General features: G+C 34.2%; 56 protein-coding genes and 1 pseudogene (1 of these 57 running past the window's edge). 28 read left to right on the forward strand and 29 right to left on the reverse strand.

Annotated features, from left to right (window positions below; all coding sequences use genetic code 11):
- The first annotated feature begins 69 nt into the window (after positions 1-69).
- Positions 70-1,074: a glycosyltransferase family 2 protein gene (locus tag DCO46_RS07760; protein WP_165828877.1), complete on the forward strand. Its 1,005-nt coding sequence runs from the start codon at positions 70-72 to the stop codon at positions 1,072-1,074.
- A 6-nt stretch (positions 1,075-1,080) separates the two neighbouring features.
- Here DCO46_RS07760 and DCO46_RS07765 read toward each other — a convergent pair whose 3' ends face one another.
- From DCO46_RS07765 to DCO46_RS07795, 7 genes are read right to left on the reverse strand one after another with little or no spacing between them, the layout of a single operon-like run.
- Entirely contained in the window at positions 1,081-2,049 is a 969-nt protein-coding gene (locus DCO46_RS07765; RefSeq protein ID WP_116751996.1) for a glycosyltransferase family 2 protein, read from the reverse strand.
- A gap of 17 nt (positions 2,050-2,066) precedes the next feature.
- Positions 2,067-2,702, reverse strand: coding sequence for an acetyltransferase (locus DCO46_RS07770; protein ID WP_116751997.1), 636 nt, complete (start codon positions 2,700-2,702; stop codon positions 2,067-2,069).
- A complete protein-coding gene (locus DCO46_RS07775; RefSeq protein ID WP_116751998.1) occupies positions 2,699-3,712 on the reverse strand; it encodes a 3-oxoacyl-ACP synthase III family protein in 1,014 nt (337 codons plus the stop codon). The genes DCO46_RS07770 and DCO46_RS07775 overlap by 4 nt, the downstream gene beginning before the upstream one ends.
- An 8-nt stretch (positions 3,713-3,720) precedes the next feature.
- Positions 3,721-4,464: an SDR family NAD(P)-dependent oxidoreductase gene (locus DCO46_RS07780; RefSeq protein WP_116751999.1), complete on the reverse strand. Its 744-nt coding sequence runs from the start codon at positions 4,462-4,464 to the stop codon at positions 3,721-3,723.
- Positions 4,464-5,552, reverse strand: coding sequence for an aromatic ring-hydroxylating oxygenase subunit alpha (locus tag DCO46_RS07785; RefSeq protein ID WP_116752000.1), 1,089 nt, complete (start codon positions 5,550-5,552; stop codon positions 4,464-4,466). Before DCO46_RS07785 ends, DCO46_RS07780 begins: the two co-directional genes overlap by 1 nt.
- Positions 5,549-6,604, reverse strand: coding sequence for a 3-oxoacyl-ACP synthase III family protein (locus tag DCO46_RS07790; RefSeq protein ID WP_116752001.1), 1,056 nt, complete (start codon positions 6,602-6,604; stop codon positions 5,549-5,551). Before DCO46_RS07790 ends, DCO46_RS07785 begins: the two co-directional genes overlap by 4 nt.
- 5 nt (positions 6,605-6,609) lie before the next feature.
- The gene (locus tag DCO46_RS07795; protein WP_116752002.1) at positions 6,610-6,840 is read right to left on the reverse strand and encodes a phosphopantetheine-binding protein; all 231 of its coding nucleotides are present in this window, start codon (positions 6,838-6,840) and stop codon (positions 6,610-6,612) included.
- A 254-nt stretch (positions 6,841-7,094) separates the two neighbouring features.
- Between DCO46_RS07795 and DCO46_RS07800 the strand changes: the two genes are divergently transcribed.
- Positions 7,095-8,171, forward strand: a complete 1,077-nt coding sequence (locus DCO46_RS07800; protein ID WP_116752003.1) for a DegT/DnrJ/EryC1/StrS family aminotransferase — start codon at positions 7,095-7,097, stop codon at positions 8,169-8,171.
- A gap of 42 nt (positions 8,172-8,213) precedes the next feature.
- Positions 8,214-8,786 carry an L-threonylcarbamoyladenylate synthase gene (locus DCO46_RS07805; RefSeq protein ID WP_116752004.1) on the forward strand — a complete coding sequence of 191 codons (573 nt, stop codon included), beginning with the start codon at positions 8,214-8,216 and terminating at the stop codon, positions 8,784-8,786.
- A gap of 97 nt (positions 8,787-8,883) precedes the next feature.
- Here DCO46_RS07805 and DCO46_RS07810 read toward each other — a convergent pair whose 3' ends face one another.
- Positions 8,884-10,008 (reverse strand): cysteine desulfurase family protein, encoded by a 1,125-nt coding sequence (locus DCO46_RS07810; RefSeq protein WP_116752005.1) that lies wholly within the window; start codon positions 10,006-10,008, stop codon positions 8,884-8,886.
- A gap of 83 nt (positions 10,009-10,091) precedes the next feature.
- Here DCO46_RS07810 and DCO46_RS07815 point away from each other — a divergent pair, with 83 nt between their 5' ends.
- Positions 10,092-11,081, forward strand: a complete 990-nt coding sequence (locus DCO46_RS07815) for a hypothetical protein (RefSeq protein WP_124019550.1) — start codon at positions 10,092-10,094, stop codon at positions 11,079-11,081.
- Positions 11,082-11,219: 138 nt separating this feature from the next.
- Here DCO46_RS07815 and DCO46_RS07820 read toward each other — a convergent pair whose 3' ends face one another.
- Both DCO46_RS07820 and DCO46_RS07825 read right to left on the reverse strand, forming a co-directional pair.
- A complete protein-coding gene (locus DCO46_RS07820; RefSeq protein ID WP_116752007.1) occupies positions 11,220-11,771 on the reverse strand; it encodes a Smr/MutS family protein in 552 nt (183 codons plus the stop codon).
- On the reverse strand, positions 11,761-11,946 hold the full coding sequence (locus DCO46_RS07825) for a hypothetical protein (RefSeq protein WP_116752008.1): 186 nt from the start codon (positions 11,944-11,946) through the stop codon (positions 11,761-11,763). The genes DCO46_RS07820 and DCO46_RS07825 overlap by 11 nt, the downstream gene beginning before the upstream one ends.
- A 105-nt stretch (positions 11,947-12,051) precedes the next feature.
- On the opposite strand from DCO46_RS07825, the gene DCO46_RS07830 reads away from it, so the two are divergent.
- Positions 12,052-12,336, forward strand: a complete 285-nt coding sequence (locus tag DCO46_RS07830) for a DUF2752 domain-containing protein (RefSeq protein ID WP_116752009.1) — start codon at positions 12,052-12,054, stop codon at positions 12,334-12,336.
- Between the two features lie 14 nt (positions 12,337-12,350).
- Here the strand turns inward: DCO46_RS07830 and DCO46_RS07835 are convergent, their stop codons facing one another.
- Positions 12,351-13,052, reverse strand: coding sequence for a DUF1003 domain-containing protein (locus DCO46_RS07835; protein ID WP_116752070.1), 702 nt, complete (start codon positions 13,050-13,052; stop codon positions 12,351-12,353).
- Positions 13,053-13,244: 192 nt separating this feature from the next.
- On the opposite strand from DCO46_RS07835, the gene DCO46_RS07840 reads away from it, so the two are divergent.
- The 5 genes from DCO46_RS07840 (at position 13,245) to DCO46_RS07860 (ending at position 17,806) form a co-directional block, all read left to right on the forward strand.
- On the forward strand, positions 13,245-14,036 hold the full coding sequence (locus DCO46_RS07840) for a serine O-acetyltransferase (protein ID WP_116752010.1): 792 nt from the start codon (positions 13,245-13,247) through the stop codon (positions 14,034-14,036).
- A gap of 1 nt (position 14,037) precedes the next feature.
- A complete protein-coding gene (cysM, locus tag DCO46_RS07845; protein ID WP_116752011.1) occupies positions 14,038-14,925 on the forward strand; it encodes a cysteine synthase CysM in 888 nt (295 codons plus the stop codon).
- Between the two features lie 161 nt (positions 14,926-15,086).
- Entirely contained in the window at positions 15,087-16,073 is a 987-nt protein-coding gene (locus DCO46_RS07850) for an aldo/keto reductase (protein WP_116752012.1), read from the forward strand.
- A gap of 116 nt (positions 16,074-16,189) precedes the next feature.
- Positions 16,190-17,260: a hypothetical protein gene (locus DCO46_RS07855; RefSeq protein ID WP_116752013.1), complete on the forward strand. Its 1,071-nt coding sequence runs from the start codon at positions 16,190-16,192 to the stop codon at positions 17,258-17,260.
- 102 nt (positions 17,261-17,362) lie between these two features.
- Positions 17,363-17,806, forward strand: a complete 444-nt coding sequence (locus DCO46_RS07860) for a hypothetical protein (protein WP_116752014.1) — start codon at positions 17,363-17,365, stop codon at positions 17,804-17,806.
- On the opposite strand, the gene DCO46_RS07865 is transcribed toward DCO46_RS07860, so the two are convergent.
- Entirely contained in the window at positions 17,803-18,633 is an 831-nt protein-coding gene (locus DCO46_RS07865; protein WP_243416275.1) for a sensor histidine kinase, read from the reverse strand. The two genes, DCO46_RS07860 and DCO46_RS07865, sit on opposite strands and share 4 nt — an antisense overlap.
- 376 nt (positions 18,634-19,009) lie before the next feature.
- Here DCO46_RS07865 and rlmD point away from each other — a divergent pair, with 376 nt between their 5' ends.
- From rlmD to DCO46_RS07880, 3 genes are read left to right on the forward strand one after another with little or no spacing between them, the layout of a single operon-like run.
- Positions 19,010-20,422 (forward strand): 23S rRNA (uracil(1939)-C(5))-methyltransferase RlmD, encoded by a 1,413-nt coding sequence (gene rlmD, locus DCO46_RS07870; protein WP_116752016.1) that lies wholly within the window; start codon positions 19,010-19,012, stop codon positions 20,420-20,422.
- 12 nt (positions 20,423-20,434) lie between these two features.
- Positions 20,435-20,962, forward strand: a complete 528-nt coding sequence (locus DCO46_RS07875; protein ID WP_116752017.1) for a DUF6452 family protein — start codon at positions 20,435-20,437, stop codon at positions 20,960-20,962.
- Positions 20,934-21,734, forward strand: coding sequence for a DUF6048 family protein (locus tag DCO46_RS07880; protein ID WP_116752018.1), 801 nt, complete (start codon positions 20,934-20,936; stop codon positions 21,732-21,734). The genes DCO46_RS07875 and DCO46_RS07880 overlap by 29 nt, the downstream gene beginning before the upstream one ends.
- A gap of 186 nt (positions 21,735-21,920) precedes the next feature.
- Here DCO46_RS07880 and DCO46_RS07885 read toward each other — a convergent pair whose 3' ends face one another.
- Positions 21,921-22,157 (reverse strand): hypothetical protein, encoded by a 237-nt coding sequence (locus DCO46_RS07885; protein ID WP_116752019.1) that lies wholly within the window; start codon positions 22,155-22,157, stop codon positions 21,921-21,923.
- Positions 22,158-22,243: 86 nt separating this feature from the next.
- A complete protein-coding gene (locus tag DCO46_RS07890) occupies positions 22,244-23,407 on the reverse strand; it encodes a class I SAM-dependent RNA methyltransferase (RefSeq protein WP_116752020.1) in 1,164 nt (387 codons plus the stop codon).
- Between the two features lie 159 nt (positions 23,408-23,566).
- On the opposite strand from DCO46_RS07890, the gene DCO46_RS07895 reads away from it, so the two are divergent.
- Positions 23,567-24,331 (forward strand): class I SAM-dependent methyltransferase, encoded by a 765-nt coding sequence (locus DCO46_RS07895; protein WP_116752021.1) that lies wholly within the window; start codon positions 23,567-23,569, stop codon positions 24,329-24,331.
- Between the two features lie 88 nt (positions 24,332-24,419).
- Positions 24,420-25,088 (forward strand): ZIP family metal transporter, encoded by a 669-nt coding sequence (locus DCO46_RS07900; RefSeq protein WP_116752022.1) that lies wholly within the window; start codon positions 24,420-24,422, stop codon positions 25,086-25,088.
- A gap of 136 nt (positions 25,089-25,224) precedes the next feature.
- On the opposite strand, the gene DCO46_RS07905 is transcribed toward DCO46_RS07900, so the two are convergent.
- Together DCO46_RS07905 and DCO46_RS07910 are read right to left on the reverse strand one after the other, a co-directional pair.
- Complete coding sequence (locus tag DCO46_RS07905) at positions 25,225-27,612, reverse strand: outer membrane beta-barrel family protein (RefSeq protein WP_116752023.1); 2,388 nt, start codon at positions 27,610-27,612, stop codon at positions 25,225-25,227.
- 156 nt (positions 27,613-27,768) lie between these two features.
- Entirely contained in the window at positions 27,769-28,908 is a 1,140-nt protein-coding gene (locus DCO46_RS07910; protein ID WP_116752024.1) for a helix-turn-helix domain-containing protein, read from the reverse strand.
- A 166-nt stretch (positions 28,909-29,074) separates the two neighbouring features.
- Here DCO46_RS07910 and murQ point away from each other — a divergent pair, with 166 nt between their 5' ends.
- The 8 genes from murQ (at position 29,075) to DCO46_RS07955 (ending at position 35,125) form a co-directional block, all read left to right on the forward strand.
- Positions 29,075-29,890: an N-acetylmuramic acid 6-phosphate etherase gene (gene murQ, locus DCO46_RS07915; RefSeq protein ID WP_116752025.1), complete on the forward strand. Its 816-nt coding sequence runs from the start codon at positions 29,075-29,077 to the stop codon at positions 29,888-29,890.
- A gap of 23 nt (positions 29,891-29,913) precedes the next feature.
- Entirely contained in the window at positions 29,914-30,375 is a 462-nt protein-coding gene (locus DCO46_RS07920) for a hypothetical protein (RefSeq protein ID WP_116752026.1), read from the forward strand.
- 2 nt (positions 30,376-30,377) lie between these two features.
- The gene (locus DCO46_RS07925) at positions 30,378-30,599 is read left to right on the forward strand and encodes a DUF6095 family protein (protein WP_116752027.1); all 222 of its coding nucleotides are present in this window, start codon (positions 30,378-30,380) and stop codon (positions 30,597-30,599) included.
- A 65-nt stretch (positions 30,600-30,664) separates the two neighbouring features.
- Entirely contained in the window at positions 30,665-31,237 is a 573-nt protein-coding gene (locus DCO46_RS07930) for a pentapeptide repeat-containing protein (RefSeq protein ID WP_116752028.1), read from the forward strand.
- 2 nt (positions 31,238-31,239) lie between these two features.
- Entirely contained in the window at positions 31,240-31,815 is a 576-nt protein-coding gene (locus tag DCO46_RS07935) for a DUF1572 family protein (protein ID WP_116752029.1), read from the forward strand.
- Positions 31,816-32,034: 219 nt separating this feature from the next.
- Complete coding sequence (locus tag DCO46_RS07945) at positions 32,035-32,406, forward strand: DNA topoisomerase IV (RefSeq protein ID WP_116752031.1); 372 nt, start codon at positions 32,035-32,037, stop codon at positions 32,404-32,406.
- A 170-nt stretch (positions 32,407-32,576) separates the two neighbouring features.
- Positions 32,577-34,496, forward strand: a complete 1,920-nt coding sequence (locus DCO46_RS07950) for a DUF294 nucleotidyltransferase-like domain-containing protein (RefSeq protein ID WP_116752032.1) — start codon at positions 32,577-32,579, stop codon at positions 34,494-34,496.
- Between the two features lie 2 nt (positions 34,497-34,498).
- Positions 34,499-35,125, forward strand: a complete 627-nt coding sequence (locus tag DCO46_RS07955) for a PolC-type DNA polymerase III (RefSeq protein ID WP_116752033.1) — start codon at positions 34,499-34,501, stop codon at positions 35,123-35,125.
- A 33-nt stretch (positions 35,126-35,158) separates the two neighbouring features.
- Here DCO46_RS07955 and DCO46_RS07960 read toward each other — a convergent pair whose 3' ends face one another.
- On the reverse strand, positions 35,159-35,806 hold the full coding sequence (locus DCO46_RS07960) for a hypothetical protein (protein ID WP_243416276.1): 648 nt from the start codon (positions 35,804-35,806) through the stop codon (positions 35,159-35,161).
- Between the two features lie 14 nt (positions 35,807-35,820).
- Between DCO46_RS07960 and DCO46_RS07965 the strand changes: the two are divergent.
- Positions 35,821-36,489 (forward strand): annotated as a pseudogene (locus tag DCO46_RS07965) (AAA family ATPase); the annotation flags it as partial.
- 53 nt (positions 36,490-36,542) lie between these two features.
- Here DCO46_RS07965 and DCO46_RS07970 read toward each other — a convergent pair.
- From DCO46_RS07970 to ychF, 9 genes are all read right to left on the reverse strand, one after another.
- Positions 36,543-39,263, reverse strand: a complete 2,721-nt coding sequence (locus DCO46_RS07970) for a DNA gyrase/topoisomerase IV subunit A (protein WP_116752034.1) — start codon at positions 39,261-39,263, stop codon at positions 36,543-36,545.
- A gap of 153 nt (positions 39,264-39,416) precedes the next feature.
- Positions 39,417-41,285 carry a DNA topoisomerase IV subunit B gene (locus DCO46_RS07975; RefSeq protein ID WP_116752035.1) on the reverse strand — a complete coding sequence of 623 codons (1,869 nt, stop codon included), beginning with the start codon at positions 41,283-41,285 and terminating at the stop codon, positions 39,417-39,419.
- A gap of 150 nt (positions 41,286-41,435) precedes the next feature.
- Complete coding sequence (gene pncB / locus DCO46_RS07980; RefSeq protein ID WP_116752036.1) at positions 41,436-42,611, reverse strand: nicotinate phosphoribosyltransferase; 1,176 nt, start codon at positions 42,609-42,611, stop codon at positions 41,436-41,438.
- 77 nt (positions 42,612-42,688) lie between these two features.
- A complete protein-coding gene (locus DCO46_RS07985; RefSeq protein WP_243416277.1) occupies positions 42,689-43,618 on the reverse strand; it encodes a transglutaminase domain-containing protein in 930 nt (309 codons plus the stop codon).
- Between the two features lie 55 nt (positions 43,619-43,673).
- Positions 43,674-44,198, reverse strand: coding sequence for an NADPH-dependent FMN reductase (locus DCO46_RS07990; protein WP_116752038.1), 525 nt, complete (start codon positions 44,196-44,198; stop codon positions 43,674-43,676).
- A gap of 104 nt (positions 44,199-44,302) precedes the next feature.
- Positions 44,303-45,223 (reverse strand): YihY/virulence factor BrkB family protein, encoded by a 921-nt coding sequence (locus tag DCO46_RS07995; RefSeq protein ID WP_116752039.1) that lies wholly within the window; start codon positions 45,221-45,223, stop codon positions 44,303-44,305.
- A gap of 90 nt (positions 45,224-45,313) precedes the next feature.
- Positions 45,314-45,991, reverse strand: a complete 678-nt coding sequence (locus tag DCO46_RS08000; protein WP_116752040.1) for a hypothetical protein — start codon at positions 45,989-45,991, stop codon at positions 45,314-45,316.
- Positions 45,992-45,999: 8 nt separating this feature from the next.
- Positions 46,000-46,677 (reverse strand): TIGR02117 family protein, encoded by a 678-nt coding sequence (locus DCO46_RS08005; protein WP_116752041.1) that lies wholly within the window; start codon positions 46,675-46,677, stop codon positions 46,000-46,002.
- A 333-nt stretch (positions 46,678-47,010) separates the two neighbouring features.
- Positions 47,011-48,105, reverse strand: a complete 1,095-nt coding sequence (ychF, locus tag DCO46_RS08010) for a redox-regulated ATPase YchF (protein ID WP_116752042.1) — start codon at positions 48,103-48,105, stop codon at positions 47,011-47,013.
- Between the two features lie 327 nt (positions 48,106-48,432).
- Here ychF and DCO46_RS08015 point away from each other — a divergent pair, with 327 nt between their 5' ends.
- Entirely contained in the window at positions 48,433-51,243 is a 2,811-nt protein-coding gene (locus tag DCO46_RS08015) for a TonB-dependent receptor (RefSeq protein WP_116752043.1), read from the forward strand.
- An 83-nt stretch (positions 51,244-51,326) separates the two neighbouring features.
- Entirely contained in the window at positions 51,327-52,073 is a 747-nt protein-coding gene (locus DCO46_RS08020; RefSeq protein WP_116752044.1) for a class I SAM-dependent DNA methyltransferase, read from the forward strand.
- Between the two features lie 41 nt (positions 52,074-52,114).
- On the opposite strand, the gene DCO46_RS08025 is transcribed toward DCO46_RS08020, so the two are convergent.
- The 3 genes from DCO46_RS08025 to DCO46_RS08035 all read right to left on the reverse strand — a co-directional run bounded on the left by DCO46_RS08025 (position 52,115) and on the right by DCO46_RS08035 (position 55,616).
- Positions 52,115-53,728: a leucine-rich repeat protein gene (locus DCO46_RS08025; protein ID WP_116752045.1), complete on the reverse strand. Its 1,614-nt coding sequence runs from the start codon at positions 53,726-53,728 to the stop codon at positions 52,115-52,117.
- 207 nt (positions 53,729-53,935) lie between these two features.
- Positions 53,936-55,099: a hypothetical protein gene (locus tag DCO46_RS08030; protein ID WP_116752046.1), complete on the reverse strand. Its 1,164-nt coding sequence runs from the start codon at positions 55,097-55,099 to the stop codon at positions 53,936-53,938.
- A 166-nt stretch (positions 55,100-55,265) separates the two neighbouring features.
- A complete protein-coding gene (locus DCO46_RS08035; RefSeq protein WP_116752047.1) occupies positions 55,266-55,616 on the reverse strand; it encodes a 4Fe-4S dicluster domain-containing protein in 351 nt (116 codons plus the stop codon).
- 157 nt (positions 55,617-55,773) lie between these two features.
- Here DCO46_RS08035 and DCO46_RS08040 point away from each other — a divergent pair, with 157 nt between their 5' ends.
- Together DCO46_RS08040 and serC are read left to right on the forward strand one after the other, a co-directional pair.
- Positions 55,774-56,835, forward strand: coding sequence for an acyl-CoA reductase (locus DCO46_RS08040; RefSeq protein WP_116752048.1), 1,062 nt, complete (start codon positions 55,774-55,776; stop codon positions 56,833-56,835).
- Between the two features lie 94 nt (positions 56,836-56,929).
- Positions 56,930-57,671, forward strand: the 5' portion of a protein-coding gene (serC, locus tag DCO46_RS08045) for a 3-phosphoserine/phosphohydroxythreonine transaminase (RefSeq protein WP_116752049.1). It continues 329 nt past the right edge of the window; only the first 742 of its 1,071 coding nucleotides appear in the window; the start codon lies at positions 56,930-56,932; its stop codon lies beyond the right edge, outside the window.

Consider the following 57,671-nt stretch of genomic DNA (forward strand, 5'->3'; position numbering starts at 1 on the left):
ACTTTTCATTTATAGAATTTAGCAAAAACATATATTATATATTTGTTATTTTAATAAAAATCTATGTTTATGACCCATCCCGAAATTTCTGTTATCATGCCCGTTTATAATGCTGCGGACTTTTTAACCGAAAGTATCGAAAGCATATTAAATCAAACTTTCACTAATTTTGAACTGATAATCCTCAACGATAAATCGACAGACAACAGTTTAGAAGTAATCTCTAAATATCAACGAAGTGATTCCAGAATTATTATAATTGATAAAGACATTAACGTTGGGCCTGCAAATCTTAGAAATGAAGGACTTAAGATTGCAAAAGGGGAATTTGTTGCTTTAATGGACGCAGATGACATAGCATTACCACAACGTTTTGAGAAACAAATAAACGTCTTAAAGAATAGTCCGGAAATCGGGCTGTGCGGAACCTGGTTTACGTTTTTCGGATCTGAAAATAAACTAATCAAACATAGTATAACTTCTGATGCTATTAAAATTTCTTTTCTACATAGCTGCAATATAGGTAACCCTACTGTCATGCTGCGAAAAGCCGCACTGGATAATTTGCAATTTGATAATGAATATGTTCCTGTAGAAGATTATGATTTGTGGAGCAGGTTATTGTCCAAAACCTCTTTTTATAACATCCCTGAGTCTTTGCTAAATTACAGACAGCATAATCAGAATATCAGTAAAACCAAAATTGATAATGTAAACCGTGCTATAAGAAGGGTTAAAACAAATCAATTAAATCAATTTGGAATTGAAAGTTCTGATCCTAAAATTGATTCTTATATAAATGCCGTTTCAGTTAGAAAAAGGTTATCTCCTGATGCCATTTTTGAGGTTATCGCTGCTGCAAAGCATTTGACTGAACAGAATAAAAAGCTTACTATTTACAATCAGGAATTACTGGAAAAGCATATTGAAAAAACGTTAATACGAACTATCAGGAATGCAGGAAAATATAACCTGGAATTTTATAAACAGTTACAAAAAAACGAAAAGGCGTTATTCCGAAAAATAAACACCCTTGATAAAACAATCCTGTTTTTTAAATCTCTAATCGGATAATGTATTTTAACCGGATATCTTATTTTTTACAGAACGGATGAAAAATTTGATTTTAGCTTTTAATGGTGCCTGATCGATAAATTCTTTAATAGCATCCCTTTGTTTTGTATTATCAAGTTTTTTATCATTAACCGTATTTAAAGCTTCAAAAGCAGAAGCTTTTAATAATCTCTTCATAACACGCTCCATATTTCTGGTACGTGACTGAGGAATGTTATCATATATTTCTTTTACATTCAGATATGATGAATAACGCTGGATAAAAGGCTTCTGAAGCGAATATATTCCTCCTGGATGCCATCTGTACACAGAGCTTTGAAAATTCATATAAGCACCTTTTCCATTACACAATGCTAATGCGTAAAGCGTATTATCCTTTCCGTAAACAAATTTTTTATAATCAAGCGGATCAACAGCCGATTTTCTAAAAACAGAAGTCAGCGTATAAGTACAATAGGGTACAAATAAATTATCAAAATCTACAGTATAGATTTCAGGCAATGAATCCTTGAATTCGTTGGGAACCATTTCGTCTCCTTTTTTCATAAAAAAGTCTGTCCAGGTTATCGCAAAATCTTCATGGCTTTCTAAAAAATCAACTTGTTTCTGCAGCTTCAAAGGATCAATCCAGTAATCGTCCCCTTCGCACAAAGCAATGTATTTTCCTTTTGCTTTCGGAAAAGTAACATCACTCCAAAAATTGATTTTTTGAGAATATTGATTCACCGTTTGCAAAACAGGCTTAATTATTAATGGATACTGCTCTGCAAATTCTTTTATTATAGAAGCTGTTGTATCCGTAGAAGCATCATCATGAATAATTATTTCGAAAGGAAAATTGGTTTCCTGGCTTAAAAAGCCATTTATCGTTTCCCTAATAAAATTTTCGTGGTTAAAGGCATCACATAAAATACTTACCAAAGGCTGTTCGGGATTTCCTTTCCAATTAAAAACAATGCTATTTTGATCTTTCATTCAACTATACTTTCTGCTTAAAAATTAAGGACTTTTGCAGGAACTCCAAAAACAGTAGTTCCTTCTTTTACATTTTTGATTGCCAGGCTTGATGCTCCTACTGTTGCTCCTTTCCTTACCGTTACATTTGGCAGAACGGATGCTCTGGTATGCAAACAGGTCTCTTCTTCCAAGACAACAAACCCACCGGTAAAACTATAAGTATTCAGGTGCGACCATTTACCGATTTTAGTATCATGTCCTAAACCCACAAATCCCTGTATTGTAACAAAGTCTCCTATAATACAATCATTACTGATATTAGAATACATGAAAATAATTACCCCATTACCTATAACGGCATTCGTATTCTGAAATGATGTCGGATGAATCAGGTTGATAAATTTACCTCCTTTTGACAGTACAATTTCAACATAATGTTTTTTCCATTGTACACTTCCCAACGCACATACAAAAACATCATTTTCCTGAATTTCATATTCTTCAACTGATGAAATAATTTCTGGATAATTTTCAAAACCGTTTAATGCATCTGATTTGTCATCCAGAAATCCTTTTATGGTATATTCAGTATTATATCCGGAACAATCTTTTGCCAGGTCATGAACCTCACGACCGTAACCTCTCGCTCCTATTATAAGTAAGTTTTTCATTTTTCTACACTTAGGTTACAGGCAGCCCAGGAATATCCTACGCCAAATCCTGCCAGTATTATATTTTTGCTGTCTCCGATTTTTCCCTGCTTTTGAGCTTCGTATAATGCAATTGGAATTGTAGATGAAACTGTGTTTCCACAATCTTCCATTGCGATAAAAAACTTTTCCTCAGGAATTTTTATTTTTTTCCTTAAATGGTTCAGCATGTATTTATTTGCCTGATGAAAAACAAATAAATCAATATCGTCTTTTGTTAAATTTGATTTTTCTAAAATGGCTTCTGTAAGCTTAGGTACAAATTCACCTGTAAAATTAAAGATTTCAGCTCCGTTCATGAAAAGGTTTTTATCATTTCGGACATTCCCAAACTCATCAACCTTATCTTCATTTTCATCAGAAACCGGAAAACGCATTCCTCCTTGTTTTACAATCAGGTTTTCGGCACCTTTCCCGTCTGTTCCAAAAATAAAATTACCAATAGAACAAAATCCTTTTTCACTGGTTATTAAAGCTGCGGCTGCGGCATCTCCAAAAATAGTTTTATTGCTTTTATCTTTTGGGTGAATAAATTTCGAATAGGTTTCTGAAGTGATTAACAAAACATTTTTTGCCATTTCTCCTGCAATCAAACCTTTAGCCAGACTCAGTCCATATACAAATCCCGAACAGCCTAAATTGAAATCCAGTGCTCCTATTGAGGTCTGCAGGCCAAGTTTTTCCTGAATTATACATGCTGTTGTCGGCAGGAAATAATCCGGACTTTGTGTACAGAACAGTAAATAATCAATATCCGATTTATTAATGTTATGCTCTTCAAATAATTTTTCAGCGGCTTTAACGGCCATATCAGATGAAAATTCATCTTTAGCACTTATGTGCCTGGAATTTATTCCGGTTTTTGAACTGATTTTTTCAATTCCCCATTCCGGAAACTCCTCGTTTATCAAATCATTAGATAAAACTGTTTCAGGCAGATAATACGAAATGGCTTTTATATTAGCTTTCATGGTCAGAATTATATCGTTGAAGTTCTTCCTCCGTCTAATACTATATTTTGTCCTGTAATCCAGCTGCTTGCATCAGACAATAAAAATACAATCGGATTGGCTACCTGAATCGGGTCTCCATATCCCAGAGGGTATTTTTTTTCGTCCTGCTGAATTACCTCTAAGGATAAATCTTCAATAGATTTTGATGTAATTTCGGTTTTTACCATTCCTGGAGAGACACAATTTACACGTGTTTTACTCGCAGCAAATTCACTTGCCCAGACTTTTGAAATTGCAATTAAGGCACCTTTGCTTGCCGCATAAATTCCGTTTCCTTTCATTCCGAACAAACCGGCAATTGACGAAACCAAAACAATTGAACTTGCTTTGTTTATTTTTTTCTTTTTGAAAATCAGATTAATGAGATACACAATTGAATCAAAATTTATGGATCGCATCTCGTTCATTAATTCTTCTGAATAAAACTTAACCGGCGCCAATGATACAATTCCTGCCGAATGCACGATTCCGTCTATATTTTCAATAGAGTCAACAATAGCTTTAATATCATCCATTTTGGATAAATCGGCGGCGATAAAACTATTTTCGCTTCCGCATTCATCAATCAGTTTTTCCAGAAAATCTTTTCTTCTTGCAATAGCGATAAAAGTTCCGCCCTGTCTTGTAATTGCAAGGCAGGTTTCATAACCAATTCCCGAAGATGCTCCGGTTACTAGGATTTTTTTTCCTGATAAATCAAATGGATTCATTATATATCTTTTAATTCTGTTTTATTATTAAAGTATTTGTAGAAATTTAAAATTCTAAATTCTTCGTCGCCAAATCTTGGAGAAATGTCTTTAAAATTTACTAAGTTGGTTTGAATATTTTCTACAATTTTTTTGTCTTCATTCAAAACCAGATCCAAAGAATCGTTTGAACTATTATTAATAAAATCAATAATATTCTGTTCGGATTCACTTAGTTCTTTTTCAAATCTTGAAGAAAAATAACGCACTCTTAAAACGGTTTTAGAAGGTGATTCCGGAAGCATAAATCCAAAATAAAAACCTTTTCCTTCTACCGAACTTATAAACGCATTGGGATAAATATAAAAATGCAGGTAGCCTTGTATTTTTAAAGTTCTGCCAGCCAGTGATTTTTCGATTATTTTATTTGGTTTTACACCTTCACCTTTTGGAAATTCACACCAGCTGTGAGCATCAAAGAAATCAAATTTTTCTGCCGCAACAGATCCAAAGCCCATTTTTGCAAATGAGTTTTCGTGAACCGATGTACAATGGTAGCATTCCAAAACATTTTCTACCAGAAGTTTCCAGTTTACTTTATGTTCTATAGCATAATCGATCGTCTTTGTACCAAAATGACTGCTGATTTCTGCTAACGGATTAAACATAGAACCCAGATAATCGGGCAGGCTTTTCTCCAGCTGGTCATTTAATTTTATAAAAACAAAATCACCGCAAAAATCAACTTCATATTCTTTAAGACGCAGTTCATTAATAGTTTCTTTCTCAAATGAATTACGGCACATTAGCCCAACAACATTTCCTTTTTTTCCGTAAGTCCAGTTATGATATAAGCAGGAAGAGACTCTGTTTCCGTATGGTTCTTCATGAATTGTATTGAACCGGTGCAAACATACATTCTGAAAAGATTTTATTGCACCATTGTAGTTTTGGACAAAAATTTTATTTCCAAAATATTCAAAAGTAACAAAATCATTGTTGTTTAATAATTCATTTTTATGGGCAACCAGTATCCAGGATTCATTAAAAAACAAAGATTTTTCTTTTTGATAAATATCTTCATCTATGTAATTTAGGTTCTTCATCATATTTCTATCAAATCTGAAATTACAGCATTTTGCAATCTGATTTTTGCTGTCCCCCAGGATAACCCAACTCCAAATCCACAGAGAATCAAATCCTGTGTCGTACTTGTCAGATCGTTTTTTAATTCTGTTACAATTGTCAATGGAATTGTTGTCGAAGAAGTATTTCCAAATTCTTTCAAAGAATACGGAACTTTTTCAACAGGAAGTTTTAATTTCTTAACAATCATTTTATTCATCATTAAATTAGCCTGATGAAAAACAAAATGATTTATAGCTTCCTTATCGAGTTCAAACTTTTCGATAAGTTTATTTACAGTTTTTGGCGCCTGTGAAATTCCAAAACTAAAAACATCCATTCCGTCCAGAATTAACTGGCAGGCATTTCTTTCTATTCCCGGTGAAATTGTATGGTATGCCAGTGAATCAGAATTTATTCTGTTTCTTGAGCCACCGTCATTTATCATTATAGTTTTATAACCTGAGCCGTCTGTACCCAAATCAAAAAGTAAATCATCTGCATTTTCATCAAATTCAAATGCAGTCGCGCTGCCCCCGTCTCCAAAAAGCGGAACAGTACTTTTGTCTGTTTTGGAAAGTAATTTACTGCTTGTATCTCCGGCCAAAAGCAAACCTTTTTTTAAACCGGTTGCTTTCATCATTGCTGCAATTATTGAAATTCCGTAAACGTACCCCGAACAGCCTAAAGGCACATCAAAGGCAATACAATTGGTAGATAATCCTAATCTGTCCTGAAGTATGGCTGCAGAAACAGGCAAAATATAATCGGCAGTCTGAGAGACAAAAACTAAAATTTCAATTTCTTCTTTTTGCCAGTTAAGATCTTTGATTAATTTTTCAGCAGCTTCACAACACAAATCAGAAGTACATATTTCATTTGTTGCAATACGTCTTTCTTCAACTCCGGTAGCTTCTACAAACTTCTGGATTTCTTCTTGTGTCAATATATCCAGATCAATATTGCGCTCCGTATTTTTAGGAACGCAACAAGATATACCTTTTATTGCAATACTATTTACTGAAAAAGTAGCCATTTAAATTACCCTTTATTTTTGATTATTTCGAAGATATCGTTTAATGAATTTGAAGATTTAATATCATCTCCTGTTAATTTTACTGAATATTCTTCATCTGCCATTGCAATTAATGATAAGGCTGTCAATGAATCCCATTCGTCCAAATCTCTAAAAACAGTTTCTTGTTTAATTAATGTTGCATCTGTATCATCCAAAAGATCTGCAAAATTTTGCAAAAAAGCGTTGATTTCCATAGTATTCTTAAATTTATTTTGGGTTTATTATGTATTTGTTTCTATTATTTTTTCAGCAAAGCTATTTATTTTAGTCTAAGAAAACTATTCATAAAATATTGTTTCTCAGAGAATCAGCAGTAATCAAAAATTGTTGTATTTTTTATAATTCCTGCTTATGCTGATAAATCAGCTTTCTTTTGTTATTTTTACCCCACAAATATAACAATAGTTTATCCTTTAAGGGTAATTAAACATACTAAATACATAATTAAATGATTCCGGTAACCAAAACCTTTTTACCTCCGCAGGAAGAATATAATTCTTACGTAAAACGTGCATGGGATAACGTATGGCTCACAAATCGTGGTGAACTAACGCTGGAACTGGAAGAAAAGCTTAAAAATTATCTTAATGTTACGCATATTACGGTTACTAATAACGGTACAATGCCCATACAAATTGCATTAAAATTATTTGGTAAAGGAGGAGAAATAATCACTACACCTTTTTCTTATGTAGCAACTTCTGCTGCTATTGTATGGGAAAACTGCACTCCTGTTTTTGTGGACATAAATCCTGAATACCTTACAATAGACGAAACAAAAATTGAAGCTGCCATTACGTCAAAAACAACCGCTATTCTTGCGACTCACGTTTTTGGAAATCCTTGTCATATTGAAGCTATCGAAAATATAGCAAAAAAACATAATCTAAAGGTAATTTATGACGCAGCGCATTGTTTCGGAGTAAAATACAATAACGAATCTGTGTTTAATTTTGGAGATGTCAGCACCTGCAGTTTTCACGCAACAAAATTATTCCATACCGGAGAAGGCGGCGCTATGTTCTGCCATGATGATAAAATACACCACGAATTATATTACAGCCATAATTTTGGACACGACGGGCCTCTCGCCTTTCATGGTCTTGGCGTCAATGCTAAAATTTCCGAATTACAATCGGCAATGGGATTAGCCGTTTTTCCTTACATGAATCACATTATCACAGAAAGAAAAAAGGTAACCGATTTCTATAATAACAACCTGAATTTTAAAAACTTAAAAAACTTAAAAATCAGAGAAAACACTGAATGGAATTATAGTTATTATCCTGTAATTTTTGATTCTGAAGCTACTTTATTAAAAGCTCTTGAAGAATTACAAAAAGAAAATATAATCCCAAGACGCTATTTTTATCCTTCTTTAAATACTATTGACCACACTAAGGGGGAGAAAATGCCAATATCAGAATCTATTGCGTTAAGAATAGTGTGTTTACCTTTATATGTGGGGCTTTCTGAAAATGAATTGGAAAAAATCACAGATATTATAAACAAACTAACAGCATAAAAAATTAAACTAATTTTCAAGTTCAGGTAAAATTTCTAGATTATGAGTCAGGATATAAATACAGAAGTTCACAACGCTTACGAAGTTATCAAAGAAGGCGGAATCATCCTTTATCCAACAGATACTGTTTGGGGAATTGGCTGTGATGCTACAAATCCGGAAGCTGTTGCTAAAATATATAAATTAAAACAGCGTGCTGAAACTCAAAGTATGATTGTATTGATGAATAGCGAAAAAATGATGTACAATGTTTTTAAAAACATCCCTGAAGTTGCCTGGCAAATTTTAGATTTATCTGAAAAACCAACCACGCTAATTTTGGATGATGCCAGAAATGTAGCCCACAATATTATTGCAGCCGATAAATCTCTTGGAATAAGATTAGTAAAAGAGCCTTTTTGTTTTAAATTAATGGAAAGAATGAAAAAACCATTAGTTTCAACTTCTGCCAATATTTCGGGACAGCCTACGCCAATTGCCTTTAAGGATATTAGTCCGGAAATCATCAAGGGTGTTGACTACGTTGTAAAACTTAATCAGGACAAAATTGCCGGGAAACCTTCAACAATTATCAAATTAACAAACGATTCGCAGGTAAAAGTGATTAGGAAGTAGTTTTTTGTTTCAGGTTTCAGGTTTCAAGTTTCAGGTTGATCGGAATTAGAATTAAAACCTTTGTCGCTTTGCCTCTCTAAACCTTTGAACCTCCTTTTTAAACACTTTTCAAACTCTCAATCAGCCAGTCGATATCTTCTTTTGTGTTGTAATGACTAAATGAAATTCGCAGATTGGGTAGTTTTAAATCTTCTTCTGAAAGCATTTCTTTTAAAACATGCGAAGGCTTAATGCTTCCGGACTGACAGGCACTTCCTCTGGAAACTGCAATCCCTTTCATATCCAGGCTAAACAAAAGCATCGAAGTTTTATCTGAAGAAAAAGGCAGAATTATATTTATGATATTATAAAAATCTTCTTTTTTTCCGTTTATCCTGAATCCCGGAAAATGAATTTCCAACTGATCAATCAAATACATTTTCAGGTTAGAAATATATTCTCTTTCGTGATCTAAATTGAGATACGACAAGGTTAAAGCTTTTGCCATTCCTGCAATTTGATGTACAGCTTCGGTTCCGGCGCGGAGTCCTTTTTCCTGCTCACCGCCAAAAATTGAAGGCTGCAGTCCTGAATTTTTTCGAACAAAGGCAAACCCGATTCCTTTGGGTCCGTGAAATTTGTGTGCACTTGCTACAATAAAATCAACCTGGGTTTTCTGAAGATCAATTTCTGTTTTACCGACAGACTGAACAGTATCAGAATGAAACAAAGTATTATATTGCCTGCAAATAACACTTACGCGGTCAAGATCTAAAATAGTTCCTGTTTCGTTATTTACATGCATGAGACTTACGATAGTCTTTTTTTCGTCAGACAACAAATTTGATAAATGAGTTAAGTCTATACTTCCATCAGCATTGATGTTTACATAATCTACGTCGATATCATACTGGGACTGCAAAGCCAAAACGGTATACAAAACGGCATGATGCTCAACTTTGGTTGTAATTATACGTTTGACCCCTAAATCTTTTACTGCAGAACGAAGAATCCAATTGTCTGCTTCAGTTCCTCCGGAAGTAAAAATAATTTCCTGAGCAAAACAATTCAGATGTTTGGCAATACTCTTTCTGGAAAGCTCCAAAATAGTCTTACCATTTCGTCCGAAACTATGGGTTGAAGAAGGATTTCCAAAATCATCGGCCATGACTTTTGTAATTTCCTGAATAACTTCAGGACGCATGGCAGTTGTAGAAGCGTTATCGAGATATACTTTTTTCATTGTGGCAAAGTTAAGCAATATCAATTGTGAATTCTTAAATATCAATTGCCAAATTTTTCACTATTTTTGACGCAAATAAAATTATGATGAGAAAATTTGCAAGCCTTCTATTATTCGCCTTTTTATTAAATGGTTGTGATGATGGCGATATAACAGTAGATAGTATAGATTTTGCTAGTGTAACAGCAACAAGTTGTGATCCTGAAACCGATCAATTGATTTATAAATTAAAAAGCCAGGAAGCATTGTTATTACAAATGCCTGAAAGTAGTCTTCTAAACGAACCTACAGCTAATGGTGACACTCTAAAATATAGTATCAACAATAGTACTTTCAGACTTTTTTACAGAAGTTATGACGGAGCCGTATCAAAGTCAAACATTTGCGATCTTATCCCTCCAACCACTCCTAAAATTATTAATGAGTGGTTTGCAAAATCCGGAACTATTAAAATTAGTACTACTGCGCAAACGACATTAAACGAAACGACGGGAGCTACTACTATCACCGGGTACACACATAATATCGTTATAACCAATCTTACCTATTCTGTAGAAAGTCTTGATGTAACACAACCGGTAGTAGTTTTTGGTGATTTTAAAACAACTATCAATAGTGAAGACAAACTGGATTTAACGTTTACTAATAACGTTGGTCAATGTACTGATAAAAAACAGATTTATGCTTTTAATCCAAGTTCAGCAATGACAATTGAAAACTTAGATCCTGCATTAATTACAAATGAAGTGACTCCTGCCAATCAGCCAAGAACCTCACTGTTAAGTGCTACTACAAATAAGCTTTTATACAGGGTGTATACAGGAGGAGTTCTTAATACTAATTATTTTTGCCAGGCAACCGCACCGGCTACTCCGGTGTTAAAAGAAACATGGGCTGCAGTAAACGGAGTTGCTAACGAAAGTGGTATCATAGAAGTTACAACTACTACGGATGCACCAGGTACATTAAAACATACAATCAGGCTTAGAAACACTTCACTTGCAAAAGGAAATAATAAATTTAACTTAGGAACAAGTTACCTCTTGGGAGAATTGTATACTACAACAAATTAATTATTCAGGCTTTTAAGAAAGCTTTTATTCTTACAAAAAATGTCCGTTTTTCATCACCTGATTTCATCATGAAATTAGGCTGAAAAACGGACATTTTTTATAGTCGCATCTGAATTTACAAATGCATAGTAAATCTTCTTATTTATTGTTTTGTTTGAAATAAACCTCTGTTGCTCCCAAACCATATTTCTGATAATTGGCATCCCGGAAATCTATTCCGTCATAACGGCCTAATAAAAAATCAAGTTCTGCTTTAAGGATTCCTTCACCAACGCCGTGAATAAATACGATTTTCGGAATACGATTTCGAATGGCAAATTCGATATGTCTTTTTGCTGTATCCGTCTGCAAAGTCAGAATATCATAATTTGACATTCCGCGTTTGTTAGGAACCAGTTTTTCGATATGCAAATCAAATTCCGGAACCGGAATTTCACGTTTATCCTTCCGTTCCTTTACAAAACTTCTGGGTTTTGGTTCTGTTTTCTCTTTTGTAATTTCTTCTAAATCAATTCTTTTAATGGAATTCATTAAATTACTGGAATCATGTATCTTAACTAACTCGTTGACACGAAATGTCATCATGAATCCATCCTCTGTTTCTATTAAAACTTCGTTGTTTTTTACTGATACCACTATCCCATTTATAGCTTCATCCAAAACGGAAACCTTATCTCCTTTAGTCAACATCCTGTTCGTCTTTTTCTTTGTTTTTACTTGGTGTTTTTGCACTTAGCTGCATCATTCCATACATGAAAACAACAATTGCAATCACCATTATATAGATATTTTTTTCTTCTGAAACCTGCTCATATAACGCAACCGAAATTGCAAGTATCATTATTAAAATTTTAAAAGCTTTCATAATTTTTTAGGTCTAAGAATTCAAAAGTAAGAAACTTTAAATACTACTTCCCATCTTCTGAAACTGATTCGTATATTTTTTGTAAAATTGTAAAAAATAAAACCCATGAATTTAGAACGTTTTATGCTGCCTTGTTTGTTCAAAACACTATTCGGAATTGAGTGTTTAGGATGCGGTTTTCAGCGTTCTTTATTCTTACTTTTTCAAGGGCAGTTTTCTGATGCTTTTCAGATGTATCCGGCGCTCTATTCTACTCTCTTTTTTTTAGGAATTTTTGCTTTGTACTTTTTAGACAAAACAAAAAACTATAAAAAATTACTTTGGATTTCCGGAACTGTAAATGCCATTTTTATGATTGCCGGGTATTGGTACAAACACTTTTATATTTAGTTTTCTGAGCCAATTTATTTTTTAACCTGGTTCAGGATATCATTCATCATTTCGATTTGTACTTTCTGAATTTCGATTAATTCTTGTTGCTGATGCATAATTAAGTGATCGATTTTATCATGGATCATTCTGATTTCCAATTCTGATTTTAAGTTAATCATATAATCTTTTTTGGCACGATTGCGGTCTTTTTCTTCCTGACGATTCTGGCTCATCATAATTACAGGAGCCTGCAAAGCGGCAATACAGGACAGAATCAAATTCAGCAAAATAAATGGATAAGGATCAAAACCTTTATTGACCAAAATCCAGACATTTGAGCCAATCCAAACGATTATAAAAAGCAAAAAGGAGATTATAAAAGTCCAGCTTCCGCCAAAATCGGCCACTTTATCTGCAATTTTTTGACCAAAATTTCTGTTTTCATCTTCATCTTCTGCAATAGTTACTATGGATTTATCTTCTTTTAAAGACTCAATAACACTTTTTTCAAGGTCAGACAGTGCTCCTATTTCTGTAGATAAATAAGTAGCAATATATTTTTGGCGGTACTTATTTAGCTCTTCAATCGCAATAAAATCGGTATCACAAAAATCGGGATGATCTTCTGTAATAAGTCCTAAAATCGGATTATGAATGGATTTTCCTGAAATTTTTTGATTTGCAGGAAAAGACAGGTTAGAAATAGCGCTTTTAAAAGTCGGGTTATTTTTCATTTTTGAATAAATTTTACCGGCTAATTTAAGCATTTAAGTTCTTATGAATCATACAAATCATCTCCTTTTAAAATACTTTCAATTATCACAAATACGATTCACAAAACAAAATTTCTTTGTCTAAATCATGCCTTTATTTACAAAAAACGCCTTACTTTTAACGCTTCAAAAACATTTATTCAATTTTTAATTGTGTCAAAAGATCTTATCATACAAAACATAAAAGCTTTAAAAAGCCATTCAAATATAAATTACGGGATCAAAACTAAAACTGAAGATTTTACCGAAAAGCTTTTTTATACCCTTTTTGATTCAAACGCACCCTTAGATCAAAGTATAGACGAACTTGAAATCCGGTTTAAGGAAATTGCCGTTATGGCCTGTAAAAAACCGGAAAACTTATGTGAATCTTTCTGGGACCGTTTTCTGGAAAAACTTCCAGGGGTCTTAGAAAAACTCAATCAGGACGCCGAATATATCTTAGAAAATGACCCCGCTTCTAACAGCATTGATGAAGTTTATTTAGGCTATCCCGGCTTTTATGCTATTGCGATTTACAGATTAAGCCACGAATTATATCTTTTGGACTTATTGCTATTTTCACGATTAATGAGCGAATATGCACACCGGATTACAGGAACAGATATTCACGCCGGAGCCAATATCGCTTCGCCGTTTTTTATCGATCACGCCACCGGAATTGTTATTGGTGAAACTACAGTAATCGAGAAAAACGTAAAAATTTATCAGGGAGTTACCCTGGGTGCCCTGAGCGTTAGCAAAGACATGAAAAATGCAAAACGACATCCTACAGTAGAAAAAAATGTCTGCATTTATGCAAATGCTACCATTTTGGGAGGAGAAACCATAATTGGTAAAAATAGTGTTGTGGGAGGTAATGCCTGGATTACCAAATCGATTCCCGCAGATTCTATCGTACTGAATACTACAACTACAGAAGTTAAAATAAAAGAAAAAAAATAATATGGGCCCACAGAAACTGCTTAACCTAATTGGAAATACGCCATTGATGGAAACAGTCAATCTGGTTAAAAATAAAAACGTAAAACTTTTATTAAAACTAGAAGGAAATAATCCCGGCGGAAGTGTAAAGGACAGAGCTGCCTATAATATGATTGCGGCAGCTTTAGAAAGAGGAGACATCAAAAAAGGGGATAAATTAATTGAGGCAACAAGCGGAAATACCGGAATTGCACTGGCAATGATTGCCCAGTTATTTCAGATAGAAATAGAACTGGTTTTACCGGAAGATTCAACCAAAGAAAGAACTCAGACTATGCGTGCCTATGGTGCGACAGTAATTCTGACACCTGCAAGCGAAGGAATTATCGGTTCCCGTGATTATGCCGACAAAAAAGTGGCGCAGGGAGGGTATCTGATGCTGAATCAGTTTGCAAATGATGATAACTGGAAAGCACATTATAAAACTACCGGCCCCGAAATCTGGAACGATACCGAAGGCACGGTAACTCATTTTGTTTCTGCCATGGGAACAACAGGAACTATTATCGGAACTTCGACTTACTTAAAAGAAAAGAACAAAAATATTCAAATTATTGGCGCACAGCCAAGTGACGGATCACAGATTCCGGGAATCAGAAAGTGGCCACAGGAATATTTACCAAAAATATTTGACGCCTCAAAAGTAGATACAGTGGTTGATGTCAGTGAAGAAGAAGCTCGTGAAATGACCAAACGTCTGGCTCTTGAAGAAGGCATTTTTGCCGGAATGAGCAGCGGTGGTTCTGTAGCTGTAGCGCTAAAAATTGCAGAAAAATTAGAATCGGGTGTTATCGTAGCGGTTATCTGTGATCGTGGCGACCGTTATCTTTCTTCTGATTTATTTGACTAAAAAAAGATTCTAAGGTTCTGAGTTGCTAAGATTCTAAGTTTTTTATATTATAAATAAAATCTCGGAGCTAAAAAACTGAGACTGTCAAGATCTTAGTATCACAGCAACTTAAAAAAGACTTAGCACCTCAGAACCTTAGCAACTTAGCACCTTAAAAAGAAATGAACTACAGAAAACTAGGAAAAACGAACTTTAATATCTCTGAAATCTCTCTCGGAACCTGGCAGGTTGGAGGAAAATGGGGATCGGGTTTTAATGATAAAACAGCAGATGAACTTCTGAATACGGCAATAGACAACGGCGTAAATTTTATTGATACTGCTGATGTTTATGAAAATGGTTTAAGCGAAACTGCCGTTGGGCGTGTTGTACGTTCACGGTCTGAACGCATTTATGTTGCCACTAAATGCGGGCGGCATATTAACCCGCATGTTAATGAAGGATATCAGCCAAAAGTACTTCAGAAATATGTTGAAGACAGCCTGAAAAGAATGGGACTGGAAACTTTGGATCTGATTCAGCTGCACTGTCCTCCTACCGAAGTTTTTTACAGACCTGAAATATTTGAAATGTTTGACAGGTTAAAAGATCAGGGCAAGATTTTAAATCTGGGAGTTAGCGTAGAAAAAGTGGAAGAAGCCTTAAAAGCAATTGAATTTCCGAATGTCACTACTGTTCAGATTATTTTCAATTTATTCCGTCAGCGTCCATCACAATTGTTTTTCTCTGAGGCCAGAAAAAAAGATATCGGCATAATTGCCAGAGTTCCTTTGGCAAGCGGGCTCTTAACTGGCTTATTTGATTCAAAAACTACTTTTGACACTCAGGATCATCGAAACTTTAATCGCAACGGAGATGCTTTTGATAAAGGTGAAACTTTCTCAGGCATAGATTATGAATTGGGACTAAAAGCAGTTGCGGAATTAAAATCTTTATTTCCGGACGCTCAAAACCTGGCTCCATACGCCTTGCAATGGATTTTGAGTTTTGAGGATGTTAGCTGTATTATTCCAGGAGCATCAAAAAACAGTCATGTTTTATCGAACTTATCGGTTTATGATTTACCAAAATTAAGTTCCGAAAAAATTAAAGCGATGAATGAAATCTACGAAAAGTATATTAAATCTTCTGTGCATCATCTTTGGTAATTAAATTGTTATAGTTATTGGGCTTAATTTTGTCTTATAATTTTATCTTGTGTCTTTTTGTAGGTTTTTATTTATGCAATTTATAATACTTTTAACAAAATTTTAAAAAAAGTATTATGAAAAAAATAAGTTTATTGGCAATTGCTGTCTGTCTGATATTAAACTCCTGTAGCAGTGATGATTTAGTGAAAAATAATGACAAAGAAATTAATACTGAACAAACTACAAAAAACAAAGAAAGTCAGGAATTAACAAATTTGTATAATGAGATTCTGGAACTTTCATTGGTAAATTCCCAAACATGCAATAATCCGAAAGATTGGGCTTTTACAGCAATCGGATCAAAAAGTTGTGGAGGACCAAAAAAATATATCCCCTATTCCCTAAAAACAAATACTGTTGACTTTCTTAATAAGGTAAAAAACTATACAAATAAACAATCCGAATTTAACACAAAATGGGAAGTGGTATCTATTTGTGATGTGATTCGTGTACCAAAATTAGTTGATTGTGTTAATGGTAAAGCTACGCTTGTTTACGAAGAAACTCAGAAAGAAGAGGAACAAAATTTAAAAAATTTATACAATGAAATTGTGACACTTTCACTGGTAAATTCACAAACATGCAGTAATCCGGAAAATTGGCATTTTACAGCGATTGGCGTAAAATCTTGTGGCGGACCGGAAAAATATATTCCTTATTCATTAACAATCGACAAAACTGTTTTCTTCGAAAAAATCGAAACCTATAACAATGCACAGAGAAATTTCAACACAAAATGGAGTATTAATTCTATATGTGATGTTGTGCCTGCTCCAATAGGAATTGACTGTGTAAATGGTAAAGCAACACTCCTGTATGAGACTGATTTTACTGAAGAAAAACAAAATTTAGAAAATTTGTATAATGAAATTATAACATTTTCACAGGTAAACTCTAAAACTTGCAATAATCCGGAAGACTGGGCTTTTACTACAATTGGTATAAAACCTTGTGGTGGACCAGAAAAATATATTCCATATTCATTAGTAATCAATAAAGCTACCTTCCTTACTATGATTGACAGCTACAATGACCTGGAGAATAAATTCAATCAAAAATGGGGTATGAGTAGCACATGTGATACTCCTCCTGTACCAACGTCTATTGAATGTATGAACGGAAAAGCAATGCTAAGCTATAAATAGCATAATTTTTTTTTGAGCTCTGTATTTCTAAGTTGCATTAAATATTTTAAGATTTTAATCTTAGTATCTTTGCAACTTAGAAACTCAGTCCCTTCCCATAAAATGCTTACAAAATCAAATTTCAAAGAATGGTTTAACAGATATAAATATGCTGAATTAGCAAGTACATCAGCAGCACTTCTGACCTCTTTGTTTAGTAAAATTTACAGCGGATTAACAACTGCCTATTTAATTACTTTTGCGGAATATCTGGCTTTTTACGGGGTTATCCTGATTACGTCTTATAAAAAAACAGCATATCAGAATAAACTTGAGGACAGGAAAACAACATTCAGGGAAATTCTTTCGCTGGTAAAAAATTTAGTTCTGGAATTTGGTTATCCTGCTTTTTTGGACTTTCTGGTAGTCCGGCCTTTTTGCATGTACTGGATGCCAATTTTATGCGGCAATTATTTCTTCGGAATTATACTTGGTAAACTAACAGCCGATTCCTGTTTTTATTTCTTTACCATTATAAATTACGAGATTATTAAAAGAAGAAATTAAACGTCAAATACAATCTTAAATTCAGCTCCTTTGTTCTTTCCTTCACTTCCAGCAGTAAGCTCTCCTTTATTTCTTTCTATGATCTTTTTGCATAAATACAGACCAATTCCGGTAGAGGATTCTTTTGCAGTTCCCAAACGGCTCATTTTTGTGAACTTTTTAAATAATTCATCAATCTGATTTTTATCGAAACCAACTCCTTTATCAATAACGGTAATAATCAGTTTTTCCTTTTCAAAATATATCCTTACTTTGATTTCACTATCAAAATAAGAAAATTTGATAGCATTGCTTATTAAATTCACCAAAACCTGAATCAGTAAGCCTTCTTCAATTCTTAGTTTAGCTTCGACTAATTCTAAACTTAATGAGAGTTTTATATTTTTATCCAGTAAACGCTGCTCAACCTGTTCGTTTATAAAAGGCAAAATACCCGGAAATGCAATAGTTCTGATTTCCTGATTTATCTTTGCTACCTGATCATGCTCATTCAGTAATTTTATAAAATTATCGATATACCTGAATTGCAGATTCGTTGATTCACAAATTAAGCCCGCCAGATTTTTTACAGAATCTGAAGGATTTTCACTTATGATAAGGTTAGCAAGGCCTTGCGGATTTCCGGCGAAATTTTTCAGGTCATGCGAAAGCATATAAATCAAGTCCTGTTTTTCGTTTATAAAACTTTCTGCTTCGTAGATAGACTCCTGAATATTACACATTAACAAACCGGCCTCATCAGTATATTCTGTTGGTAAAACCGATAATTTCCTGTCATTTCTATACTCGTCTAACGATTTCGAAGCTATTGCGATTGGGTCTATCAACTGTTTTAACACCACGAGGGTTACGAAAGTAGCCAGTAATGTCATAATCAAAGAAAAAATCAGGATAGAGGTTGGAGATATAGTATTATCAAAAAAAAGGACAAAAAATAAAATTCCGATCAGGGGGATGTGTATACCTATAAATGCAACAAACAAAAATTTGAATGCATAGCTTTTTTTTAAAAAGCTAATTTTTGAAAGATTGTGATACAACTTCATAAAAAATAACGAAACAATAGGTTAAAAATGCAGCATTTGGGATTATTGCTAAAACAAAGTTACTTTTTATACTTGATTAAACTAACAAAATAAAAAAAATGGTAAAATATTTTAAAATTTAAATTTGAAAAAGTTTACAAACCCTTATTTTTGCGCTATGGGAAGAAAAAATACAGACAAAGTTGTCTTTCATCAGATTCCGGTTCTTGATGCCGGAGCAAAAGGAGTATCAGTAGCAAAGGCTCCTGACGGAAAAGTAATCTTTATTCCGAATGTTGTACCTGGTGATGTTGTTGACGTACAAACTTTTAAGAAAAGAAAAGCCTATTATGAAGGCAAAGCAGTAAAATTTCACGAATTATCAGAGCACCGTATTGATCCAATTTGTGAGCATTTTGGAGTTTGCGGAGGATGCAAGTGGCAAAATATGAAATACAGCCAACAGTTGTATTACAAACAGAACGAGGTAAAAAATCATTTACAACGTATCGGAAAAGTAGAACTTCCTGAATTCGAAACCATTCTGGGTTCAGACAAGCAATTTTTCTACAGAAATAAAATGGAATTTTCTTTTTCTAACAGCCGTTGGTTAACCGAAAAAGAAATCGTAAGCACGGAAGATCTGGGAAACAGAAATGCCTTAGGATTTCACATCCCAAAAATGTGGGATAAGATTCTTGATATCACAAAATGTCATTTGCAGGAGGATCCTTCAAATGCGATCCGCAACGAAATCAGAGATTTTGCTAATGAGCATAATTTAGCGTTCTTTAACCCTAGAGAACATTCAGGATTGTTGCGAACTGTAATGATCCGTACCGTTTCTACAGGAGAAATCATGGTTTTGATTCAGTTTTTTGAAGAAGATAAAAAGAACAGAGAACTAATTTTGGATCATCTGTATGAAAAGTTTCCACAGATCACTTCTTTACAATATGTTGTAAACGGAAAACCAAACGATACCATTTATGATCAGAATGTTATCTTATATAAAGGAAGAGATTACATTTTGGAAGAAATGGAGGGCTTAAAATTTAGCATTAACGCTAAATCTTTTTACCAGACGAATTCTGACCAGGCTTATGAATTGTACAAAATAACACGCGATTTTGCAGGTCTTACCGGTAATGAAACTGTTTATGATTTATATACAGGAACGGGAACTATAGCTCAGTTCGTTTCTAAAAAAGCAGGAAAAGTAATTGGTGTTGAAAGTGTTCCTGAAGCAATTCTGGATGCTAAAGCAAATGCAGAACGCAATAATATTACAAATTGTGAGTTTTTTGTTGGTGACATGAAAGTGGTATTTAACGAAAGTTTTATCGCTCAACACGGAAAACCTGACGTAATTATCACAGACCCGCCAAGAGATGGTATGCATGCTGCAGTTATTGATCAGATATTGAAAATTGCTCCTAAAAAAGTAGTTTATGTAAGCTGCAACTCTGCTACACAGGCGCGCGACCTTGCTTTAATGGATGCTAAATATAAAGTAACGAGAGTTCGTCCTGTAGACATGTTTCCGCAGACGCATCATGTTGAAAATGTTGTACTTTTAGAACTTCGATAAGAAAAAATATACATGAAAAAAATAATCTCTTTTTTATTGCTTTTTGCTTTTGGTTTGTCCGGCTGCGAGAAAGATGATATCTGCGATGCAAATACACCAACAACTCCCCGATTGATAATCACTTTTTACGATATCAATAATCCGACTGTCAGAAAAAAAGTAACCAACCTTAAAGTAATTGGTTTAGATCAGGACGAAGGAATTATTTTTAATGAAGCTGCTATAGATGAAGCAAAATATGTAATAACTACTGATTCTATTGCTGTTCCTCTAAAAACAGATGCAGAAACGACAACTTATGATTTTATATTAAACTCAGGAAATCCTAATGCATCATCAGAAAACAAAGACAGAATAAAGTTTAATTATACACATCAGGAAACATATGTATCAAGAGCTTGCGGCTTCAAAAGCATCTTTCAGTCTTTGACCTTACAACGTACCGATCCTAACGCAGACGGACTTTGGATGCAGAATATCTTTATAATAAACCCTAACATTGAATACGAAAATGGAACACACATTAAAGTATTTTTTTAGTATTTCTCTATTGTTTTCAATGCTTTTGGTTCAGGCCCAGGAAACTGCCACAAAAAAAGAAATTGTACAGATAGACGAAAAAGCTAAAACAAAACCATCTGCTCAGCAAATAAAAACAGATACGCTTCCGAAAACGGATCGATATGGCCTGCGCGTTGGTGTCGATTTATATAAACTGACACGTGGTTTTTATGATAAAGATTATAAAGGAGTTGAGTTTACCGGAGATTTTCGTCTAACCAAAAAATATTATTTAGCAGCAGAATTGGGGTTTGAAGACAAAACAACCGATGACGACAGGCTAAATTCATCTGCAACAGGAACTTACCTAAAAGGAGGTTTTGATTACAATACGTATCAAAACTGGCTTGATATGGAAAACCTTATAACGATTGGGTTACGCGGAGGATTCAGTACTTTTAGCCAGCAATTGAACAGTTATAAAATATACAATCCAAATCCATATTGGGGAGAACAGCCGGCAATTGCTTCAGGAGAGAAATATAACGGTCTTACGGCAGCCTGGATTGAAGTTGCTGCGGGAGTTAAAGCAAAAGTATTCAACAACATATTTGTTGGCTTTGCCGTGCAGCTCAAACTTTTGGTAAGCAATAAAGAACCAGGAAATTTTGAGAACCTTTACATTCCGGGCTTTAACAGAACATATGACGGAAACTTCGGCGTTGGTTTTAACTACACCGTATCTTATTTTATTCCGCTTTACAAGAAAAAAGTAATCGTTCCTGAAATCATACCCGCTTCTAAAAAGTAGACTAAGGTTCTTAGGGGCTAAGGTACTGAGAGGCTAAGGTACTGAGGCGCTAAGGCGCTAAGGCGCTAAGATACTGAGTTAAAAAAATAAAAGGAAGCCACGAATAATAATTATTCGTGGCTTCCTTTTTTAGTTTACTTCTTAAAATCTTAGAACCTCAGTACCTCAGCACCTTAGAACCTTATATTATCCTATTTCTCTAATTCCTTTTATAAAAATCCATTTCATAAAAAGTTTTTCGCCGTCTTTGGTTTTTACGGCCTGAAATTTAGGCGAAATCAAAGTCGCCACGATAAACGATGTCATCGGAATCCAGATTCCTGTTAATCCTGTATATTCAGCAATCAGAAATCTCCCCGCAATGAATAAAATTGCAAAAGATCCTAATTGGTATAAAAAAGCTCTTACTTGTAGTTTTGTCATTTTTCTTTTTTTAAGGTTCAGAGTTACAAAGGTTCAAAGTCGCAAAGTTTTTCCCTTTGTACCTTTGAGCCTTTGTCTCTTTGTTACTATTCGTTAACCTGAAATTTCGTTCTCTTACTTCCTTCGTACATTTCGTATTTTACCAGACGTGCTTCTAAACTTCCGTTAAAAAGTTTTATTTTACGGGATGGTTTTAGTCCGACGAATTTTAGGGCTTCAAGATTTGCAGTTATAAACCATGCATTCGTTCCCGGATAGCTTTTCTTCAAAGTATCTCCTATATTTTTATAGAATTCTTCCATATGAATATCCAAACGCTCGTCATACGGCGGGTTAAAAACCATATGAAGTTTGCCTTCAATTTCTTTTTCAGAATCAAAAAAGTTGTTTTCTGAAACCGAAACATAATCCTCCAAATTAGCGTTTCTGATATTATCTTTGGCTTTGCTTACAGCACTTGGTGCTTTATCAAAACCTTTTATGGTATAATGAAATTCCTTTGTTTTTTTCATCAGGCTGTTTACAATCTGATCAAATAAATCATTATCCCAGTCTTTCCATTTTTCAAAAGCAAATTCTTTTCGGTTGATGTTTGCCGGAATATTGCAGGCAATCATAGCTGCTTCTGCCAAAAAAGTTCCTGAACCACACATCGGGTCCAGAAAATGACTCTGCCCTTCCCAGCCTGACAACAATAAGATTCCTGCTGCCAAAACTTCATTGATAGGTGCAATGTTCGTAGCTGTTCTGTAGCCGCGCTGATGCAGTGAATTTCCTGAGGTATCCAAGGCAACCGAAACCTGATCCTTATCTATATGAACGTTGATACGCAAATCCGGAAAAGCTTTATCAATACTCGGACGCTGTCCTGTTCTTTCTCTAAACTGATCCACAATGGCATCCTTACACTTTTGGGAAACAAACTCAGAGTGATTAAAATAAGTAGAATGTACCGTTGCATCAATAACAAATGTCTGGTTGGCATTTAACAATTTTGACCAGTTTATACCCGAAATCCCTTTGTATAAAGCCTGCTCATTATTGGCTCTGAAAGAATAAATCGGCTTTAAGACTTTAAGCGCAGTCCGCAATGATAAATTGGCTTTGTACATAAAACCTTTATCCCCCTTAAAACTGACCATTCTCACGCCTTTTTCTACATCCTGGGCACCCAGAGCACGCAATTCATTCTCTAATATTTCTTCAAAACCAAAAAAACATTTGGCTATCATTCTAAAATTTTCTTCCATCTTTTTATTTGAATTAAAACAGATTCCTAATCAAAATCAAATCTGCATTAAAAACTTTACTGTTTACTTAACTATTCGCGAGGTATCGTTGCGAAATAGTTATTTTTCGGCAAAAATACACTAAATTTGCGGTACTTTGAATTAATTGAAATAGAATAAATGTCTGACGCACCTAACTCATCAACGCCAAATCAGGAAACCAATAACGAAAATTGGTTTACTTCGTGGTTTGATACTCCGTATTATCACATTCTTTATAAAGACAGAAACTATCGGGAAGCTCAGATTTTTATGGATAACCTGACGCATTATCTAAACCTTCCGGAAAAGGCAAAAGTCCTGGATCTTGCGTGCGGAAAGGGACGTCACTCTATTTACTTAAATCAGTTAGGGTTTAATGTTCTGGGCGCTGATTTATCTGAAAACAGCATTTCTGAAGCCAGTAAAAACAGTAACGAAACTTTACATTTTAAAGTTCACGACATGCGTGAGCCTTTTGAAGAAAAGTTTGATGCTATCTTCAATTTGTTTACCAGTTTTGGTTATTTCGAAAGTGACGATGACAATCTTACCACACTAAAAGCCATCAAAGAAAGCTTATCGGAATATGGTTTTGCCGTAATTGATTTTATGAATGTCAATCAGGTTATTGAAACTTTGGTTCCCGAAGAAGTAAAAACCGTTGACGGAATTGACTTTAATATTAAAAGATACGTAGAAGACGGTCATATTCTGAAAGAAATAGATTTTGAAGATGAGGGCAGAAAATTTCATTTTACTGAAAAAGTAAAAGCTTTGACCTTAAAAGATTTTGAAGATTTAATGGCAGAAGCGGGTATTTTTCTATTAGATATTTTTGGGGATTATAAACTCAAAAAATTCCACAAAACAGAAAGCGAACGATTAATTATGATTTTTAAATAGATTGTCAGTCGTTACTTGTTCGATCGGTTGGCCGATTAAACAAAAAACAACCAGGACAGTTAAGCAAATCAACGATTAAAGCAAAATGATGAACTATCTATTACCCTTATTTTCTGTACTTTTAGGATATATTGTGGCTTTGTTTTTAAAACCACAAAACAAAACCAATTTAAAATTATTACTGGCATTTAGCGGTTCATTTCTATTATCACTGACCGTAATGCATCTTTTACCCGAAGTTTATCATTCGCACCATCATAATATTGGACTTTTTATTATGATCGGAATTTTATTTCAGATCATCCTTGAATTTTTTTCCAAAGGAGCCGAGCACGGGCATGTTCACGGACATGCGCAAATGTCCCAGATTCCGTGGCTGCTTTTTATCAGTCTTTGTATTCATGCTTTTCTGGAAGGTTTTCCGGTAAGTCACCATCATGATCTGGCTATAGGAATTGCTATCCACCACTTGCCAATTGCTGTAATTTTAACAACATTTTTCATGAATGCCGGCCTAAACAAAAAAGCCATTTTTGCTTTTATGGTTACTTTCGCTATCATGACACCGTTAGGCACAGTTGCTTCTGATTATTTACCAATTTTGAATGATTATTATACTGAAATCACAGCTATTGTAATTGGTATTTTATTCCATATTTCATCTACTATAATTTTTGAAAGCAGCGAAGGGCACAAATTCAATATTGCCAAAGTTTCTATGATTGTACTTGGAATTCTGCTGGCTTTCTTTTTATAATTTGGGCGTGACCCCATCCCGAGTTTCAAATTTCAGGTTTCAAATTTCAGGTTTCAGGTTTCAGGTTTCAAGTTTCAGGTTTTCAATAAAAATTATCTAATTATCAAATTGACTAATTATCTAATTATCTCATTCCCTAGTTCCCGGTTCTCTTTCTTTCTTCCTGATTTCCAAAATTGCGTTCCTTTACATTAATCTTTTTGTTTCCAAAATTGTAAATCACAGACAAACGCACAAATCGGTTACTTTCATTTTGGCTGTACACCTGTTTTACGCCATTTACAACCGATGCAAAATCTTTTAGATAAGAAGTATTAAAAATATCATTTGCTAAAAATGCAACCTGCAGTGTTTTATTGAACAAATCCTGTTTAAAACCAATATCAAAACTGGAAACATATCCAACTTCATACAAACCACTGTTAAAAGGTGTACTGTAATTAAAATCAACCTGAAGCTTTGTCGTTTTCCCTAAAATAAAAGTATTGTTTGTCGTAAAATCAACTTGCAGGCTATTTGACGGTGTTGAATTTATATCTTTTATAAATTCAGTTTTTGAGCCTAAAAAATACAATGAATTCTCACTCTGCCACCAATCTGCAAAACTTGCCGAATAACTTTCTCCAAGTCCGTAATTCAACCCTTTAAAATAGTTTTCGCGCGTTACAATCTGTGTATTTGTTTCCGGAATCGATGTAAAAATAACGCCATAACCGTTTGCAATCACATTCATAAAAACACTCGTTCTCAAAACCTCTTTATACGAATGCGCCAATTCAAAATTATCACTGAATGAAGGCTTCAAAAACGGATTCCCTTCAGAATAACTATTGCTGTTAATGTAAACCTTAAACGGATTCAGTAAATCAAAACGGGGTCTGTTAATCCTCTTTCCATAATTTAAACTAAAAGTATTATTTTCATTTTTCTTGTATGAAGCATAAAAAGTTGGAAATAACTTCAAATAATCATTTACGTTTTCCTGGTTCAGCGTTTGAGAAAATCCTTTTGTTTGCGTATTCTCAAGCCTTAGTCCCAGTTGAAGATCCCATTTGTCATTTATTTTTTTATCTCCGTTAATATAAACTGCCTGGTTATTTTCAGTGTATTCAAACCGATTCGATTGGTTTGGGTCTAATTGGGCTGTACCCGAAATATTATCGTAAAAAAGTACATCACTTACACTGTTTGTCAAACTCATTTTTGCGCCGTAGGATAAATTAAACGCCTGAAACGGATGCACCATATCACCTTTAAAACTCCAGTTATCAATATCCTGGTTTGAAATGTTTCTTCCTGCCTGATTTATATCAACAAATTCCATTTCAGGTGTATAATTATTTGCTGTAAAATCTCTGTCAAATTTTGAGTTGTAATTAAAATAATCTACATCAAAAGACAATTTTCGCTTCAAAGAATCTATCTGCGTTATCAAATGCGCATTATATGTCTGATTTTTTGATGCTTTATCCGTAAAACTTTTATTCAGTGTCACATTATTCAAGACATTTTGATTATCATACTTTTCAATTCTGATATCTGAACCAAAATCAGGATTATTTCTGTCATTCAAAAACTGAAAACCAATTGTTGTGTGTTCAGAAAAATCATAATCCAACGCCAGTTTTCCTGAAAGATTTTCATTTTTTACTTTTGTTGTACTGTTCATTCTAGAAAGTCCGTCAGGAAAATACATTTCCAGATCTTCATCAGAATTTTTATAACCGGTTTTTCCGTTAACACTTGCCGAAAATCTAAATTTGTTTTTATTGTAGAAGAAATTATTTCTCAAAGTATAAATCCCGTATTTATTCTGATCGTAAGAAGCAGTGGTTGTGTTTTTCCAGGAATTGCGAACTCCTTTTTTCATGATGATATTAATCAGTCCGCCAGTCCCGTCAGCTGCATATTTTGCCGGTGGATTGCTTATAATTTCAATACTTTTGATATCAGCTGCCGATATTGATTTTAAAAAATTGTTGAGCTCCTCGCCTGTTAATTCAATCAGGCGCTCATCAATCATTACGCGGGAAGTTCCTTTTCCTAATATTGTGATCAAATCGTTTTTTACCACAACACCCGGAGCTGTATTAATTGCGCTCAGAGCGTCACCTCCGGCCGTAGTCACATTATTTTCAGGATTATAAACCAGACGGTCTGTTTTCTGCTCGATAGTTTTGTTTTTTGACTGAATAACAACCTCGCCGAGATTGGTGGCATTTTCCCTGAGGATAATGATCCCTAAATCTGTATCATTTTCTAATGAAATTTCTTTTTCATAATCAGCATATCCCAAAAGACTGATTCCGATTTTATAAGAACCGCTTTTTAGGTTGATTTCAAAAGAACCATCTTGTCTGGTTGTGGTTCCGTCAATAATTTTTGCTTCCTGATTTAAGATCGAAACATCGGCCCATTCTAACGGAGTTGTTTCGCCTGCTATTTTTCCTTTTAATTTTAATGTTGACTGTGCTAAACAAAATAAAGGCAATACTAAAAAGATTAAGAGGTTCGATTTTTTCATGGTTTCAATTTTTAACTTGTTCGATTAATTTGAAGCAAAGTTGCCTTAGAAAATCTCCATGAGCGACCGACAAAAAAAAGTCGAACCATTTTCTCATCAGGAAATTGGTTCGACTTTATTGCGTATGAAGTACGACTTTTTACAAAACGTTTATTTTCAACTGTTTCTGTATACTGTCGGTGTCAAATTTGTATATTTTTTGAAAGAGGTATTAAACGAGGATTTTGAATTAAAACCTACTTCGTATAAAATTTCAAGAATCGTAAGCTGGCTTTTTGACTGATCTTTTAAAATGTGCATGGCTTTCTGAATACGATATTCATTCACAAAATCAAAAAAATGCTGGTCAATATGATGATTTATCAGGATAGACAAATCCCGAACCGGAATATTAATCTGATTTCCCAGTTCCTGAATCGTAAGTGACGGATCAAGAAAAGGCTCTTTTTCGGCCATATATTGTTTTAATTTTGAAATCTGATCCCTGATTACATCATTTTGAATGTGGTCTGGTTCGTTTTTAATTTCAGCCTCCGGCAGGATATCTTTAGTCAGTTTTAATTTAGAATTAATTCCCCTGAAAAGTTCCGGATGATTTAAAGCTTTCATTATAAACCAACAGGTAATTAGTAATGCAATGCTTCCTACGAGAACATTTGCCCAAAGAAATGTTTCATCAAAATTCGTATATCGTAATAAAGTTTTTAATACCACAATAACATGCGCGCAAAGAAAAACTGTAGTCATTTGAAAAAGCCATTTATAGGTTGAAAAACCGGCATTAGCATAGTTCTCTAAATAAAGCCCTTTATACTTCTTTAAAATCAGGTATACACTTATGATATAAAAAAAGTATTGAATTTCAACTAAAAAACGGAAAAACAGCATTTCTGGTATTTGATCATGAATTCTGAAAAATCGAACTTTCTCTATCTCGTCAGCAGCATAAAATCCCGGAATAAAAACTAAATTCACTACAATAAATGGGATTCCATGAAGGAAATGCTTCCATTTTAACCGAAAATCAGAATAGCATACAGCAAGAACAAACAAATAAAACAAAGGCATTCCCAATAAACAGGTTGTCCATCTAAAAACTTCAATATCAAATTGTCCTTCAATAAATTCATAGAAAAAAAAGCCACTGAGATCGAGTGCGCTAAGAATAAAAAAGAATGCAAATAAACGGTTTGCGAGTTTATTTTCGGTTTTTACGGTAAAAAGAAAAAACGCAAGAAACAGCGAAACAAAAACGGCTATCCAGGCGATTATATTCAAAAAACTTAATTTGTCCATTGGTCTTTATTATAGAACAAATATAGCATTTTACTTTATTTTAGATGAATTCAGAAAGCATTCTGAATCATAAAAATATTAAAAAACAATGATTAGTTTAACTTTGAATTTTTATTGATTTGCCATAAAAAAGTTTAATTTTGGAGGATAACTATTTCGATAAAAAATGACGTTTACAAAAACAACCGAACAATCTTCAAAATACGAACATTTAGAAAAAATGTCAGTTCATGAACTGCTTATCAACATTAATAATGAAGATAAAACAGTTCCCAACGCAGTAGAAAAAGCTATTCCGCAAATCGAAGCTCTTGTAGCAGAAACAGTGGCAAAGTTAAAACTGGGCGGAAGAATATTTTATATCGGTGCCGGAACATCCGGACGTTTAGGTGTTGTGGATGCTTCGGAGTGTCCTCCTACTTTTGGAGTTCCTTTTGATTTAGTAAACGGAATTATTGCCGGTGGCGACACTGCCATTCGTCGTGCAGTAGAAAACGCAGAAGACAATGCAACTCAGGCCTGGATTGATCTGCAGGCAAATAATATTGGCGAGAACGATATTGTTATCGGAATTGCTGCCTCCGGAACTACCCCATATGTTATTGGAGGTCTGGAAACCTGTAATCAAAATGGTATTCTGACAGGGTGTATTACTAATAATGCAGGAAGCCCACTAGCGTTAACGGCAAAATTCCCGGTTGAAGTTGTTGTAGGTCCGGAATTTATTACCGGAAGTTCAAGAATGAAAGCAGGAACAGCCCAGAAATTGGTTTTGAACATGATTTCGACAGCAGCAATGATTCAGCTTGGAAAAGTAAAAGGCAACAAAATGGTGGATATGCAATTGAGCAATGTCAAACTGGTAGATCGTGGGGTAAAAATGATTATGGGAGAAATTCCGGTTTCTTATGAAGATGCTTCTGAACTATTGAAAAAATATGGCAGCGTAAGAAATGCTGTTGATAATTTCAATAAAATATAATCCTTAAACCTCATCTTAAAACTATGAAAACAAAAATTACCATTCTTCTATTATTAATTTCTATCTGTTCTTTTTCTCAGCATCTTAGCTATAAAAATGGCAAAGTTTTAGATTCTGACGGCCAAAAAATATCTAATGCCGAAGTAAAAAAAATATTGTCATCCCAGCCTGAACTTTTAGCAAAATATAATACCGGAAAGACAAAAAGTACAGCCGGAGGGTTACTTTTAGGATTTGGACTTGGCTTAACAGCCGCTGATCTCGTAGGAGGTTTAACACAAGATGTAAAATACCCAACAGCTCTTACATATGTGGGATTGGCAGCGACGCTGATTTCAATACCTGTTCTATCCGGGCGTACAAAAAAAATTGAATCTGCTATTGATGGTTATAACAATTCATCGCCAAAAAAAGTTGGATTTTCAATTGACAAAATGAATCTCATAACTAATAAAAATGGGATAGGCATGCAACTATCTTTTTAAAAATGGCAACAAATAAACAATTATTAGGAAAAGGCATTAAGTACTTATCAGGTTCATTACCTCTTTTATTTATTGGGCCGTCATTGATTTATAATGCATTTATGAATCAGCATACTGACTGGCATTATCTGGTTTTAGGAATTGGAATCGTGGCTTGTTTAAGTGCTATGTTCTTGATTTTTTATGGGTTGAAAATCATTATGAAGGGGTTGTTTAATGACTAAATCAGTTATGATATAAAACCGACAGGTTTAGCATAATCTACAATTTAAATTTTAGCTTAAATAAAATGGAAGGCATAATACACATTCAGAAAACATTCGAGAAAGTCATTTATATTGACAAAAAAATTAACAATCGGGAGTTTGAAGATTGTGTATTCAAAAACTGTGATTTCTCAAACAGCAACTTTGCTTACAATAGTTTTTTAGACTGCGAATTTGTCGATTGCAATTTGTCGATGACAAGCCTTGCGGGGACAAGTTTAAAAAATGTAACTTTTAAAAACTCCAAACTTCTTGGAATCGCTTTTAATGAATGTGATGATTTCCTGTTTCAGGTATATTTTGAAGAATGCACTTTAGATTACGCGGCTTTTTCAAACAAAAAAATGCCAAAAACTAAGTTTATAAATTCTTCTTTGCGGGATGTTGCTTTTATTGGTGTGAATTTAACCAGTGCTGTTTTTGATAATTGTAATCTCGAAGGAGCTATTTTTAATGAAACACAATTAGCCGGCGTTGATTTCAGGACGGCTTATAATTACAAAATTGACCCGGAATTTAATCCGATGCGAAAAGCACAGTTTTCTACACAGGGAATTGAGGGTCTTTTAGATAAATACGATATTAAAATCATATAATTATGAGTGCCGATAATTCCTATTTAGAAAGCGTTAAAAAACAATTCCTGTATTATAAAATGCTGGGCGAAAAAGCAATAGCACAACTGGAACCTGAACAGCTTTTTGTCGCTGTCAATGAAGATACCAATAGCATTGCTACAATTATAAAGCACATTTCGGGCAATATGCTGTCACGCTGGACTGATTTCCTAACCTCTGACGGAGAAAAGGAATGGCGTAAACGAGACTCAGAATTCGAAAATGATTTACAATCCAAAGAAGAAGTCCTGTCTGTCTGGAACAAAGGCTGGGATTGTCTTGAAAACGCTTTGAATGAGTTAAAACCGGAACAGCTTTCGGATATTATTTATATCAGAAATGAAGGTCATACGGTTATTGAGGCGATAAATCGTCAATTGGCACATTATCCGTATCATGTTGGTCAGATTGTTTTTTATGCCAAACAATTAAAAAACAGTTCATGGGATAGTTTATCAATTCCTAAAAATAAATCCGGAAATTACAATGCCGAAAAGTTTGGTAAGGAAAAAGAAATTAAGAACTTTACCGATGATGAACTCAAAAGACTGAAATGATTGAATATCATGCAAATTTAGGTGGATTTTGGTACTGGATTTTAATTAAATCGTGTAAAACACGTTTATGTGAAGAACAAGCTATTAAAAACAAAAGACGTAATTTGATTTTTCTCGGGATTCTTAATATTATTTTTGCTCTTATTGGTGCTTCATTTCTTATTTACACAATATACTTCTAACCTTGATTAGCTCTTTAAAAACAACATCCAATTAATTATGAAAAAAATTATACTCTTACTTCCAATTCTGGCTTTGGTATCCTGTTATAATGCGGAACACAACTGCAAAGATTTTAAAAACGGGAAATTTAAATTTGAGTTTGAAGTAAATGGTGTCAAAAAAACAACGTTTTTCGAGCGCAAAGACGGTATTGAAATTGAAACTTTTGATGGTAAAACGGACACTTCTACAGTACGCTGGGTAAGCGATTGCGAATATATCTTACAGAAAAAACATCCGAAAAACATGGCTGAAGAAAAAGCGATCAGCATGAAAATTTTAACGACTGAAAAAGATTCTTATACTTTTGAATTTGGTATGGTCGGATCTGAAGAAAAGCAACGAGGTAAAGTTTTTAAAGTTGAGTAAACTCTTTAAAGTCCCATATAGGGACTTTTTTTATGTATTATCTTAAAATAAAAATCATAAAAAACTTGCGCATGTGCACCTTTGTGTCTTTGCGCCTTTTCAAAAAATACTTTAGTGTTTATTTCACATTTATATTTTTATATAGTATTTTAGAACTCTAATCTAACCTAATGAAAAATACCATTTCGCAAAGAGTTGCCGACTTTTTAAAGAATTACCCACCGTTTAATTTCCTTCATCCGAAGGATCTTGAGAAACTTTCGGAACAAATTTCTATTGTTTATAAAGAGAAGGATTCTGTGATTTTTGCAGAAAATGAAAAAACACATGATTCTTTTTATGTGGTACATAAAGGTGCCGTGGCCTTAAAAAAAAATCAGAAAAATGTTGTTTTGGATATGTGTGATGAAGGGGATATTTTTGGATTACGTCCGCTTCTGGCACAGGAAAATTATATAATGGAAGCGGTAACGCATGAAGAAAGTATATTATATGCGATTCCAATTGCTATTTTTAAACCTTACGCACTGGAGAACAGAAATGTTGGAAATTTTCTGATTGAAAGTTACGCTTCTAATACAAGAAATCCTTATTCTGATATTCATAAAGACAAACTTTACGGAGATGATTTACTTCAGGAATCGATGCATTCTGACAGTCATTCTTTTGATTTACAACCGATAAAATATTCAAAAAAAATCGTTACCTGCAGTCCGTCTACCACTGCCAGGGATATTGCAAAGATAATGACGAAGAAAAAAGTCGGAGCAATACTGATTGTTGATGAAATGCTTCCAATTGGGATTATCACAGATAAAGATCTTCGCAATAAAATTGTAACAGGTGACTATTCTATTCTGACGACCGCTGAAACAATCATGACTAAACCCGTCATTACCTATCCTAAAAAAATGACGGTAACTGAAGCGCAAATGGCCATGATGAGAAGCAATATCAGTTATTTATGCCTTACAAAAGACGGTACAACGAATACAAAAGCAGTTGGGATTCTGTCCAAACATGATGTAATGGTGGCATTAGGAAATAATCCGGCGGTTTTGATAAAAGCTCTAAAAAGAGCCAAAAAAGCTAAGGATATAAAACCTATCCGTGCAAGAATAATGCAACTCCTGCAAGGTTATTTAGATCAAAATATTCCGATGACATTGATTTCTAAAATCATAACCGGATTAAATGAAGCCTGCATCACCCGCGTTATTGAAATTTCTCTGGAAAAAATGAGCAGTCAGCCCCCTGCAAAGTTTGCCTGGCTGGCATTGGGAAGCCAGGGAAGAAGTGAGCAAATGCTGCATACCGATCAGGACAATGCAATTGTTTATGAAAATGTCTCTGATGTCTTTAAAGAGGAAACAAAAGTATATTTTCAGAAATTTGCCACTCTTGTCAATAAAGGCCTTTTTGAAATTGGCTACGAGTATTGTCCTGCCGAAATGATGGCTTCAAACCCAAAATGGTGCATGAGCCTTAATGAATGGAAAAAGCAGGTACACCATTGGATTACAAATCCGGGGAAAAATGAAGTTTTGTTATCCTTTATCTTTTTTGACTATAGTTTAACTTATGGCGATGCGGAAATTACAAACAGTCTTTCAGATTATATTTTTGAAACTGTAAAGGCAAATCCTGTATTTTATGTCCATTTAGTAAGCGGTGCTTTGCAAAGTCCTTCCCCTACCGGGTTCTTCAGACAGTTTTTAGTAGAACAGGATGGCGCGAATAAAGATAATTTTGATATAAAAAGAAGAGCGTTAATGCCTCTTACTGATGCTGCCAGAGTTTTGATTTTATCACATTCTGTAAAATCAATAAGCAATACTGCAGAACGTTTTGAAAAATTAGCAGAGCTGGAACCTAACAACAGGGAACTATATTTATCGTGTTCGTATTCGTTTAAGGCTTTATTAAAATTCAGGACCAAACAAGGTCTTTTGCATAATGATTCAGGGCAATTCATTGCATTGGAATCGTTATCGAAAATGGAAAAAATAAAACTCAAAAGAACTTTTAAAACTATAAAAGAACTTCAGGAGTTAATCAGTATTCGGTTCAATATTTCAAACATCGTATAAACATGAGTTTATTTAATTTCTGGAAAAAAGAAGATAATCTTTTCGATGAAAATATCACTATCGAAGAAACCCGGTTTGTTGTTTTAGACACAGAAACAACTGGTTTTGATTACGAAAATGACCGGATCCTGTGTATTGGCGCTTTGGCTTTGCAAAACGGGATTATCGCAATTCAGGATAGTTTGGAAATTTATATTGAACAGGATCATTATGATAAATCAACGGCCCAAATACATGGGATATTAAAAGCTTTTGTAATCAACCGGCCAAGCGAATCTGAAGGGTTAGAAAAATTTTTAGCTTTTTTGGGAGATTCTATAATTATTGCACATCATACTGTTTTTGATATCACAATGATAAATAAGGCATTAGAGAGAAATGGTTTTCCTTTGCTCTCTAATCTGACCTTAGATACGGCAAGCTTATACAAAAGAACTCTGATTAAATCTCATTTGTTTGAACGCAAAGATCATTACACCTTAGATGATCTCGCCGATAAGTTTGACATTTCAAAAAAAGACAGGCACACGGCTTTGGGAGACGCTTACATCACTGCAATTGCTTTTTTGAAAATCGTAAAGAAATTAAAGGAGAAAAAAGTAATTAATTTAAATCAGCTTTTTAAATAACAAAGGTTTGAATTTTATTCAAACCTTTGTTATTTAATTATCTATAAACAAACGATACGGAAATACATTTGAAGATCTGTTTTTAAGCTGTTTCATAAAACTGTCACATAAATAATCCCATTCTGCATTAGATAAATGCTGTTTTTCTTCGCGATTTGTCTGAATATAAATATCGACTGTTCTACTGAAACCCGCTTTTACCGAAACTTCTTTTCGCGTTCCTTTTTCGATTTTAATAGCCGAAACAGCATTTTTAAAATGATTAAAACCAAATGCTTTTATGTCAGCAAAAGTCACGATTCTGCCGCGGGTCAATAAGGCATTTCTATAAGCCAAAATACGGTCTTTGTTGCTTTGTTTGTTTAAGCCTCCAACAGTATTGGTCATTAAGGTCATTGTATTGCTTATAAAAAATAAATTATCATTGCTTTCCAAAATGGTACCGGCCTTGATATCATTTCCTTCTTCGGCACAAGTTGACCAGTAACTTATCTCAAATGATTTTCCAATAGATTCATCTGCCTTGGGTTTAATCATCAGGTAAGGATCGCTATTTTTAGAAAAACTGCTTTCCTTTGCCTGTTGCTCAACAGATGCCAGCAGTTGATTAATTTCGACCAAAGAACTATTCATAAAATCTTTTCCTAAGCCTGCAAACGAAGAACTTTCGTCTTTTAACAAATCCAGGACATTTTGCAATAATTCACGGTGCGCCTCCAGGATACGTTGGTTATGAGGAAGGCGGCTTGCTGGTCAATAAAATTCGTCAAAAACCTTATTCAATAGTATTATTTGACGAAATCGAAAAAGCCCATCCTTCTGTCTTTGATGTTTTCCTGCAGATTATGGACGAAGGGAAACTGCATGACAGATTAGGGAAAGAAGGTGATTTTTCGAATGCCATCATACTTTTCACCTCAAACATTGGAGCAGATCATATTGTAGACACGTTCAACAATGGTCAAATTCCTACTTCAAGCTCTTTAATGGAAATTATGGGTAATTATTTCCGACCTGAATTTTTAGGACGATTGACTGAAATAGTACCTTTTGCACCTATAAATATGGAAAACGCATTAAAAATATTTGAGATCCATCTTAAAAAGGAATTCATGGATTTGTTGAAAAACATTAATGTTACTGTTGAAATTCCGATTGAGGCTAAAACTTACCTGGCTGAAAATGGATTTAATGCTAAATACGGAGCAAGACCAATCAAAAGTATTATCAGAAGTCATTTGAGAAGACCTCTGGCAAAAAAAATAATTTCAGGAGAAGTTAAAGATGGTGATTTTATTAGAGTCATTATCGAAAATAATGAGGTAAAATGGGTTCAGGACAAAGTTCCGTTACAGCTTGATTAGATTTCAATTACAAAAAAACGCTAAGAAACTAATCTTAGCGTTTTTCATTTATTTTAATCTAAAACCAATCCTATTTGGCCATCATCATCTAATTCTGTTTCAACCGGATCATCTTCTGATAATTCCGGCTTTTCCGGAACTTCTTCTACCGGCTCTTCATAAGGAAGCGGGTCTAACAAATTAACTTGTTTTAGTTTATCTGCGGTTAATTGATTTCCTAAAGCTTTAAAACCTTTTACGGCTATAAAGTCTTCTACATCTACATGTAAATCTTCTTTCTGAACACCTTTTACTTTCGTGAAAACCAGTTGTGCTACCGGACGATAGTCTGTCGATACAATTTCTAATTGCGAATTTGGGTGATCTGTAATGAAGCTTTCTTCTTTATTTTCGGTTTCAACCAGAAAACGTTTTAAGAAATAACGCTCTTTTTCGCCATCATAATAAATCGCAGAAATAGGTTTTTTAGGTTTCCATTTTTCTAAAACGATCATATCTTCATCAAAATGAGTCGATAACTCCGGAGTGATTACTTTTAGTTTTCCTGACTGGCTTATTATCAAAATCTTATCACTTGGTTTAAATTCACCAAGCAATTCACCTCGGGCATCCACATTCAGACGTTTTACAGTATCATCGAACCAGACTTTTCTTGGCAGTAAAGTAGAAATTCCTTTTTCTTTTAATTCGATTTTCTTAATTGGATATTTAGTAACTAAATTTCCTTTTGAAGCACGTCCTTTAATTGCCAAAGCAGCAAAGTCTATGTCAAATTTCAGTTTTTTGATGGTTCCTATCTGACGCAATAAAATAGTAACTACTTCAGCTTCTCCGTTTGGATTATGAGAAAAATAAACCACCTGAGAACCGTTTGTCCCATTTGTCAGATCATAAGACTTGTCTCTTGTTACTCCGGAAACATTAAAACGTTTGATATAAGAAGGGCCTGATTTTCCGTCACGATATATCATATTGTAAATCGTGCGTTTATCGCTCTTATCAAAAACAGCAACATGTATGATATCTTTTCCGATAAATGTTTTGGCATCTACTTTTGTAATCATCATTTTACCATCGCGTAAAAACACAATTACGTCATCAATATCCGAACAATCGGCTACATACTCGTCTTTCTTTAAACTAGTTCCAACGAAACCTTCTTCTCTGTTTACAAAAAGTTTTGTGTTACGCAAAACAACTTTTGTTGCCTCAACATTATCAAAAACACGAAGTTCTGTCTGACGTTCGCGGCCTTTTCCGTATTTCTCTTTTAATTTGGTAAAATAAGCAATTGCAAAATCGGTTAAATGCTCCAGATTGTGTTCTACTTCTTTCATTTCTTCTTCTAACTTCGCGATAAAATCATCGGCCTTGTCAGAGTCAAAACGGGTAATACGAATCATCGGAATCTGAGTCAGTCTTTGCAAATCATCATCATTAATTTCTCTGACGAATGATTTTTTGAAAGGCTCAAAACGGTCGTATAAATATTTATAAAGCGATTCCCTATCAGAATATAATTTAAAATCAATATACATTTCTTCGCGAATGAAGATTTTCTCCAAAGTAGAAAAATGCCATTTATTTTTTAATTCTTCTAATTGAATTTCTAATTCCTGACGAAGCAAATCAACTGTTCTGTGAGTTGAAATTTTCAACATTTCAGAAACTCCGATAAACAATGGCTTATTATCCTCAATAACACATCCTAAAGGTGCTACAGAAGTTTCACAGGCTGTAAAAGCAAATAAAGCATCAATTGTTTTATCCGGCGAAACACCCGGGAAAAGATGAATTAAAATCTCAACATCGGCAGCTGTATTGTCTTCAATTTTCTTGATTTTGATCTTGCCTTTATCATTGGCTTTCAAAATACTGTCAATCAAAGTCGAAGTATTGGTCGAAAACGGAATCTGCGTAATTACCAATGTATTTTTGTCTAACTGCGAAATCTTAGCACGCACACGTACACGTCCGCCACGAAGCCCGTCATTATAATTGGACACATCGGCAATACCTTGTGTCATGAAATCAGGATATAATGTAAAGGCTTTTCCTTTTAAAATCTTGATAGAAGCATCAATCAATTCATTGAAGTTGTGAGGCAATACTTTTGTTGAAAGCCCAACTGCGATACCTTCTGCTCCCTGTGCCAAAAGCAATGGGAATTTTACCGGAAGATTATTTGGCTCTGCACGACGACCGTCATACGAAACACCCCAATCTGTAATTTTTGGAGAATATAAAACCTCTAAAGCAAACTTAGACAAACGTGCCTCGATGTAACGTGAAGCTGCCGCACCGTCACCTGTTAAGATATTTCCCCAGTTTCCCTGGCAGTCAATCAATAAATCTTTTTGACCAATTTGTACCATGGCGTCACCAATACTCGCATCTCCGTGTGGGTGATACTGCATGGTGTGTCCTACTACATTGGCAACTTTATTATAACGACCATCATCCAGTTCTTTCAGAGAGTGCATAATACGACGCTGTACAGGCTTGAAACCGTCTTCGATAGCAGGAACTGCACGTTCCAGAATTACATACGAAGCATAATCCAGAAACCAGTCTTTGTACATTCCGGTTACTTTCGTAATAACGTCTTCGCCTTCTTCTTCCTGATTTTCGTAAAAATGCTGTCCCTCAAAATGTCTGGCATCTACGTCGATAATCTCATCGTCATCTCCATCCTGATTGTCATCAATCTGGTTTTCATCCTGATTATTTTCGTCGTCGTTTGGAATTATGTTATCGTCTTCTTCGTCTTTCATTTATTTTGATTCCGATATTATTTTATTTATCCTTAATTTTCTCAACAGTTTCGTTATTTTGCTGATGTTTATACTTTTTTATCAGAGTATAGGCTAAAGCAAAACTTATCATAAATACAATTGCTGCGTATATCAATTTTTTCTTTTCCATCTTTATATTTCTTCAACTGTATCCAATTCCACCTTCAAATTCTTAATAATAAAATCCTGTCTGTCCGGTGTGTTTTTTCCCATATAGAATGATAATAACTGCTCAATAGAAGTGTTTTTATCCATCATAATTGGGTCAAGGCGAATCGTGTCTCCGATAAAGTTCTTGAACTCGTCAGGTGAAATCTCCCCTAAACCTTTAAATCGGGTGATTTCCGGTTTTGGTTTTAGTTTCTCGATGGCATCTTTTCTTTCTTCTTCAGAATAACAATAAATCGTTTCTTTCTTATTACGAACCCTGAAAAGCGGTGTCTGTAGAATATACAAATGTCCTTCTTTGATTAATTCGGGGAAAAACTGAAGGAAAAACGTAATCAATAACAAACGAATGTGCATTCCGTCGACATCGGCATCGGTTGCGATTACGATGTTGTTGTATCTCAGTTTCTCTAATCCGTCTTCGATATCCAATGCTGCCTGCAATAAATTGAATTCTTCGTTTTCATACACAATTTTTTTGCTCATTCCGTACGAATTCAAAGGTTTACCACGCAAACTAAATACTGCTTGTGTATTTACGTCACGCGACTTTGTAATCGATCCGGAAGCCGAATCTCCCTCGGTAATAAAAAGCGTGCTTTCTAAGTTTCTTGGGTTTTTGGTATCCGGAAGATGTGCACGGCAATCTCTTAATTTTTTATTATGCAGATTGGCTTTTTTAGCACGGTCTGTCGCCAGTTTTCTAATTCCTGATAATTCTTTACGCTCGCGTTCTGCCTGTAGAATTTTACGCAATAAGGCTTCTGCAGTTGGAGTATTTTTATGTAAGTAATTGTCTAATTTGGTTTTGATAAAGTCATTTACAAAAGTACGAACAGAAACTGCAGGAGTTCCGTCATCAGAACCCATATCGGTAGAACCCAGTTTGGTTTTGGTCTGAGACTCAAAAACCGGTTCCATCACTTTAATACTAATCGCACTTACAATAGATTTTCGAACATCTGATGCTTCGAAATTTTTATTGTAAAACTCACGAATCGTTTTTACAATTGCCTCACGATAAGCAGCTAAGTGTGTTCCTCCCTGTGTGGTATTCTGACCGTTAACAAAAGAGTGATATTCTTCACTGTATTGTGTTTTACTATGCGTTAAAGCAATCTCAATATCGTGATCTTTTAAATGGATAATCGGATATTCTAAATCATCTTCGCTGATTGTTTCTTCTAATAAATCACGAAGTCCATTTTCCGAAATATATTTTTCCCCATTAAAAAGAATCGTCAAACCATTGTTCAGATAACAATAGTTTTTGACCATTTTAATTACATATTCTAAACGAAATTTATAATTTTTGAAAATTGTTTCATCTGGCGTAAAAGTTACTTTCGTTCCTTTTCGCTTGGTTGTATCAATTACATCTTCTTCTAAAACCAGATTTCCGCCTGAGAATTCTGCCGCTTTTTGTTTATCGTCACGAACGGATTCTACGCGAAAAGCACTCGAAAGCGCATTTACGGCTTTTGTTCCGACACCATTCAGACCAACCGATTTCTGGAATGCTTTAGAATCATATTTTCCACCGGTATTCATTTTCGAAACTACATCGACTACTTTACCCAATGGAATTCCACGCCCGTAATCACGAACTGAAACTGTTTTTTCTTTGATTGTTACTTCGATAGTTTTTCCGGCACCCATAACGAATTCATCGATACAGTTGTCTAAAACTTCTTTTAACAGAATGTAAATACCATCATCCGGTGATGATCCGTCCCCTAATTTCCCGATGTACATACCCGGACGCATACGGATATGTTCCTTCCAATCGAGTGAACGAATATTATCTTCGTTGTATTGATTTTGCTCTAGCATAAATGAATTTAGGATTTTTGGCTAATGTACCATTTCTCGGTAAAAAATGAAAGCGTATTTTTTTTTTGTTACGAACAATAACAGCTTTTAAATTGATTTTAAAAAATACGACCGTTAAAAATAGAAAAAATCAGCTATGAAACAAAAAAACTATTTTATTCCGAGCACTTCTTTAGCCAAAGCAATCATTTCGGGAGTTCCCGTGTTTTTGTTTTTTTCGTCAGAAAGTTTTACCACGCCCTGCCAGTGTGTGTTATCAGGTTTGGTTTCGGTTAATTTTATAACCATATTCATGGCCGGAAGGCCAACATCATTTGTAAAATTTGTCCCGATTCCGAATGACATTTTTATTTTGTCCTTACAGAAATCAACAATCGTTTTTACCTTATCATAATTGAGTGAATCGGAGAAAACAATTGCTTTTGATTTTGGATCAATTCCCATTCTGGTATAGTGCGAAATCACTTTTCGGGCAAACTCTATCGGATCGCCGCTGTCATGTCTTACACCGTCAAAAAGTTTGGAGTATTTTTTATCAAACTGATTAAAAAATATATCAGTAGTATAGGTGTCTGTTAAGGCAATTCCGAGATCTCCGCCATACACTTGTGTCCAGTGTTCAAGACTTATTGAATTGGCCATTTTAAACCCGTATTGCGCTGCATGAAACATAAACCATTCGTGTGCATGCGTTCCTAAAGGACGTTTGTTGTTGACCATTGCAAAATGCACATTACTTGTTCCGATGAAACTTTCACCTCCAAAACTATTTAAAGTTTCATTTACCAAGACATGCACATCGTAAGAATGCCTCCTTCTGGTACCAAATTCTAAAACAGAAACTCCAAGTTTGTTGTAATTGCTAATTTTTTCTTTGGTCAGGCTTTTGATCCCTTCATCATTTAAACGAATGAGATGGTTTGCCTTATAAAAAAGCTCTGAAATTAAAGACATCAACGGAACTTCCCATAAAATAGTACGATACCAAAATCCTTCAATTATAACTTCTAATTCTGAACCGTGCTGCTTAATTTCAACTTCTGAGGGATCAAAGCTGTATCCCTGCAGAAAATCAAGATAAGTGGGATCGAGATAATGGCAATGATGTGCGAGATACCGTTTTTCTTCTTTGGTTAATCTTAAATCAGCCATTGCATTAACCGATTTTTGAAGCAAATCAGCAAAACCTGGCGGAAAAACATGTTTTCCGCGATTGATAAAACCATAACGAACTTTTGCCTTTGGAAAAAGCTTAATTACGGCATGCTGCATCGTAAATTTATAGAAGTCGTTATCTAAAATCGATTTTAGGAAAGTTGTTTCCATAACCTGTTTTGCTGTTAATTTTACAAAACCTAAAGATACATCAATTCAGCAAAAGAATAAACTGCTTTGAAGGCTGTTTATTTCTGAATAACTTTAAAAGAAACAAGACTGCTCTCGCCCAAATAGAAAGTAATAAACTGACCGATATTTTTATCGAATGTCACTTCAAATTCTAAACTGCCTCTTTTTTCTTTTGGATTTTCAACTTTTACAGCCTGATTCTTTTTGTTCACATAAAAGAACTGATCTGTTTTGGAGATATTTTTAATTCTGAAGGTTACTTTTTCACCATTTTTAACTTCAAGCAGACCCGATTTTGGTTCCATAATTTCATGTTCGCCTTCGATTGCTTTATTATAAAGTAACGGACTGTTCAGAAAATCCTCTTTACTCAACCGGTCTCCGAGAAAAGTACCCGAATCCGGATAATGTTTGGCAAAGAAATATTTAGGAGCCATGTCAAAGTAAATAGAGGTAAAATCTTTTGCCAGTCTGCCCTTGCTCTGATCATAATATCCTTCTCCCCAGGTTACATCAACCAATCGCCATTTTCCGTCAATCAGTACCATATTCCAGGCGTGATTTGATGAAGTGTTTTGTCTTCCGATGTCATCCAGCCTGGTTTTGGAATCACCTCTGACAATCTCGCATTTCAGGCCTACTAGCGAAGCGACGTGACTGTACAAAAGTGTAAAGCCTTCACAAACTGCCTTTTGAGATTTAAAAACTTTATTCAGCTCTCTTTCATTCAGCTGTTGCAGTTTCTTTTGTTTTTCCTGTTCTGTGGAATAGCTAAATCCTTTTGCTCTTGGCGGATTCAGATAAGTAGCTAAATCGTACTTTATGTTGAAGGCAATCCAACTGTAGATTGCTCTAGCTTTATCATAATCTGAAGTAAAATCTTTTTGGATTCTTTCTGCTAATTGTTCGGTAGTACTAAATTGTTTTGGATATTTAAGTACAATCTTATCAACATTATTATACTTTTGCGAAAAAGCTGAATGCAAAAAAATAAGGTTCAGAAAAAGACAAATTATGGTGGTATTTTTTATTGTCATTGACTTAGAAACTGGCTTTTATGATATCTTTTAATTCTTTATCTAATTCTGCATTTGAAATTTGATTTTTCTCGACATCAAAGTTTGCATTAAAGGCCGGTAAGGAAAATGTTGCTTTTATCTGCGCCCCATATCTTGGCAAGGCATTGTTTGCGATTTCTAAAACTGAAGCCCCGCCCCTTGCTCCCGGCGAAGTTGCCAATAACAGCATTGGTTTTTGACGAAAAACTTCTTTGGTGATTCTTGAACTCCAGTCAAAAATATTTTTGAAAGCTGAAGAATAATTTGAATTATTTTCTGCTAAGGAAACAACCAGAATATCAGCTGTATCTAATTTGCTCAAAAATGATTTTGCCGTTTCGTGCTGCCCAATTTCTTTTTCAATGTCAACACTGAACAAAGGCATTGCATAATCATTTAAATCTAAAACTTCGACATCGGCATTTTCGAATAAACCGGCTGCGTAAGTTGCTAATTTTTTATTGATGGAATGCTGACTGTTACTCCCTCCAAAGGCAATGATTTTCATATTGTGGTATTTTTATTTTGTTGACAGCAAAGTTCTTGCCATAGATTTTAAGATGCTCAAAATTAAATTTTAATTTCCTTTATAAAAATCTTTATAATCTGTGGCTAAGCATTATTTTCGATTTCATAAATCTCCTTTTGAATCTCAACTGAGTATTCGTTTGGATAAATTTTACCTCCGTAAGATTTTGCGTATACTTTAGTAAATTCTGCTCCAAAATACAGAATAATTGCTGAATAATATACCCAAACCAAAATAATTATCACAGATCCCGCAGCGCCGTAAACTGAAGCTACGGTAGAACTTCCAAGATAAAAACCGATTGCAAATTTACCAATCATAAAAAGCACCGCAGTAACGCCAGATCCTATAAAAGCATCTTTCCATCTTATTTTTCCGTCTGGGAGGGTTCTAAAAATTATGGCAAAAAGAAGTGTAATACTAGCCAGAACAATTATAACATTTACTATGTAAAATAAATATACTGTACTTTCCGGAAAATATATCTTTAATCGCTCACTAACTAAATCTAATGTTGTATTGACCAAAAGACTGACCAGCATTAAAAAACCTACAGAAGCAATCATCGAAAAAGACATTAAACGATTCTGAATAAATTTTTTAACTCCCTTATCTGGCTTGGCACGTAATCCCCAAATAAAATTAATTGAACTTTGTATTTCGGCAAAAACTCCCGAGGCTCCTATCAACAGCATTACGATTCCAAATACGGTTGCAAACATATTATCACCGGACAATTGTACATTTTTTATAGCTTCCTGAATTTGTATCGCTGCACTATTACCTACCATTCCGTTTATTTGTCCATATAATTGGCCTGTTACCGCATCTTCTCCAAAAAAGAATCCGCAAATAGTAATGATTATAATCAACAAAGGAGGTAATGCAAATATGGTATAATAAGATAATGCAGCACTCAGTTTAATCGCGTTATCATCGTTAAATTCTAAAAAAGTATTTTTTAATAGAAACCATGTTTTTGAAAAGATATTTTTGATTTTCATTTGCTGTTTTTTTGAGATACAACTCAAATTTACGCATTAATCAAAATTTTAAATTCCTGCTTTTTAATCAAATTTTACATTTTTGCCATGTCAGTTATTTAGAATCTTTTTATATTCCTGATCTGTTCCTATTTTTTTTACTTTTAATATTTTTTTGAATTCCGTTCTTGTTGGTTTAATCAAATATGACATTGAATCCAATTTTTCTCCTTTAATTGCTGTAATGGAATCTATTTTTCTTAAATCATCTGGAAAATAAATTTCTTTGATCTTTAGTGTCTTGCTATTTAAACTGATAATTTCTGTAGTCCAAAAAATTGAGTCCTTTGTGCTTAATACTAATTGTCCATCTATTCGTTTCAATTTATTATAATAGGACAATCTGAAAAAAGTATCTAAGTATGTTTCTTTAAATTCGATTGAATCACCTTGCACATGCATTAATAATTTTTCTTTTGAAATTTTATTTGTTGCCTGATTGCCAATCATTACGTAATCTTTTTTAATAGAATCAAATTCGGTTTTATGCATTTTATATGTACCAAAATATTTATATATCATTCTATCTTCTTTAATTATTAAAAAAGAAGAATCTTTATTTATGTACAAGCCTCTAAACCTTACAGGAAAATGATCTAATTCTGTATCATTTTCAGGTTGCGGATTTTTAAAGTAAAAAATGAAACAATCTGGACATGGGCGTGCTCTTATTTTTTTACATGATACTAAAAAAATCATCGTGATTACAATTAAAAAAATCTTTTGCATAATCGCCCTTACTTGTAATGACAAAAGATCCCTTTATCATAAACCGTCCATAAACTCGCTTTTTGATTTGCGGCTTTTAAAGCATTATTTGCCCAGGTATTGCAGGTATAAAAAAGGCTGTAACTTCCTTTGGCTTCATAGAAAGCATCTTTTTTTCCGTAGCTATGACCTTCAATCCATTGAGGTTGCCCAGGGTTGCTGAAACTTCCTGAAATATAATTGACCAGATTTTGATAGTCTTCTTTTGAAATCAGAATGCGTTTGCAGTCTTCTCCTTCTTTTAGTTGTTTGAAAAATGTGGTATGCATGGCCGATGAACTCACTCCGAATGCTGCTTTTAGAGCTGTACTTGCTTTCAAATCGGACCATTCCGGCGTATCGAGATAAAATCCTTTGTCACCCCAGCCAAAAGCGATATAATTCATTAAGGAATCTTTTGATTGTGTCTGACTGAACTGGATTTCATTTCGCCAGTCTTTGATTTCATTTTTTATAGGAACAACAATATCGGTATGAACACCATTTGAAAGAATGTAAATTGGAATTTGTCTTTGCTTTTTTATGAGATCAGCATTTGAATTAACGGTAATTTTAGAAATGAAGTAAACTGAAATCACATAAAGAAGAAGAAAAATAACGATTCCGAAAATTGTCCAGCCTAGAAATTTGAAAGTTTTTATTAGCATTTTAATTGGTTTGTTTTTAGATTAGTAATTGGTTATTTTTTCTGTATCCAATTTTTGAGCCAAAAATTTTGTTTCCTAAAATTGTACGCGGATTTTACGGATTCGCTTTCGCGAAAGGGCAGATTTAAACGGATTTTTTATTCTTATTTCTGTCATCCTGAGCGTAGTCGAAGGACACGCACGTAGCTCCACAATCTAAGTCGCCAATCTTTTCGGGGCTTCGACTACGCTCAGCCTGACAATAAAAAACCATGTATTTTAAGACATAAAAAAACTGCTGAATCTCTCCAGCAGTTTTAGTCTTTATTCTTTACTCTTTATTCTAAAAAAAAATTATACGTTAAAACGGAAATGCATTACATCACCATCTTTTACAACATATTCTTTTCCTTCTACTTTAAATTTTCCTGCTTCTTTTGCTTTTGCTTCAGAACCATATTGAACGTAATCTTCGTATGAAATAACTTCTGCACGAATAAACCCTTTTTCAAAATCAGTATGGATTACTCCGGCTGCCTGTGGTGCTGTAGCACCGATATTGATTGTCCAGGCACGAACTTCTTTTACACCTGCTGTAAAGTAGGTTTGCTGTTTTAATAATTTATAAGCGGCACGAATCAAAACTGATGCTCCCGGTTCTGTTAATCCCATATCTTCAAGGAAAACCTGACGCTCTTCGTAGCTTTCTAATTCTGTAATATCAGCTTCTGCTCCTACTGAAAGTATGATTACTTCTGCATCTTCGTCCTTTACCAGTTCACGAACCTGATCTACATATTTGTTTCCGTTAACTGCTGAATTCTCATCAACATTACAAACATATAAAACTGGTTTAGCCGTAATTAACTGAAACGATTCCATTAAAACTTCCTCATCATTATTTTGAGGAACAATAGTACGAGCCGATTTTGCCTGTAATAATGATTCTCTGATTCGGTCTAAAAGCGCTTTTTCAGTTTGTGCTTCTTTATTTCCGGTTTTCGCGGCGCGATTTACTTTTTCTAATCTTTTTTCAACAGTTTCAAGATCTTTTAACTGTAATTCGATATCGATCGTTTCTTTGTCACGAATTGGGTTTACATTTCCGTCAACGTGAACAATATTATCATTATCAAAACAACGCAAAACGTGAATAATAGCGTTACACTCTCTAATGTTTCCTAAAAACTGGTTTCCAAGACCTTCCCCCTTACTTGCACCTTTTACCAAACCTGCAATATCTACGATATCTACGGTTGCCATTTGTACACGCTCTGGTTTTACTAACTCTTCTAATTTATTAATTCTCGGATCCGGAACGTTTACAACACCTATATTCGGTTCGATTGTACAAAACGGAAAGTTGGCACTCTGCGCTTTTGCATTAGATAAACAATTAAATAATGTTGATTTTCCAACATTTGGTAATCCTACAATTCCTGCTTTCATCTGTAGATAATTTGCTTTTTTATTTATTTTAACCTCTCAGGCCCCGAAATTACTGAATTATACATCAATAACTTAGACTTTGATTAGTCATATTTATATTACTTTTTAAGATGCCCGTTTATTTTGATGAAATCATACATTTTGGCATTAAAATTTTGCAAATATATGATTTAATACCCGTTAACTGTACAAAAAATGTCAATATATGTTTTTTTAGTACTTTTCTTAAAAAAAATAAAACTTTTTGGTTGTGTTTTGTTAAATAACGCTATTTTTATGACAAATTTAACAAACCATACACAAATTTTTAACCAAAACTAGTTTAACATGAGAAAAATTGCAATTTTATTTTTTTTGCTTAATACACTCTTTATTTTTGCGCAGAAGCAAATTTCGGGTGTAGTAAAGGACAATTCGGGAAATCCACTTCCTGGTGTAAACATTATTGAAAAAGGAACAAACAATGGTACATCAACTGATATTGATGGCTCGTACAAAATTTCTGTGAGAGAAGGTGCTTCATTAATTTATTCCTATTTAGGTTATGCCAGTATAACAAGACTGGCAGATGCATCTCAGATTGATGTTTCTTTATCCGAAGAAGGAGGGCAAAATCTTGACGAAGTTGTAGTTACAGGATCCAGAGCTGCCGTCAGAAGTAATACCACGAGCGCCCTGCCTATTGATGTATTGTCTTCTAAAGATTTGACCTCGACGGGACAAGCCACATTTGATAAGGCACTGCAATACAAAATCCCTTCGTTTAATACTGTACAAACTCCTGTTAATGACGCCACTTCATTACTGGATCCGTACGAGATTAGAAATATGGGACCAAGCAGAACCTTAATCCTTATTAATGGTAAACGTAAAAACTTAAGTTCATTACTCTATGTACAAACTTCTCCGGGACGTGGAGAAACGGGTGCTGATATTTCGGCTATCCCGACAGATGCGATCGAAAGAGTTGAGATTCTTCGTGATGGTGCTTCTGCCCAATATGGTTCTGACGCCATTGCGGGAGTTATGAACATCATTTTAAAGAAAAACAATAACTCCGGATCGGTTACATTAAGAAGTGGAATTACTTCTGAAGGTGACGGCGAAATGCTTGGTGTAAGTTTAAATAGCGGTACAACCGTTGGAGAAAAGGGATTCTTAAACTACACTATTGATTTTTCTAAAGTAAAATTAGCCAACAGAGCCGGAACAGTTGACGGTGGAACAAATAATTTAGGACCGGACAATGAACCACTTGCAGGTGGAGAATATGCTGATTTTGTATATGTTGATCCTGAAGATCCGGATAACTGGGTAAATGGAGCTACTCCAACATCCATCAGAGCTGATAATACTGCCGGAATACAAGTTGTCAATGATTATTTGAAAAGACATCCTGATGCAAGAAACGTTAATGGTTCGCCGGAAACAGCTGCTGCTAAGTTTTTAATTAATGGTGGAAGTGAAATTAGTGACAATACCAGCTTATATTACAATGCTGCATATGTCTACAAAAAAGTAAACTCTTTTGCTAACTTTAGAACACCATACTGGAGACCTTTATCAGGAGATCCTTATCTTAATGATTTCTTCGGAAATGGTGATGCTACCAATCCTTCATACGATGGATATGGACCTACTTTTGAAGGAGATCTTTCTGATTATAATGGTACATTAGGTTTCAAAACCGTAAAAAATGGCTGGAACACAGATGCGAGTGTAACTGTTGGTGGCAACAAACAAGTTTATACCGTTAATAATTCTGTAAACAGATCTGATTTGGTTGATGCTGACGGAAATAACATTTACAGAGAAAACAGCCCAATTTCGTTTAAACCGGGTGGAACTTCTTTTAATCATATTGTTGGAAATATAGATGTTTCTAAAATTGTATCCGACCAGATTAGTATTGGTTTTGGTACTGAGTTTAGGTCTGAATATTTTTCTGTTATTGAAGGAGACAAAGCTTCATGGGATGGATTAGGTGCTGACTCCTTTGCAGGAAACAGACCTGAAAATTCAGGAAAGTGGAACCGATATAATGTTGGTGTGTATTTAGATGTTGCTTTTGATATTACAAAGGACTTTTTAATAAACGGAACTGTTCGTCATGAAGAATACAGTGATTTTGGAGGCGCAACTGTCTGGAAAGCAAGTACAAGATATAAATTCCTTGATGATAAGGTTACAGTAAGAGGATCTTTATCAACTGGTTTCAGAGCTCCTACTTTACATCAGATTTATACTCAAAAATCGCAATACTCATTTGTTGCCGGACAAGGAATTCAAATTAGTGGTATTATAAACAACGTTTCCCCTCAGGCACGTCAATTATTAATTCCACAACTGGATGCTGAAAAATCAACGAATATTACCGTTGGAATTGGGGCAAAACCTTTTCAAAATTTCAATTTCACAATAGATTATTATAATATTAAAGTAGAAGACAGAATTGTTTTGGGAGACAGACAGGATACTCAGTTTGGTAATGTGGCCTGGTTTTCTAATTCATTCGATTCAAGAACTTCTGGTTTAGATGTCGTTGCAAATTACAGTAATATCGGAATTGGTGAAGGTAAATTAGGGTTTAATGTTTCCGGAAATATCACTTTAGAAAACAAAAGAATTTCTCCTGTAACAAACAATTCATTTGGCGAAATCCTTAATTCCCTGACTTTTACTTCAAGACCTGATTCAAAATGGATTTTTGGAATCAATTATGAAATCGGTAAATTCGGATTTTCTCTTAATAATACTTATTTTGGAAAAACTACCTTTAATCAGGATGGTTTAGCTACAAATGATCCAAATGCACCGGTGGGTTCTGCGGAATATTTGGCTGCAAACTTAAAAACAGAGTTCATTCCTAAAATTGTTACGGATTTAGGAGTTAACTTTAATGCTACTGAAAAATTAACTATTGCATTAAATGTAAACAACTTATTTAATGTTTTTCCTGAATGGAAATTCGTGGCAGAAAACGAAAACGGAGCCGCACTACTTGCAGATCCTAACCTAAAACAACAACAATCTAATTTACTTACATTCAACCAGCGTTATTCAAGAATGACTTACGATGGTTTTCATTTCAGTCAGTTAGGAACTATGTTTAATTTATCTTTAAATTATAAATTCTAAGTTCAGCTTTGTTTAATAAACTAAAATGGGTTGTCTCAGGATAACCCATTTTTTTATAATTTTATATTTAAAAAACCAGCATTATGGCAAATTTATATGATGGAAAAATGGCGGCGATTTACGATGCGATGTACCAGACTTTTGTCAATTATGACGAAGAATATGCTTTTTACAATCATTTAATCCAGGAAAACAAAGCTTCCAGCATTCTGGAAATAGGAAGCGGAACCGGAAACCTCGCCAAACGATTCGCAGAAAACAAGCAAAATTACCAGGGTCTTGATTACAGCGACGATATGATCGCAATTGCAAAAGAGCGTAACAAAAATAGCTCTTTTAGACAAGGAGATATGCGGGATTTTAAACTGGACAAACCCGTTGATTCTATTTTAATTACCGGAAGATCTACCAGTTATCTGATCACCAACGATGACATTAACAGAACTTTTGAAGCTGTTCATAAAAACCTGACTGATAATGGAGTCCTGATTTTTGATTTTATAGATGCGAACCGGTTTATTCCCTTTACTAAAGAAAATCCGCTGATACTGCACGAGGCAGAATATCAAAACGTAAAATATATTAGGGAAAGCCATTGGGACACCAACAATTCTCTGGAAAATTTTATGCTGGAATGGACGGCAAAATATTACACTTTCATAAATGGAGAAAAGGATATTATAGAAAATGATTTTTCTACCGTTCGGGTATTTACGCTCAACGAAATTGAACTTTTTTTGTACCTGAACAATTTCAAAATACTAAAAACGATTGACCGAAAAACGTATGCTTATGATACTTATGTGATTGTGGCTAAGAAAATTTCATAAAAAAATCCTGAGCTTAGAACTCAGGATTTTTCTTTTATAACTTATTGTAAACTCGTGATATCCTTATAAGATGACCACCCGCTTGCTGTGTGGTAAGCATCTAAACTTCCATTTGGAACTTTTATGGCACCTGAGCCTATTAGATTTTTACAATTGGCAAAAGGCAATAAACTTGTATTGACAACCGGTGGTACTACTGGATTCATAATTACACTTTTCAAACCGGGATTATCACTAAAAGCATAGTAATCAATATTCTTCACACTACTTGGAATCGTTACGCTTGTTAATGACGTACAATAACGAAATGCATTTGGATTAATACTAACAACACTATTCGGAATTGAAATGTCTGTTAATTGTGCGCTGTAGGCAAAAGATAATGTTCCTATTTTTGTAACCGTGTTTGGAATTGAAAATGATCCTGATTTCCCGTTTGGATAACATAACAAAGTCGTAGCATTTTTATCATATAAAACACCATCTGCTACGCTAAAATAAGAATTTGACCCAATTTCAAAATAAGTTAGTGAAGGACAGCCAGAGAAAGCACCTTCTCCCAGATATCTTAAATTATCAGGAATTGCAATAGTTTGTAAACTACTACATCCGCGAAAAGCATTTAAGTCAATTTCTTCTACTGTATTGGGAATATTTATGTTTGTTAAATTTAAACATCCGGAAAAAACCTCTGAATTAATTATACTAAGATTACTTGGTAAAGTAACATTTGTCAAACCTACACAACCATAAAAAGCCAATGATTCTATTGTAGCAGCACTATTCGGAATGGTAACAGATTCTAAGCTCTCACAATATACAAATGCGTAAGTACCAATACTCGTTAGGCTATTAGGAAAATTAATACTTGTCATCGCAAAACAATTTGAAAATGCATATGCGTCAATAGTTGTAACGGTATTTGGTAAAGTAACCGTTTTTAGCGCATAACATCTGTCAAAAGCATTTGAACTGATAATCGTAACACCATCCGGAACAACTACACTAACAATATCATACTGGTCCTCAAATGCGCCATATCCGATTATAGTAACAGGATGTCCTTCAATAGTTGACGGTATCGTTAAATTGTATTTAGAATCAACCGATAAGTCTTTCCAAAGTTGCGATAATCCGGTAATAGTCACTGTAGCATCTGTTTCAGATATTTTATAAGTGAACAAAAGATCATTTGTCAGACCTTTAACTTTAATTGTATTTGTTACATCATTATTCGCAGGTACAATATCTTTTTGTTCTGCCGAAATAGAAGCTTTATTATTATAATCACCTGTTTCGTTTACACTTACTGTAATTTTTAGCAAGGCAGTAGCTCCATTCTCCAAATCTCCAATTGTCCAGATTCCTGTTTCATTATCATATTCCCCAAAAGAAGTCTCAGCACTAACAAAAGTATAACCAGAGAGAATTTTATCAGATACGGTAACCTCTGTAGCATCTAACGGCCCTTTATTGGTTGCTATAAGCGTAAAAGTCACATTAGTATTGGCAACAGGGTTATTTGTGTTTGCTGCAACTGCAATACTCAGATCAGCAGTTTCTTTAGGATCAATATTATTATCATCGTCATTACTGCAGGATAATAATAAGGAAGCCAGTATTAAAAATAAAAAATTCTTACAATTCAATTTCATAGTGTTTTCTTTTAGTTTTTAAATTCATCTTTCTAAAACGAGACAAAACTAATTTTTCGGAAGAACAAAAAAATCACTATAAATAGGTATATTTAAAATTGGTACCGCAGCTGCTGTCAATCAAATCTTCTTTATAATTTTCATTGAATCTCAAAAAAAAACCTGAGCAATTAAACTCAGGTTTTATATAAAGTCGAATGTAAAATTTTACATCTTGAATTCTAAAGCGTTAATCAAACCTTTTTCTTCTTCAGTAGCCGTAAATCCGGAGATATTCCAGTAATTGGTCAATATCTTATTCTGCTTATTAAAAAGGGTTTTATCTTTAAAAACATCACTGTCGTTATAAGTGAATTTTTGTTTATTAAAATTTGTAGTTATAAAATTATTACGAACCTGAATATTTTTTACCTGATCCTTTAAAATAAGATCATAAGCTATTTCTTCATTTGAGCTCAATACATAATAATCCAAACCATCCAGTCTGTAATTTACCTTTATGACAGATCTTGTAATATTTTTAGATCCAATCGCTGTTTTGTCAACCGTTTCCGCAATTGTTCCCGGCAAAACATTAATGCTAAATTCAAAAATTAGTTTTTTTTCAGGATCATAAATAATTTCAAAATTATCTACAGTTTCTTTCGATTTATTAAGGGGAGTTACAGTCATTACATAGTAATCCTTATTGGTAGCGTGTCCTCTGATAATAAAATCGTATTCCTTTTTTGCTTTTGGGTCCAGCAGGGGTTCAAAATACTTTAAATTGGTATAATTTTCCATTATATCATTAAGGTTATATCCCTTTAAATCGGCACTAACATCTGTTTCCAATAAACCATAAGAGCGATTTTGTTCGACCAATAATGTTGTTGAAACTTTCTTCTGATTTACTGCAAATTGAAAATTTACAAGACCGTCATTATAATAAGAGTATTTATTATCAAGCATAAAAAATTCTCTTACATAGACTTTTAAGCGGTAAGGCATTGCTAAATTCTTCATTGAATTTGAGACAATTTTCTGAAGTATTTTTTGAGGAGCTTCAGTAGACACCACAATTTCATCCAGTTTATTGTCTTTATTTTTCAGGTAAACCACAAACTCATTTTCTTTTAAAGCTGCCCAGCGAATGGTTACATCCTCATAATTGGTTTCAGAAACCTGCACATTCGAAGCTCCGTTTACAATAAAAGTAACTTTACCTTCCTGATTGCTTATTAAAATCTGTTTGGTTTTCATTATCACAACGGTTGCATTTTGTATAGGCAACTGTGTTTCAATATCTTTAACGACGATAGAATACTCCGTATCCTGAGCAAAAATAGTGACGCTAAAGAATACAAAAAATAATAGTATTAATTTCTTCATAGGCTATTTTTAAAAATTATCACACATTGTTAAAAAAACAACATCAAATTAAATAAATTAAATTGTTATATACCAATAGAATGGAAATTAAAATAAGAAATTGACTTATAAAAAAAAATCCCAAGCTTTTTGCTTAGGATTTTTCTTATTTTTATTTTAAAATATCTTATTCATTATGTAAAAATGCCTGACGTGCCAACAAAGTTTCTTCATCTTCAACATGGTTATCATCAGGTACACAACAATCTACAGGGCAAACTGCCGCACATTGTGGTTCGTCGTGAAAACCTTTACATTCTGTACACTTTCCGGGAACAATATAATATACTTCATCAGAAATTGGAGTCTGTGCATCATCAGCATCAACTTCAGTTCCGTCAGGTAAAATTATTTTTCCTGAAAGGCTTGTACCATCCTTATATCTCCAATCATCCGCTCCTTCATAAATTGCTGTATTCGGGCACTCTGGTTCACAAGCACCACAGTTTATACATTCGTCGGTTATAATTATCGCCATGTTTATCTTATTTTATGCTTTAAGCATCAAGCTTTAAGCTATTTCTAAAATATTATTTTTCAAAAATTAAAGCTTATTGCATAAAGCTTACCGCTTACCGCTAAAAAAACTTATTTTTGTGCAAAATTACAATCAAAACTATTCATAAACAAACATTATGACATTAGAAACAAAAAAAAGTGTTTTTGTTGAATTAGGTAAGTTTTTAAAACAATTTACCGAAAACGATACCGTTAGAAAATCAGACGTCCTTCATAACGATTTATTTTTTGATGATTTCGAAAAACTGATTCATTTATCGCAATCTCATAATGGATGGTATACGCCTGAACAAGTATATTTTGCAATACAATCCTGGGCAGACGCATTGACAGAAGAAAACATTACCAAATGGCTTTCAAATTATGATTTTACGGGAGTTGAACCAAAAAATGTTGCCCTGATTTTAGCCGGAAATATTCCTCTGGTAGGTTTTCATGATTTTCTTTCTGTTCTGATTACCGGTCACAATGCAGTTATAAAAACGTCCTCAAACGATCAGCACTTATTGCCTTTTTTAGCAAAATACATCATTACTGTTAATCCTGACTTTGAAAATAAGATCAATTTCCCGGAAGGAAAACTGGAAAATTTTGATGCCGTAATCGCAACAGGAAGCAACAATACATCACGTTATTTTGAATATTATTTTAAGGATAAACCATCAATTATCCGAAAAAACAGAAATTCTGCTGCTGTCTTAAACGGAAAAGAAACCAAAGAACAACTAGAAGCTTTGGGTGAGGATATCTTCAGGTATTTTGGCTTAGGATGCCGAAATGTCTCAAAAATCTTTGTACCAAAAGGATATTCTTTTGACACTTTTTTTGAGGGAATTTTCAAATATCAGGATGTTATCCATTATGAAAAATACGCCAACAATTATGATTATAACAAAGCCGTATTTTTGATGAGTAATTTTAAATTACTGGATAATGGTTTCCTGACTTTAAAAGAAGATCCAAGCTACGCCTCGCCTATTTCGAGCGTTTTCTATGAATTTTACGAAAACATTGAAGATTTACAGACCCGTCTTAAAGCTGATGCTGAACAAATTCAATGTATCGTGAGTACTGATTTGATAGAAAACAGTATTCCTTTCGGCGAAACCCAAAATCCTCAATTGTGGGATTATGCAGATAACGTTGATACTATAACGTTTTTGTTAACAACAAAGTAAAAAAATGTTCAATTATTTCGAATAATTTATCGCTTTTTCAGCTCCTATTGCCGAAATTTGCGTCTTTAAAATTTTTCGACTATTAACAACAACCATGAAAAAACACAACTACAGCGCAGGACCAAGTATTTTACCTCAGCAAGTTTTTGAGAAGGCATCACAAGCAGTATTAAATTTTAACAATTCTGGATTATCTATTCTGGAAATCTCGCACAGAAGTAAGGATTTTGTTGCGGTTATGGATGAAGCTCGTTCGCTGGCTTTAGAATTACTAGGACTTCAGGGAAAAGGATATCAGGCATTATTTTTACAAGGTGGTGCAAGTACAGCATTTTTAATGGCTCCGTATAATTTAATGAAAGAAAACGGAAAAGCTGCTTATTTAGACTCGGGAACCTGGGCAACGGCTGCTATAAAAGAAGCTAAATTGTTTGGAGAAACGGTTGTCGTAGCTTCTTCAAAAGACGATAATTATTCAAATATTCCAAAAGGATACGCAATACCGGCCGACGCAGATTATTTTCACTGCACAAGTAACAATACGATTTTTGGAACTCAAATGAAAGAATTCCCGGCAACAAACATTCCTGTTGTTTGTGACATGAGTTCTGATATTTTTTCACGCGTATTAGATTTCTCTAAATTCGATTTAATTTATGCAGGAGCTCAAAAAAATATGGGACCTGCAGGAACTACTTTAGTTGTAGTGAAAGAAGAAATCTTAGAGAAAAGCGGAAGAACTATCCCAAGTATGTTAGACTACGCTAAACATATCAAAGCAGAAAGCATGTACAATACGCCTTCTGTTTTTGCAGTATATGTTTCTCTTTTGACAT

This window comes from Flavobacterium sp. HTF (assembly GCF_003105115.1).
Lineage (GTDB): Bacteria > Bacteroidota > Bacteroidia > Flavobacteriales > Flavobacteriaceae > Flavobacterium.

Excerpts from the sequence above, each read along its gene's own strand:
- DCO46_RS07775 (WP_116751998.1), bottom strand. The coding sequence starts at position 3,712 with ATGAAAGCTAATATAAAAGCCATTTCGTATTATCTGCCTGAAACAGTT.
- DCO46_RS07900 (WP_116752022.1), top strand. The coding sequence starts at position 24,420 with ATGAACTATCTATTACCCTTATTTTCTGTACTTTTAGGATATATTGTG.
- DCO46_RS07850 (WP_116752012.1), top strand. The coding sequence starts at position 15,087 with ATGAACTACAGAAAACTAGGAAAAACGAACTTTAATATCTCTGAAATC.
- cysM (WP_116752011.1), top strand. The coding sequence starts at position 14,038 with ATGGGCCCACAGAAACTGCTTAACCTAATTGGAAATACGCCATTGATG.
- DCO46_RS07785 (WP_116752000.1), bottom strand. The coding sequence starts at position 5,552 with ATGATGAAGAACCTAAATTACATAGATGAAGATATTTATCAAAAAGAA.
- DCO46_RS07945 (WP_116752031.1), top strand. The coding sequence starts at position 32,035 with ATGAAAAAAATTATACTCTTACTTCCAATTCTGGCTTTGGTATCCTGT.
- DCO46_RS07800 (WP_116752003.1), top strand. The coding sequence starts at position 7,095 with ATGATTCCGGTAACCAAAACCTTTTTACCTCCGCAGGAAGAATATAAT.
- DCO46_RS08030 (WP_116752046.1), bottom strand. The coding sequence starts at position 55,099 with ATGAAGAAATTAATACTATTATTTTTTGTATTCTTTAGCGTCACTATT.
- DCO46_RS07930 (WP_116752028.1), top strand. The coding sequence starts at position 30,665 with ATGGAAGGCATAATACACATTCAGAAAACATTCGAGAAAGTCATTTAT.
- DCO46_RS08005 (WP_116752041.1), bottom strand. The coding sequence starts at position 46,677 with ATGCTAATAAAAACTTTCAAATTTCTAGGCTGGACAATTTTCGGAATC.
- DCO46_RS07765 (WP_116751996.1), bottom strand. The coding sequence starts at position 2,049 with ATGAAAGATCAAAATAGCATTGTTTTTAATTGGAAAGGAAATCCCGAA.
- DCO46_RS07825 (WP_116752008.1), bottom strand. The coding sequence starts at position 11,946 with ATGAAAGCTTTTAAAATTTTAATAATGATACTTGCAATTTCGGTTGCG.
- DCO46_RS07885 (WP_116752019.1), bottom strand. The coding sequence starts at position 22,157 with ATGACAAAACTACAAGTAAGAGCTTTTTTATACCAATTAGGATCTTTT.
- DCO46_RS07995 (WP_116752039.1), bottom strand. The coding sequence starts at position 45,223 with ATGAAAATCAAAAATATCTTTTCAAAAACATGGTTTCTATTAAAAAAT.
- rlmD (WP_116752016.1), top strand. The coding sequence starts at position 19,010 with ATGGGAAGAAAAAATACAGACAAAGTTGTCTTTCATCAGATTCCGGTT.
- DCO46_RS08035 (WP_116752047.1), bottom strand. The coding sequence starts at position 55,616 with ATGGCGATAATTATAACCGACGAATGTATAAACTGTGGTGCTTGTGAA.
- DCO46_RS08015 (WP_116752043.1), top strand. The coding sequence starts at position 48,433 with ATGAGAAAAATTGCAATTTTATTTTTTTTGCTTAATACACTCTTTATT.
- DCO46_RS07855 (WP_116752013.1), top strand. The coding sequence starts at position 16,190 with ATGAAAAAAATAAGTTTATTGGCAATTGCTGTCTGTCTGATATTAAAC.
- DCO46_RS07970 (WP_116752034.1), bottom strand. The coding sequence starts at position 39,263 with ATGAAAGACGAAGAAGACGATAACATAATTCCAAACGACGACGAAAAT.
- DCO46_RS07895 (WP_116752021.1), top strand. The coding sequence starts at position 23,567 with ATGTCTGACGCACCTAACTCATCAACGCCAAATCAGGAAACCAATAAC.
- DCO46_RS08040 (WP_116752048.1), top strand. The coding sequence starts at position 55,774 with ATGACATTAGAAACAAAAAAAAGTGTTTTTGTTGAATTAGGTAAGTTT.
- DCO46_RS07830 (WP_116752009.1), top strand. The coding sequence starts at position 12,052 with ATGAATTTAGAACGTTTTATGCTGCCTTGTTTGTTCAAAACACTATTC.
- DCO46_RS07815 (WP_124019550.1), top strand. The coding sequence starts at position 10,092 with ATGATGAGAAAATTTGCAAGCCTTCTATTATTCGCCTTTTTATTAAAT.
- DCO46_RS07975 (WP_116752035.1), bottom strand. The coding sequence starts at position 41,285 with ATGCTAGAGCAAAATCAATACAACGAAGATAATATTCGTTCACTCGAT.
- DCO46_RS07955 (WP_116752033.1), top strand. The coding sequence starts at position 34,499 with ATGAGTTTATTTAATTTCTGGAAAAAAGAAGATAATCTTTTCGATGAA.
- DCO46_RS07890 (WP_116752020.1), bottom strand. The coding sequence starts at position 23,407 with ATGGAAGAAAATTTTAGAATGATAGCCAAATGTTTTTTTGGTTTTGAA.
- DCO46_RS08025 (WP_116752045.1), bottom strand. The coding sequence starts at position 53,728 with ATGAAATTGAATTGTAAGAATTTTTTATTTTTAATACTGGCTTCCTTA.
- DCO46_RS07820 (WP_116752007.1), bottom strand. The coding sequence starts at position 11,771 with ATGTTGACTAAAGGAGATAAGGTTTCCGTTTTGGATGAAGCTATAAAT.
- ychF (WP_116752042.1), bottom strand. The coding sequence starts at position 48,105 with ATGAAAGCAGGAATTGTAGGATTACCAAATGTTGGAAAATCAACATTA.
- DCO46_RS07835 (WP_116752070.1), bottom strand. The coding sequence starts at position 13,052 with ATGAAAAATAACCCGACTTTTAAAAGCGCTATTTCTAACCTGTCTTTT.
- DCO46_RS08000 (WP_116752040.1), bottom strand. The coding sequence starts at position 45,991 with ATGCAAAAGATTTTTTTAATTGTAATCACGATGATTTTTTTAGTATCA.
- pncB (WP_116752036.1), bottom strand. The coding sequence starts at position 42,611 with ATGGAAACAACTTTCCTAAAATCGATTTTAGATAACGACTTCTATAAA.
- DCO46_RS07805 (WP_116752004.1), top strand. The coding sequence starts at position 8,214 with ATGAGTCAGGATATAAATACAGAAGTTCACAACGCTTACGAAGTTATC.
- DCO46_RS07780 (WP_116751999.1), bottom strand. The coding sequence starts at position 4,464 with ATGAATCCATTTGATTTATCAGGAAAAAAAATCCTAGTAACCGGAGCA.
- DCO46_RS07920 (WP_116752026.1), top strand. The coding sequence starts at position 29,914 with ATGAAAACAAAAATTACCATTCTTCTATTATTAATTTCTATCTGTTCT.
- DCO46_RS07925 (WP_116752027.1), top strand. The coding sequence starts at position 30,378 with ATGGCAACAAATAAACAATTATTAGGAAAAGGCATTAAGTACTTATCA.
- DCO46_RS07790 (WP_116752001.1), bottom strand. The coding sequence starts at position 6,604 with ATGGCTACTTTTTCAGTAAATAGTATTGCAATAAAAGGTATATCTTGT.
- DCO46_RS07760 (WP_165828877.1), top strand. The coding sequence starts at position 70 with ATGACCCATCCCGAAATTTCTGTTATCATGCCCGTTTATAATGCTGCG.
- DCO46_RS07860 (WP_116752014.1), top strand. The coding sequence starts at position 17,363 with ATGCTTACAAAATCAAATTTCAAAGAATGGTTTAACAGATATAAATAT.
- DCO46_RS08020 (WP_116752044.1), top strand. The coding sequence starts at position 51,327 with ATGGCAAATTTATATGATGGAAAAATGGCGGCGATTTACGATGCGATG.
- DCO46_RS07810 (WP_116752005.1), bottom strand. The coding sequence starts at position 10,008 with ATGAAAAAAGTATATCTCGATAACGCTTCTACAACTGCCATGCGTCCT.
- DCO46_RS07875 (WP_116752017.1), top strand. The coding sequence starts at position 20,435 with ATGAAAAAAATAATCTCTTTTTTATTGCTTTTTGCTTTTGGTTTGTCC.
- murQ (WP_116752025.1), top strand. The coding sequence starts at position 29,075 with ATGACGTTTACAAAAACAACCGAACAATCTTCAAAATACGAACATTTA.
- DCO46_RS07990 (WP_116752038.1), bottom strand. The coding sequence starts at position 44,198 with ATGAAAATCATTGCCTTTGGAGGGAGTAACAGTCAGCATTCCATCAAT.
- DCO46_RS07935 (WP_116752029.1), top strand. The coding sequence starts at position 31,240 with ATGAGTGCCGATAATTCCTATTTAGAAAGCGTTAAAAAACAATTCCTG.
- DCO46_RS07950 (WP_116752032.1), top strand. The coding sequence starts at position 32,577 with ATGAAAAATACCATTTCGCAAAGAGTTGCCGACTTTTTAAAGAATTAC.
- DCO46_RS07770 (WP_116751997.1), bottom strand. The coding sequence starts at position 2,702 with ATGAAAAACTTACTTATAATAGGAGCGAGAGGTTACGGTCGTGAGGTT.
- DCO46_RS07910 (WP_116752024.1), bottom strand. The coding sequence starts at position 28,908 with ATGGACAAATTAAGTTTTTTGAATATAATCGCCTGGATAGCCGTTTTT.
- DCO46_RS07880 (WP_116752018.1), top strand. The coding sequence starts at position 20,934 with ATGGAACACACATTAAAGTATTTTTTTAGTATTTCTCTATTGTTTTCA.
- DCO46_RS07905 (WP_116752023.1), bottom strand. The coding sequence starts at position 27,612 with ATGAAAAAATCGAACCTCTTAATCTTTTTAGTATTGCCTTTATTTTGT.
- DCO46_RS07795 (WP_116752002.1), bottom strand. The coding sequence starts at position 6,840 with ATGGAAATCAACGCTTTTTTGCAAAATTTTGCAGATCTTTTGGATGAT.